Origin of the sequence: Agromyces sp. NPDC056965 (assembly GCF_042673425.1) — a bacterium.
Lineage (GTDB): Bacteria > Actinomycetota > Actinomycetes > Actinomycetales > Microbacteriaceae > Agromyces.
In genome coordinates this window covers 1-49,853 of record NZ_JBHURI010000026.1, presented here as the reverse complement: position 1 = coordinate 49,853, position 49,853 = coordinate 1, and the positions used below count along the sequence as shown (strand labels likewise).

The window sequence follows — 49,853 nt, the reverse complement described above, 5'->3', positions numbered from 1 at the left end:
GCGGATGCCGCGGCATCCGCCGCTCGGGTACCGCGACCTACGAGGCGTTCGGCCGGTTGGCGCGAAGCACCTCGAGCCGGGCCCGGTACTCGGTCTCGTCGATGTCGCCCTTGGCGAAGCGCTCGGCGAGGGTCGACTCGGCGCTGCCCGAGCGCATCCAGGGCGGCCCGTACGACCCGTCGGGTCCGCCGTGCGCCCAGTAGCGGCGACGGCTCCGCGTGACGAGGAAGATGATCAGGCCGATGACGAGGAACCAGAAGATCGGGATGAGGAAGAAGACCCATCCGAACCCGGCCGCCCATGGGCCGGCGTGAGTGACCACCGCGGTGGTGGCGAGGGTGGCGAGCATGATGTTTCCCTTGATCGTGCGGCCTGCGGTTCAGGCCGTCGATTTCGAGTCTCGCGACACGGCGGCATCCGCGAATCCGCCTGGCGGAGTCACTTCGACTGCTCCCCCGGGAGCAGTCGGGCGCACCGCGGCTACTGCCAGCCGGGGGCCACGAGCCCCGACTCGTAGGCGACGACCACGAGGTGCACGCGGTCGCGCGCCGCGAGCTTCGACATGATGCGCGAGACGTGCGTCTTCGCGGTCAGCGGGCTCAGCACGAGTCGCTCGGCGATCTCGTCGTTCGTGAGGCCGAGCCCCACGAGGCGGAGCACCTCGCGCTCGCGCTCGGTCAGCGCCGCGAGCCGGCCCTCGTCGGGAGCGTCGCGGAGGCCGATCGACATGCGCTCGAGGAGTCGCTTGGTCACACCGGGCGAGAGCAGCGCGTCGCCGCTCGCGACGACCCGCACCGCGCGGATGAGGTCGACGGGTTCGGTGTCCTTCACGAGGAATCCGCTCGCCCCGGCCCGCACGGCCCTCGCGACGTACTCGTCGAGCTCGAAGGTCGTGACGATCACGACGTGCACGCCCGCGAGCTCCGGGGCGGCGGCGATCTGCTCGGTCGCCCAGAGGCCGTCGCCGTCGGGCATGCGGATGTCCATGAGCACGACGTCGACCGGCTCTCGGCGCACGAGCTCGAGCAGTTCGGTGCCGGTCGACGCCTCCCCCACGACCTCGACGTCGTCCTCGGCCGCGAGCAGCGCACGGAAGCCGGCGCGCACGAGCACCTGGTCGTCGGCGAGCGCGACGCGGATCATGCCACGCCTCCCCACGGGAGGCGCGCGGTCACGCGCGTACCGCCGAGCGGCGAGGCGCCGAGCTCGACGGAGCCGCCGAGGAGCGCGGCGCGCTCGCGCATGCCGAGGATGCCGCTGCCCTCGCCGAGATCCGCGGACGTCTCGCCGAATTCGCCGGGGGCTCCGAGGCCTCCGCGACCGGCACCGCCCGGGCCGCTGCCGTCGTCATCGATCGTGAGCACGAACTCGTCGCCCGATCGCTCGACGGTCACGACGGCCTCGGTCGCGCCGGCATGACGAACGACGTTCGTGAGCGCCTCCTGCGCGATGCGGTAGCCCGCGAACTGCACGGCTCGCCTCGGCGCCTCCGCGAGCCGGTCGACGAGGCGCGCCTCGAGATCCGGCGAGCGGATGCCGCGGACGAGCCTCGGGAGCTCGGCGAGCTCCGCCTGCGGCACGAGCGGCGCCTCGCCGTCGCGGATGACGCCGAGCACGGTGCGCACCTCGTCGAGCGCCGACTTCGAGGTCTCCTTGATGCTGCCGAGCGCCGTGCGGGCCTGCTCGGGGTCGCGGTCCATCAGGTGCAGGCCGACGCTCGCCTGCACGTTGATCTGCGAGAGGGCATGGCCGATGACGTCGTGCAGTTCGCGGGCGATGCGCACGCGCTCGCGCTCCTCGGCGCTCTGGCGGCGACGCATCGCCTCGGCGCGGAACGCCGACGCGCGCGCGCGACGCACGCGCACGAACCAGCCGATGCCGAAGCACACGGCGAGCGCGAGGGTCGTGAACGCGATGCGGAACGGATGCCACGACAGGCCGAGCACCGACCCGAGCGCGATCGCCGCGACCCAGGCGACGACGATCGAGGAGACCGCCCAGACGACGGCGCCGCGCGCGACGGCGAGCACGATCGCGAACGCCACGGCGATGTACGGCGGGCCGAGATCGGGTGTCAGCGCGAGATCGGCGAGCGCGGCGGCGGCGACCACCGCGACCGTCGGGCCGGGGAATCGCCGCGAACCGAGCAGCGCCAGCGGGCCGGCTGCGGCGAGCGCGACCTGGGTGACGCCCGCAGCCCACCCGACGTCGGTCCACGCGGCGATGCCGATCGCGGCGGGCACCTGCACGAGGAGGCTGATGACGACGGGCGCGAACAGCACGAATGCCGGCGGCGGCCGGAATCGTTCGGAGCGACCGTCCCACTGGGGCACGGGCATTCCCAGATCGTATCGCCGGCGCCGCCCGCGCGAATCGGCCCCACGGTGACTCACTCGCTACTCCGAGGGGAGTACGAGCGGAGGCGTGCCGCGGCGCGGGCGATCAGGGGCTCGGTCAGAAGAGCTGCACCGGCTTGACGATGTCGGCGTAGATGAGGAGCGCGCTCATCGCACCGAAGATCACGACCACGACGAGGGTCACGGGCATGAGCTTCGCGAGGTCGACGGGCCCCGGATCCGGGCGTCGGAAGAGCTTGGCGAACCCGCGACGGATGCCCTCCCAGAGCGCCCCCGCGATGTGCCCGCCGTCGAGCGGCAGCAGCGGGATGAGGTTGAAGACGAAGAGCGCGATGTTCAGCGATCCGAGGATGCCGATCATCGTGGCGGCCTTCGAGGCGATCGGGATCTCGTCGATCGTCGCGATCTCGCCCGCGAGGCGGCCGACGCCGACGACCGACATCGGGCCGTTCGGGTCGCGCTCCTCGGGCCCGAACGCGGCGTTGGCGACATCGACGATGCGCTGCGGCAGGTTCAGGATGATTCCGGCGACACCGGCCACGTTCTCGCCGACGGCGGGCAGCACGGCGGTCGCGGGCTGCTGCACGATCTCGGTCGCGGGGCCGATGCCGACGAACCCGGCGGATTCGGTCAGCTGCGTGCCCGAGGCATCCGTCGCGATCTGGCCCTTGTCGTCGATCACGTAGCGCTCGCTGAGCATCGGCGTGACCTCGAGCTCGACGGTCTCGCCGTCGCGTTCGACGACGAACGCGATGGGGGTGTCGGGGTGCGCTCGGATGATCGCGGTCGACTCGTTCCACGACTCGATCGGCTCGCCGTCGACCGAGACGATGCGGTCGCCCGGCTCGATGCCGGCCGCGGCGCCCGGTGCCGCGGGATCGCCGGACTCGCAGGTCTGGCGCTCACTCGTCGCGGGCAGCGCGCACGCCGAGACCGATCCGACGGTCGTCGAGGACTGCGCGACGCCGAACCCCATGAGCAGCACGCCGAAGAGCACGACCGCGAGGAGGAGGTTCATGAACGGACCGCCGAACATGACGATGATGCGCTTCCACACCGGCAGCAGGTAGAACGCGCGGTGCTCGTCGCCGGGCGTGATCGACTCGGTGCTCGAATCGCGCGCGTCCTGCACGAGGCCGCGGAAGAAGCCGGTGCTGTCGGCGTGCACGCGTTCGCCCTTGGCGGGCGGGAACATGCCGATCATCGAGATGTAGCCGCCGAGCGGAATGGCCTTGACCCCGTACTCGGTCTCGCCCTTCTTGCGCGACCAGATGGTCGGGCCGAAGCCGATCATGTACTGGGTGACCTTCACGCTGAAGATCTTCGCCGGAACCAGGTGTCCGATCTCGTGCAGGCCGATCGACACGGCGAGGCCGATCACGATGATGACGACGCCGATGATGAAGGCGAGCACGGAATCCACGGCAGCAAGCGTAGCGCCGCCGGCTTCGAGTGCGCTGGCGGTCCGCTGTGAGCTCGGCGAGCGGCGACTGGGCGCCCGGCCGACCCGGCCGCAGGCCTCAGCCGCCGGCCTCAGCCCGCGACGCGGGCGATGCGGGTCTCCGCTGCGCGCCGGGCGCTGCGCTCCGCCTCGGCGAGCGAGCCGACGGAGAGCGCGGCGTCGGATGCCTCGTGGTGCTCGACGACGTCGCGCACGGTGTCGACGATGTCGAGGAAGCCGATGCGCCCCGCGTGGAACGCCGCGACCGCCTCCTCGTTGGCGGCGTTGAAGACGGCGGGGTACTCGCCGCCGGCGCGACCGACCTGCTTGGCGAGCGCGACCGCGGGGAACGCCTCGCCGTCGAGCGGTTCGAACGTCCACTCCTGCGCACGCGTCCAGTCGAGTGGGGCGCCGACGGCGGCGACCCGGTTCGGCCAGTCGAGGCCGAGCGAGATCGGCAGGCGCATGTCGGGCGGCGAGGCCTGTGCGATCGTCGAGCCGTCGACGAACTCGACCATCGAGTGCACGATCGACTGCGGGTGCACGACGACGTCGATGCGGTCGTACTCGACGTCGAAGAGCAGGTGCGCCTCGATCACCTCGAGTCCCTTGTTGACGAGCGTCGCCGAGTTGGTCGTCACGACGAGGCCCATGTCCCACGTGGGGTGCGCGAGCGCCTCGGCGGGGGTGACCGCGGTGAGCTCGTCGCGTCGACGGCCTCGGAACGGGCCGCCCGAGGCGGTGAGCACGAGCCGGCGCACCTCGTCGTCGGTGCCCGAACGCAATGCCTGCGCGATCGCCGAGTGCTCCGAGTCGACGGGCACGATCTGGCCGGGTTCGGCGAGCCGGGTCACGAGATCGCCGCCCACGATGAGCGACTCCTTGTTGGCGAGCGCGAGGGTCGTGCCCCGTTCGAGCGTCGCGAGGGTCGGCCCGAGGCCGACGGAACCGGTGATGCCGTTCAGCACGACGTCGGCGTCGACGTCGCGCACGAGCTGCTCGGCCTCCTCGATGCCGACCGCCGTGTGCTCGACCGAGAACTCCGCGGCCTGCGCGTCGAGGAGCGCGCGATTGGACCCGACCGCGAGACCCACGACGTCGAAGCGACGCGGGTTCGCCCGGATGACGTCGAGGGCCTGGGTGCCGATCGAACCGGATGAGCCGAGGATGATGACGGAGCGCACGTCCCCACTGTAGGTGAGCGGGGGGCCCTGCGTCAGGTGAGCACGGCCACGGTCGCCGCGCGGTTCCCGGGCACGTCGACGTCGTGGAAGCGGATGCCGCGCCATCCGGAACCGAACTCGGGCGGGCTCACCTCGATGCGGCCGATCCCGCCGTCGTCGCTCGGCATCGTGAGGGCCAACCGCGACGGTTCGATGAACTCGGTGTGCCCGACGGCGCGCAGCAGCGCGGACTTGCGCGCCCACAGCGTGGCGCGGGCGATCGCCCGTGCCGGCGGATCGAACCGGTCGAGCGCGGCCCGCTCGCTCGCGTGGAACGCCGCCTCGTCGATGACGGCGCCCGACTCGAGCGCGGCCGATTCGATGCCGACGCCCACCGGATGCCTCGTGGCCGCCGCACCCACGACCGCGTCGCCGAACACGGCGACATCGGCGTACCACGTGGCGCCCGACGGGGTGAGCGGATAGGCGACCGACGGCCGACCGTGCCGCGCCCCGCACTCGGCGCAGGCGTGCACGAGTTCGACGTCGTCGGCGGGCACGCCCGTCGCGTGCGCGAGCAGTCCGCGGAGGACCGTGTCGGCTGCCGGACCACGGCGCCCGCGCATCACCACCACGACGCGCACGCCGGAGGCCTCGAGCTCGATGAGCTCGCCTTCGGCCGCGACGTCCATGCCACCATCTTCCCGCACCGGCGCCGCAGTCCTCCACGCCGATGGGCGACGCGCGGGTGAATCCGATATGCCGTGGCGTGCATGTCCCCGCCCGTAGGGTCGAACGGTGACAGAGATCGAAGGCGATGCCGTGCCCGCCCCCGTCCGTGGAGGCGCTGCACTTCCCGCCCAGGTCCCCGATGGCGAGGCTGCGCCGGCGCCGGTGCGACAGGGTCCGCTCTACCGGATCGTGCGCGGATTCCTCCGCCCGCTCGTGCGGCTCGTGTACCGGCCGACGATCACCGGGGCCGAGCACGTGCCGATGCAGGGCCCGGTCATCCTCGCCTCGAACCACCTCTCGTTCGTCGACAGCATCGTGATCCCGCTCGCGTCGCCGCGACCCGTGCAGTTCCTCGCGAAGTCGACGTACTTCACCGGCACTGGCTTCTCCGGCTGGGTCTCGCGCACCTTCTTCGGCGCGATCGGCGCGGTCGCGGTCGAACGCGGTGCCGGTTCGCAGGCGCAGGAGGCCCTCGACGCCGGCCGCCGCATCCTCGACGCCGGCAACGCCTTCGCCCTCTATCCCGAGGGCACCCGCTCGCTCGACGGCCGGCTCTACCGCGGCCGCACCGGCGTGGCATGGCTCGCGCTGACGACCGGCGCACAGGTCGTTCCCGTCGGCCTCATCGGCACGGAGGAGATCCAGCCGGTCGGGGCGAAGCTGCCCCGTGTGCGCCCCGTCACCGTTCGCTTCGGCGAACCGCTCGACCTCAGCCGCCACGGCCAGGCGACCTCGGGCCGTGCCCGCCGCGCGGCGACCGACGAGATCATGGCCGCGATCCACGCGCTCAGCGAGCAGGAACTCGCGGGCGTCTACAACGAGACGCCGCCGCAGGGCGCCCTCGCCAAGCTCGCCGATCGGGTCGTGCCGCGCGAGCGGATCTGACCGGATTCCCAGCCGCTCCCCGTCTCACCCCGGTATCGTCAGTCCGATGCGCCCCGCCTCGATCCTCCGCCGCGTCACCGCGACCGTCGCCGCGACCGTCGCCGTCGTGCTCGTGTTCGCGGCGTGCGCCGGCCCGGTCGACGTGCGGCGAGCCGCCGCCGGAAGCGTCGCGGCGGCCGAGGTCGTCGACCTGCCGATTCCGCCCGCCACCGAGTTCGATCCCGGGTACATCGTGAGCGACGACTCGTTCTACGACAGCGGAGCGATGAGCGAGGACGAGATCCAGGAGTTCTTCGAGGGGCTCGACTGCCGCCCGGCAGACCGGGTGCCGTGCCTCGCCGACTTCATGCAGAGCACCACGACCCAGGCGGCCGCCGGCCCCGGCCACTGCGCCGAGTATCGCGGCGGCATCCGCGAACGGGCGAGCCGCATCGTGTCGAAGGTCGCCGCAGCGTGCGGCGTGAGCCCGAAGACGCTGCTCGTGCTGCTCCAGAAGGAGCAGTCGCTGCTCACTCGGCCGAGCGAGTCGGGCTACCTCCGCGCCACGGGCTACGGCTGCCCCGACACGGCCGACTGCGACGCGAAGTACTTCGGCTTCTTCAATCAGGTCTACAACGCCGCCTGGCAGTTCCGGCAGTACACGGAACAGCCCGACCGCGCGTACCGCATCGGCGCGGTCGACGTGGGGTTCCATCCGGATGCCGCGTGCGGCGCGTCATCCGTCGCCATCGCGAACCAGGCCACGGCGAACCTGTACAACTACACGCCCTACCAGCCGAACCCTGCGGCCGTGGCCGACCCCGAGGTGGGCGACGGCTGCTCCGCGTTCGGCAACCTGAACTTCTGGCGGCTCTGGCACCGCTGGTTCGGCGACCCGCAGGCCGAGCGCTACCCCGGGTTCCTGCCACCGTGCAGCCGCCTCGTCGGCGGCCACGCGTGCCCGATCCCCGAGGCGACGCTGCCGGCGGTGCCGCCGGTGCGACTCAGCGCCGACTGACGGTCACGACCGGTTCGTGATGCACCGGGAAGGCGACCGAGGCCGCGATGAAGCACTTCTCGGATGCCTCGGCGTGCAGCGCGACGGCGAGCTCGCTCATCGAGGCATCCGCGACCTCGATCTGCGGCCGCAGCACCACCTCGACGAACGCGCCGCCGCCCTTCCCGTCCTCCCGCATGTGCCCGGTCGGACGGTCGGCGTAGCCGCGCACGACGACGCCGTGGTTCGTCGCGACGTGGAGGTACGAGAGCATGTGGCACTGGCTGAGCGCTGCGAGCAGGAGCTCCTCGGGGTTCCACCGATCGCGATCACCGTGGAAGGTGCGGTCGCTCGACCCGGCGATCTCGTGCAGCTTGCCCGGCGCACGGACGACGTGCTGACGGCCGTAGGCGCGATATCCCGAGGTGCCCGTGCCGCGATCGCCCAGCCACTCGACCTCGATCTCGTAGTGGTGTTCGCCGAGCATCGTTCCTCCGATCGTGCACGTGGTCGCGCCATCCGATTCTGCCCGATGCCGGTGACTGCACGGCGATAAGGTGGAGGAACCATGACTGATACCCGCATCGACGCCCAGACAGCCGCCGCCCCGGTCTACACCGTGCCGCAGGAGCGCAAGATCGTGACCGCCATCCCCGGTCCGAAATCGCAGGAGCTGCAGGCCCGACGATCGAAGGTCGTCTCCTCCGGCGTCTCCTCGGCGCTGCCCGTCTACATCGAGCGCGCGAACGGCGCGATCCTCGTCGACGTCGACGGCAACCAGTTCGTGGACTTCGGCGCCGGCATCGGCGTGACGACGATCGGCCACACCGAGCAGCGCGTCGTCGCCGCGGCGGCCGACCAGCTCCAAGACGTCATCCACACCCTCTTCACGATCACCCCCTACGAGGAGTACGTGCGCGTCGCCGAGCTCCTCGCCGAGCACACGCCCGGCAACTGGGAGAAGAAGAGCGTGCTCGTCAACTCGGGCGCCGAGGCCGTCGAGAACGGCGTCAAGATCGCGCGCAAGCACACCGGGCGCCGCGCCGTCGCCGTGCTCGACCACGCCTACCACGGCCGTACCAACCTCACGATGGCGATGAACTACAAGGCGATGCCGTACGCGACGGGCTTCGGGCCGCTCGCCGGCGACGTCTACCACGCGCCGAACTCCTACCCGTACCGCGACGGCCTCTCCGGCGCCGACGCGGCAGCCCGCACGATCGCCTACCTCGAGAAGGTCATCGGAGCGAGCGACCTCGCCTGCCTCGTCGTCGAGCCCATCCAGGGCGAGGGCGGCTTCATGGTGCCCGCCGACGGATTCCTGCCGATCCTGCAGGCCTGGTGCACCGAGAACGGCGTCGTCATGATCGCCGACGAGATCCAGTCGGGCATGGCCCGCACCGGTCGTTACTACGCGAGCGAGCACTTCGGCTGGGAGCCCGACCTCGTGCTCTCGGCGAAGGGCATCGCCGGCGGTCTCCCCCTCGCCGCGGTCACCGGTCGCGCCGAGATCATGGATGCCGCGCAGCCCGGCGGGCTCGGCGGCACCTTCGGAGGCAACCCCGTGGCGTGCGCCGCGGCGATCGCCGTCTTCGAATCGATCGAGGAGCACGACCTCCTCGCCGAGGGGCGTCGCATCGAGGCGACCTTCCGTGCCGGGCTCGAGAAGCTCGCCGCGCGATACGACATCATCGGCGAGATCCGCGGCAAGGGCGCGATGATCGCCATCGAGCTCGTGCAACCGGGCACGGCAGAGACCACGAAGGCGCCGAACGCCGAAGCCGTCACCGCGATCGTGGCGTCCGCCGCCCAGCACGGCGTGCTCTTCCTCAACGCCGGCACCTACGGCAACGTGCTGCGGTTCCTCCCGAGCCTGGCGGTGAGCGACGCGCTCATCGAAGACGGGCTCCGCGTGCTCGACGACGCCCTCGCCTCCCTCGGATAGTGCAGGTGGCCGGCACATTCTCAGTCACTGACTCCGTCGAACTCGCCGTGGTCGAGCGTAGTGGTTTCATCGAGTCCCGGCACGCGGGTTCCGCCGTCGTGCTCTCTCCCGAAGGCGAGGTGATGCGCGCCCTCGGCGACGTCGTCACCCCGATCTTCCCCCGGTCCTGCCTGAAGCCGTTTCAGGCCGTCGCCGTCATGACCTCGGGCGTCACACTCCGCGGCGAAGACGCGGCGATCGCCACCGCGAGCCACTCGGGCACCGCCGCGCACGTCGCCCTCGTCCGGCGCCTGCTCGAACGCGAGTCGCTGCCCGAGTCGGCGCTCGGGTGCCCTGCGGCGGCTCCGTCCGACCAGGTGGCGCGCGAGCAGCTCATCCGCTCGGGCGCGCCGCGCGAGCGGGTCTACATGAACTGCTCGGGCAAGCACGCGGCGATGCTCCTCGCGTGCGTCGCGAACGAGTGGCCGCTCGAGAGCTACCTCGAACTCGACCACCCGCTGCAGAAGCGCGTGCTCGACGTCATCGAGCGCTTCACGGGCGAGCGGCCGGCGGCCACCGCGATCGACGGCTGCGGCGCCCCCGTGCACGCGATCAGCCTCGGCGCCCTCGGCCGCGGCATCCAGAAGATCACGACCGCGGCCGCGGGCTCGCCGTTCGCGCTGTACCGCGAGGCTGCCGCGCTCACCGAAGCGGTGCGCGATCACGCGTGGGCCGTCGGCGGCCCCGGCCAGCCCGACACCGTCGCAGTCGAGCGACTCGGCGTCTTCGCGAAGATCGGTGCAGAGGGCGTCATGGTCATGACGGCGCCCGACGGCACGACCGTGGCGCTCAAGGTGCTCGACGGCTCCGCTCGCGCGTCGACGATCATCGCGCTTCGACTGCTCGCGCAGTCGGGCGCGATCGACCACGAGGCGATCGACGCCGTGCAGACCGAGCTCGATCTCTGGGTCATGGGCGGCGATCAGCGCGTCGGCACGATCCGGGCCACCGTCTGAAGCGAACCTCGCCGGCGTCCGAGCCGGTGACGAAGCGGCGATGACGGATGCCGCGGCGGGATCGCTCCCGTCGCGGCATCCGTCGCCCGCGCTCTCGGTCGGTTCGGGTCAGCCGAGTTTCGCGAGCCGTTTCGCGCGCGCTGCGCGCGAGACCTGGGCGACGATCACGAGCACCAGGGCGAAGAGGAACACTGCAGAGGCGATGACGTTCGCCTCTGCCGGGATGCCCCGCGACGCCGAGATGTAGATGTACTTCGGGAACGTCGAGACCGCGCCCGAGTTGAAGTTCGTGATGATGAAGTCGTCGAAGCTGAGCGCGAACGACAGCAGCGCCGCCGCCACGATGCCGGGGAGCAGCAGCGGGAAGGTCACCCTCCAGAACACCTGGGACGGCGAGCCGTAGAGGTCGCGGCCCGCCTCCTCGAGCGCGGGATCGAGGCTCGCGACACGGGCCTTGACCGTGACCACCACGAAGCTGATGCAGAACATCGTGTGCGCCAGGATGATCGTCGTCATGTCCTTCGCGACGCCGACCGCGAGGAACTGCGCCGCGAGCCCGGCACCGAGCACGACCTCGGGCGTGGCCATCGGCAGGAACAGCAGCAGGCTGATCGCACCGCGGGCGCGGAACCGATAGCGCACGAGCGCGATCGCGATCATCGTTCCGAGCGCCGTCGCGATGACGGTGGCGGCGACGCCGATGATGATGCTGTTGCCGAACGCCTCGCACACGGCGCCGCCCTCGACCGTGCAGACGTTGAGCCACTTGTCGAGGGTGAAGCCGCGCCAGGCGATGTTCGACTTGATCGAGTCGTTGAACGAGAACACGAACGTGTAGGCGATCGGGATGAGGAGGAACACGAACGCGATGATCGTGTAGGCCGGCAGCAACCAGTCGCCGAGCCCGAGTCGCCGCGAGCGCGCCCGCCCGCCGGGGCGGCGCGAGTCGAGTTCCTGGCTCTCGCCGAGGCCGCCGAGCACGGCGGCCGCCTGGACTTCTCCGCTCACAGCAGGTCCTCCGTTCCGGATCGCTTCACGTAGATGCCGACGAGCACGAGGATCGCGGCCATCAGGATGATCGAGAGCGCCGCGGCCGCAGGGTAGTTCAGCAGCACGAGGAAGTTCGCCTCGATCACGTTGCCCATCATCTGCGTGTCGGGCCCGCCGAGGAAGTCGCGGCTCGCGTTCACGTAGTCGCCCGCGGCGGGGATGAACGTGAGCAGCGTGCCGGCGACGATGCCCGGCATCGACAGCGGGATGGTGACCTTTCGGAAGACCGTGAACGGGTTCGCGTACAGGTCGCTGCCGGCCTCGAGGTATCGCAGGTCGAGGCGCTCGAGCGTCGTGTACAGCGGCAGGGTCATGAACGGGATGAAGTTGTAGGTCAGGCCGAAGATGACCGCGAACGGGGTACCGGTGAAGTGCGCGTCGGGCGCCATCAGCGACAGCGCCTTCAACGAGGTGATGACGAACGACTCGTCGGAGAGCAACTGCTTCCAGGCGAGCGTGCGGAGCAGGAAGCTGATGAAGAACGGGGCGATCACCAGCACGAGCATGAGCCCCTGCAGCATCGGCCACCGCCGCGCCTTCACTCCGATGAAGTAGGCGAGCGGATAGCTGAAGAGCAGCGCGAACACCGTGGCCGCGAGCGCGTACCCGAAGGAGCGCACGATGTGCGGCCAGTAGTCGGTCATCACCGTGACGTAGTTCTGCCAGTTGAACGCGTAGTCGTACTGGCCGATGTCGCCGAACTCGGTCGGCGCCTGCAGCGAGGTGAGCAGGAGCGAGATGAGCGGCGTGATGAAGAACAGCACGAGGTAGAGCAGGCCGGGAAGCAGCAGGAACAGGGCGATCCTGCTGCGCTTCCTCGGCGCCTGCGGTACGACCTCCGCGGTCTGGAAGGCTGCGAAGGCCATGGTCAGCCCTCCTCGAGCTCCGTGACGAGCTCCTCACGGCGCTGGGCGGCGATCGAGGTGGTGTCGTCGTCTGCGGCGAACCGCGCCGAGGGCTCGGCGACGTCGTCGAGGCCGAAGCCGTGCTCGACCGGCCAGGTGACCCAGACCTCGGCTCCCTCGCCGACGACGGGACCCGAGCCCGTGTTCTGCGCGAACACGGTGACGGTGCCGGCGTCGGGGATCGCGACGAGGTACTGCGTGCTCACGCCCGAGAACGAGACGTCGACGACCCGGCCGGGGCCGAGGGTGTTGCGGTCGGATGACAGGGCCGGCGCCTCGCGGAGCAGGGCCACCTTCTCGGGCCGCACTCCGATGGTGACGCGCCCCGTGTGGCGCTGGGCGCGTGCGGTGGGCACGATCACCCGCGTGCCGGCGACGTCGACCGAGATCGCGGCATCCGTGGAACCGGAGACCTCGCCCGTGAACAGGTTCGACTGGCCGAGGAAGTTCGCCACGAACGAGGTGCGTGGCAGTTCGTAGAGCTCGGCGGGGGCGCCCATCTGCTCGATCGCGCCCTTGTTCATGACGGCGACCGTGTCGGCCATGGTCATGGCCTCCTCCTGGTCGTGCGTGACGTGCAGGAAGGTGAGACCGACCTCTTCCTGGATCGTCTTCAGTTCGAGCTGCATCTGGCGACGGAGCTTCAGGTCGAGGGCGCCGAGCGGCTCGTCGAGGAGCAGCAGTGCCGGGCGGTTGACGATCGCACGGGCGAGCGCGACCCGCTGCTGCTGGCCGCCCGAGAGCTGCGCCGGGCGGCGCTGGGCGAGGTGATCGAGCTCGACGAGGCGGAGGGCTTCATGCGCCCGGCCGAGCGCATCGCCGATGCGGCGGCGCTTGAGCCCGAAGGCCACGTTCTCGAGCACCGACATGTGCGGGAAGAGCGCATAGCTCTGGAACACCGTGTTGACCGGGCGCTCGTGCGCCTTCGTCCCGGTGACGTCGCGGCCCCCGATGAGGATGCGTCCGTTCGTCGGCTCCTCGAGGCCGGCGACGAGCCGCAGGGTCGTCGTCTTGCCGCAGCCCGAGGGCCCGAGCAGGGCGAAGAACGAGCCGGCCGGGATCGTGAGATCGAGCTCTTCGATCGCGGTGAAGCCGGGGAACCGCTTCTGGATGCCGACGAGTTCGAGATCTGCGCCGCGTTCGGCGAACTCTCGTACCGACATGGTCACGCCCCCAGGAGGATGCTCTGGAACTGCGCCTGGTACTTCTGCTCCTCGGCGCCGCTGAGGGAACGGAAGATGTGCGCGTTCGCCAGCGTCTCCTCATTCGGGAAGATGAGCTGGTTCTCGGCGAGCTCGGGATCGATCGCGATCGCGGCCTCCTTCGCGCCGGCGACCGGCGTGATGAAGTTCACCCAGGCGGCGACCTCCGCGGCGATCTCGGGGTTGTAGTAGAAGTTCATGAGCGCCTCGGCGTTCGCCTTGCGCGGCGAGCCGACCGGCACGAGGAAGTTGTCGTTCCACAGCGTGCCGCCCGCGGTCGGGATGGCGAACTCCCACTTGTCGCCGGCCTCGGCGTTGATGACCGTGATGTCGCCCGACCAGCAGATCGCTGCGAGCGTGTCCTCGCTCTTCAGGTCCTCGAGGTAGGAGTTGCCCTTGATGTTGCGCACCTGGCCGGACTCGACCTGTTCGCGGAGCACCTCGATGGCGGCGTCGAACTCCTCGTCGCCCCAATCGCCGGCGATGTCGACGCCGTTCTGCTGCAGGATGAGCCCCATCGTGTCGCGCATCTCGGAGAGCACGCCGACCCGGCCCTTGAGCTCGGAGTTCCAGAGGTCTTCGACCGACTCGATGCCGCCGGGAATCGCCTCCTTGTTCCAGCAGATGCCGGCGAAGCCGCCCTGCCAGGGCAGCGTGTGCACGCGGCCCTTGTCGAAGTCGGGGTCGCGCAGGGCGGGGTTGAGGTTCACGATGTTCGGGATGTTGTCGTGGTTCAGCTCCTGCGTGTAGCCGAAGCGGATCCAGCGGGCGGCCATCCAGTCGGTGAGCACTGCGGTGTCGGCGCCGATGTCCTTGCCGAGCGCGAGCTGGTCCTTCACCTTGCCGTAGTAGGTGTTGTTGTCGTCGACGGCGACCTCGTAGTTGACCGCGATTCCGGTCTCCTCGGTGAAGCGCTCGAGCGTGGGGTACGCGCCGCTGTCGTCTTCATCGATGTAGGCGGCCCAGTTCGCCCAGTTGAGCGTCTTGTCGGTGGCCGAGGTGTCGGCAGCGGCGGTGGGCTTGCCCTGGGCGCCACCCGTCGAGCACGCTGCGAGCGCGAGGGCGGTCGCCCCGGCACCGGCTCCCGCGAGCAACGTACGGCGATTCAGCTGCATCTGTCGAGCCTGGGCGATGAGTGCTCGCATCATCGGGTCCTGGGGCAGGGGGCGTCGATTCACGGGGGACTCCGTTTCGGGTTGCTGCAGTGCAAGGGTGGGAAGATACTGCCACACTGCTGGGCGGAATTCACTCAGAGATGACCGAATCGTTAATTTTTGCGAACATCTCGTTCGGAATCAGCGCTTCTCACCCGATCCCGCGACCGATTCAGTGGCGGTGGCCGCTCGGCCAGATTGCTCGGCGCGGGCTCTTCCCCGGTTCGATCACCCAGCACTGGCCCGCCGCCTCGTCGAGCAGCGGAGGGAGCTCCCGAGAGCGCATCACGGCGCGGTACTCCCCCACGCCGCCGTGCACGACGATCGCGGCCTGCTCGCGGAGGCCGGCAGTCAGCGACCAGCTCGCCCCCCATGCCTCGGCGTCGCCGATGATCACCGGAGGCGGTGCGTCGAGCGGATGCGCAGCGACGGCGGCCCTGACCGCGGATTCTCCGCCTGCCGCGAGGACGATCGTCGTGCGTCCCATCGCGGTGATCGTCGCCGCTGCCGCACGCGGCGTCACCGTCGCGACGGCGTACAGATGATCGGGCAGCAACTCGAGGGGCGCGGTCGCCGTGCTCTCCGGCGCCGGGGCATCCACCGTCTCGACGACCTGCACTCGACTCCCTCGCCATTGGCCGGTTCCGGGTCCGTCGCTCGTGCGCCAGAGCTCGCCCCTGCCTCCGGACTGCACGAGGTCGGAACGCGTTGCATGACGCAGGAGCAGCCGCGACCCGAATGCGTCGCGCAGGCCGCTGCCGAGCGCGAGTGGGTTCGCGGCCGATGCCGCGACGGCGACACCTCGCGCGCGGCCTTCCCTGACCAGGGATTCCACCATCCCGAACGCGGCGTTGCGATACTCCTCGGGCCAGGCCCGGAATCGCATATCGAGGTCGTCGATCACGACCAGGGCCGGCGGCACTGCTGCGCCGCGCACCGCGGACCGGGCTGCCAGCAGTCCGTCCCAGACAGCGCTCGACGGCCCGTGGAGCCGGAGCGTGCCCGACGCCGTGCCGACAGCCGTCGTGGCCGCTCCGCCTGCATGACCGATGGCGATCGCGTCGGCCGCCGCCCGTTCGACCGACGCGAGCGCCGTCGTCCGCCCACTGCCGGGCGCACCGAGCACGAGGAGTCCGCCGTCGCGCTGCGGCGACCATCGCGCGAGGCTCCGGCGCTGTTGCTCGGGCTCGTCGATCACCCCGAATCCGAGTCCGTCACCGGCGAGCCCACCCGTGCGATGTCCGCTGGATGCCACGGACCGCCCTTCACCGAGGAGCTCGACGATCGCGTCGCGGGCGATGCGCGCGGGCAGCGGATCGAGCCATGTGCGGCGGGCGCGCGGGAGTCCGGCCGAACGGCGTTGGACGTCGGTGATCGCAGTCGGCGTCGCGATCGCCGAGTGGAAGAGCACGGGGCGGCCGTCGCCCCGATCGACGACCCCCCGGCCGGGCAGGTCGGGCGGGATCTCCGACGCCGCCTGCGTTCCGACGACGGCCTCGCTGTCGGCCCGCTGCAGCACGCGCAACGACACCCGGATCGCGCAGTTGGCGGTGACCTGCTCGCGGACGACGCCGTTGGGCCGCTGCGAGGCGAGCACGAGGTGAACGCCGAGCGATCGGCCGCGCGCGGCGATGTCCGCGATGACCGCTCCGAGCTCGGGGAATCGTTCGATCATCGCCTGGAACTCGTCGACGACGATCACGAGTCGCGCGAGGTCGACGCCGTCGTCGAGCCCCGCGATGTCGCGTGCTCCGACCCGGGCGAGCGCCGCCTCGCGATGCAGGAGTTCGGCACGGAGGCTCTGCACGGCGCGCTCCGCCTCTGACTCGTCGAGGTCGGTCACGATGCCCGTGACATGCGGCAGATCCCGCACGGGCTGGAATGCTGCGCCGCCCTTGAAGTCGACCAGGAGGAAGGAGACCCGGTTCGGAGGGTGGCCGGCGGCGAGCGCGACGATCCACGCGAGCAGGAACTCGCTCTTGCCGCTGCCCGTCGTGCCCGCCACGAGCGCGTGCGGGCCGCACCGTGCGAGGTCGAGCTCGAGGGCACCGCCCGCGACCTGTCCGACGACCACCGCGAGGCTCGACCGGTCGAGGGCACCCGAGCGGGTCGGGCGCGACAGCCCGTCGAGGTGCAGTCGTCGCGGAAGCTCGTTCAAGCGATCATCGATGCCCGCCCGCTCGGCGGCCGCGGCCAGGGCGCGCGCCCGACCGGTGACCTCCGCGATGCCGAGGAGCGACGGCGCCACGCTGGTCTCCGTGCTGCCGTGCTGCCGACGTACGACCGCGGCGTCGGGGGCCAGCATCGTGATGACCGTGCCGAGACCCGGCGGAAGCTCGGACGCCGTGCGTGCGACCGCGACGACGATGAGCGGCCGCTCCGAATGCGGGGCGAGCGCCGACGGCACCGATGCCGGCGGCGGTCTTCCGTCGAGCGGCTCGATGACGACCAGGCGGGTTGACGAACTCCCCCCGCGGTGCGGCAGGAGGCGCAGCCACGCCCACCTCTCGTCGTGCACCCCCTCGGCCGCATCGATCGCGAACCGTTGCGGATGGGCGAGATGCGCGAACTGGATGACACTCGCGCGGGCGGCCGCCCGCGCGAGGTGGAGCTCGCCGATGAATCCGAGCCCTGAGCCAGCGTCGACGGACACCGGTGCGTCGTCGAGTCGTGCCGCGCGGAGCAGCAGCGCTCGATCCGCGTCGTCGACGGGCGTGCCCTCGACTCGCAGGGCGCTCGCAGCCGAACCCCGGCCGAGCACGAGCACCGGCGTTGTCGCGTCTCGCCACACGGGATGCTCCGACTGTTCGAGGAGGCGTCGGGATGACGGCGAGCGATGCCACGCCGCCTGTCGTTCGAGATGGTGCCGCTCGTCGATCTCGGCCTCGAGCCCTTCGAGCAGCCGTCGCCGATCGCTGGTCGCCCGTCGCCGCAGGCGCCGAGCCGAACGACGGGCATCGAGCATCGAGCCGACCGCGACGATCGGGCCGAGCACCGCGAACACGAGCGAGAACGGCGAACCCGTGATCGCCCACAGCGCGAGTGCTCCGACGACGGGGGCGAACGCCCCGATGACGGGGAACCCGGCTCGAGCGGGATCGGTCGGCGCCGGGGGCAGCGCGAGCGGCGTGTCCAGCGAGACGGGTGCAATGTCGAATCGGTCCACCGTGCGATCCGATCACACGGATCGCCCTCCGTGCGGTCGGAGGCGGTCGCCGGAGCGCAGCATCGGTCAACGGCGCCCTGTCGAGGGCGAGTGAGTGCGCCGGTGATCACGCAGGCCCAGCACGCCGCGGACCGGAACGCGTCAGCTGACGATGAAGAACTGCTCCGCGAGTTCGACTCGGCTCCCCCTCGGCACGAGGTAGCGCCTGCCGGGCTCGCACCGCATCGCGCCGTCGTCGAGACGCCGCACGATCGTGCCGTTGCCCGAGAACCGGTCGGCGATCCAGAGCGTGCCGTCGTGCTCCCCGAACTCGACGTGCGTCTTCGACACCGAAAGGGATCGATCGGCGATCTGCACGAGATGGTCGAACACCTCGCCGGGTTGCGGCAGCGGTCGACGGCCGATCAGGCCGGAGCCGAAGACCGTGCGCGTCTCGCCGGTGCTGAACGTCAGCACGAAGCGCGTCGCGGCGGGGGTCGTCGGCACCTGCTCGCGCAGCTCGGGCGGTGCGGTCGCGAAGAACTCGCCGCCCGCGGCATCCGTCGCCTCGATCGCGACCGCTGCGCGGAAGCCGTCGACCGGGATCGAGATCACGCCGCTGTTCCGCCGAGCGGGCCGTTCGATCACGGTCGTGTCTCCGGGCCGCGGATCGGGCCGACGGCGGGATTCGGGGGTCGCACTCGTCGAGCTCCCGCATTCGCCGCAGAACATCGCCCCATCGGGCAGCTCTGCTCCGCAGATCCGACACGTCACGAACGCGCTCCTCTCCGGGTCACAGCGTACCCGCCGAGCGAGGTGAGCGAGACCGCCGCCCGCAGGCGCTCGCGCAACGACCGCGGCGCTCCCAGCCGCTCCTGCAGTTCGTCGACCGAGTCCCACACCAGGAGGTCGTCGCCCTCGGTCGGCCCGTCGGGCGCGAACACCGCGCGGTCGACGACCGAGGCGAGCACGAGCGGCGCGAGCCCGCCGACCGTCGCCGCCTGCTCGGCCCTCGTCGCCATGGGCCGGATCGGGTACCCGTAGTCGGCGGCCGAGTCCGCGAACTCCTGCCAGCCGCCCTCGATGCGCTCGACCGCGGTCGGCGCCTTCCGCCGCAGCCGTCGCCGCCGCAGCTTCGCGACGATGATCGCGAGGAACGGACTCGCGATGATCGCGAGCACGCCGAGCACGATGCCGGAGACGCCGAGCACTGCGAGCAGCGCCTGCACCCACGCGGCGGCATCGTCGTCGGGCTCGTCGGGCGGCGTCTCGGGTTCGTTCGACAGGTCGTCGACGGGCGTGCGCTCGGCAGGCGGAGGCAGCGCCGACTGCGGCCTCGACACGATCGTGGGCTGGTCGGGCTCGCGCTCGGGGATCTTGCGCGGCACCGGGTTCGGATCGACCGCGATCCAGTTGCCGTCGGCCCCCTGCACCTCGATCCAGGCCTGCTTGTCGCCGCTCACGAAACGGGTGACACCGTCGGGGACGGGTTCGCTCGCGACATCCGTCTCGCCCGGGGCGTCGCCGGCGGCCGCTGCCGCCTCATCGGCGAGGCCGGGCAGGTACCCGACGACCACCCGGGCCGGAAAGCCGATGCGACGGGCCATGAGGGCCGCGGCGACCGCGTACTGCTCGCCGTCGCCGACCATCGGCCGGTCGGTCGCGAGATCTGCGAGGCGGTCGAGCGAATGGCCCGACCTGCTCGGCGGCGGATCGTCGCCGAGGCCGTGGCTCACGAATCCGTTCGTGTGGAAGCCCTCGACGACCGCCCGCAGGCGCGCCCCGGGGTCATCGGAGGCGGGCGCCCACTCGTCGAGCAGCTGCGCGAGCTCCTTCGGCATCTCGGGCACCGCTGGCAGCACGCTCGTGCCCGGGTTCAGTCCGTCGAGCGCCGACGGGTCGACGGGGATCACCGAGGTCGCCGCGTAGCGATCACCGGTCTGCAGCGGACGCTGCACCGCACCCGTGCTCGTGACCTCGTTGTAGAAGAACGACTCGGTGAGCGTCTCGGCACGCGGCCCGCCGAACGTCATGCGTTCGAGCCGGCCGAGCCCCGGCACCCAGACATCGGAGTAGCCCGCGACCTCGACCTCGATCGCGAGCCGCTCGGTGTCGCCGCTCACCCCCGACTGGTCGAGTCGGTAGGGCACGCGGGTGAAGCGCCCCGACGCCGACGCGCCCTCGGCACCGCCGACCGTGTAGACGATGCCGTCGTACGAGTCGAGCGTCGCCAGGCGCACACCCGCACCGTCGGGGAGTCCGCGGACGTCGAGCATCACGTCGTCCACGACCTCCTCGCGGAACGCGGCGCGGAAGCCGGCGAGGGGGCTGTCGTGGTCCCTCGGCTCGAACGGCGGCTGCAACTCGGCGCGCACGACACTGCGCGCAGGCACCGGCAGGGCCACGGATGCCGCGGTCGCACCGACGACGGCGATGGCCACGAGCGCCGACGCGCCGAGCACGCGACGCGCATCGGTGAGCGCGGCCTCGACTCGCCGGCCGCTGGTGATCGCCCGCCGGTCGGCGATGGCGACCCGCACGAGCCATGCCACCGCGGTGATGAGGAACGCGATGCCGGCCTCGACCGCGAGTGCCGAGTGCACGACGCCGAGCGCGATGCCGGCGATGAGGAGCGCTGCCGGCGGCAGTGCGGCGGCGGCGGGACGCCTGCTGCGCAACGCGATCGTGATCGCCGCGGTGGCGGCGACGAGACCGAGCAGGAAGGGCGGCACGAGCAGCGCCTGGTAGGAGCCGACGGGCACCGAGATCGTGACGAGCTGCTTCCATGAGAGGGCAGCGCCCGCGAGGAGTTCGACGATGCCCGACGGACTCGGCAGGATCCCGGCGATCGCGGCCCCCGGCACGGCGGCCGGCACGCCGAGCACGAGGTAGGCGCCGAACACCGAAAGCACCATGATCCAGGAGGGAAGGCGGAAGCGGGCTCCGGCGACGCCGATGGCGACTCCGGCGGCGATCGCGACCCCGGCGGCGACCAGGAAGGCGGGGCTCTCGTAGACGGGCCACCACGGCAGCATCGCCGCGGCGAGCATGGCGACGACGAGCACCACGGTGACGAGGGTGGGTCCGAGCCTGCGGGCGCCTGCGGGTGCGCGGGAGGTCATGAGACCGACGCCGTTCTCGCGAGCATCGCGCGCAGGTCTTCGAGGTAGCCGATGCGGAAGACGGTGAGGCCGGCGATCGTGCGAGCACTCGCCTCCCCCTCGGGCGAGCACAGCACCGCGACGCTCTCGACCCCCGGCGGCAGCCGGGTCGCCGCAGCGCGGAGGGGGGCCACCCCGCGCGCGGTCCCGGTGACGATGAAGGCGAGCGAGACGCCCGCCAGCGTCTCGGCAGCGGCTCGGGCCACGTCGGGCAGCATCACCGCATCGGCCTCAGTCTCGACGAGGCAGAGCGCATCGAGGAGTCGGTCGCGGGAGACCGTCGGCAGCTCGCGCATGGCACTGCGCACGGCACCGGCCTCGCGCCTGCCTCCGGAGACGACGAACGACACGGTCCGCGCGTCGCGGATCGCGCGTGCACCGACGGATGCCGCGGCGCTGACGGCGAGCTCGAACTCCGCCGCGTCGACGTACGCGCCCGGGTCGAGATCGAGCAGCACCATGAGACGGCTGCGCCGGGTCTCCTCGAACTGGCGCACCATGAAGGTGCCGGTCTTGGCGGAACTCCGCCAGTGGATGAACCGGCGATCGTCGCCGGGCAGGTACTCGCGCAGCGCGTGGAAGGCGATGTCGCTCGCCGTGAGGTCGCGGGTCGGGGTTCCCTCGAGATCCCGGATGAACCCCGTGCTGAGCGCGTTGATCGGCACGGTGCGCGGGTGCACGTGGAGCTCGGCCGTCTCCGACCACACGTACTCACGGCGCATGAGTCCGATCGGGTCGGCGCGCACGGTGCGGGCCGGGCCGACCGGCACGACGCCCCGCCGCTCGGTGGGGATCGCGAACTGCTCGTCGAACACGCCGCCTCGCGGCAGCCCCGGCAGGACCCGCTCGACGATGCGGCGTCCGACGGGAAGCTCCAGCTGCACGCCGCCGAATCGACGACGACCGGGGTTCGCGGCGATCAACCGCGCCTCGGCGGGCTCGCCGACGACCACGCGCGGCGACGGGAGCACGAGCTGGATCGTGCCGGCTCCGCGGCCGATCAGCCAGACGGATGCCGCTGCCGCGAGCACCGCGAGCCCCCACCCGAGCGCGATGAGCTCGAGCCAACCCCAGGTGTAGCCGCCGATGAGCGCGAGCACCGCGACGACGATCACCGACCAGCCGAGCGGCGTCACGACGCCCTGCACCATGCGGGCGGCGCGCACGAGGGCCGAGCCCGCGCGGCTCGCCGCCACGACGGCACGCCCGATGACGACCGCGAGCAGTCCCTCTCTCCGGGCGTCCTCGGGGATGGTCGTTCGGGTCTGGGTGAGCGTCACACCGCCTGCCTGGTCGAGGGCGGAGGCGTCTCGATCAACACCTGGGCGATCATGTTCGACGCCGTGACGCCGTCGAACTCGGCCTCGGGATCGAGGATCAGCCGGTGCGCGAGCACCGGCTCCGCGAGCGCCTTGACGTCGTCGGGCACGACGTAGTGGCGGCCGCGACCGGCGGCGTGGGTCTTGGCGGCACGGATGAGGGCGAGCGCGCCCCGCACGCTGACCCCGAGGCGCACCTCGCGAGCCGTACGGGTGGCGTCGACGATGCGCGAGACGTAGTCGTGGATCGTGGGGTCGACGTAGACGGTGCGGGCGACCGCGGCCAGTTCCACGACCTCGTCCGCCGCGAGCTGCGATGCGACGCGGTGCTCGTGGGCGCGCTGGTCGGCGCCCTCGAGGATGCGGATGGTCGAGGCGTGGTCGGGGTAGCCGATGGACGTGCGCATCAGGAACCGGTCGAGCTGCGCCTCGGGGAGGCGGTAGGTTCCCGCCTGCTCGACCGGGTTCTGCGTCGCGATGACCATGAACGGATGCCCCACGGGATGCGTCTGCCCGTCGACGGTGACCTGACCCTCCTCCATGACCTCGAGGAGCGCCGACTGCGTCTTCGGGCTCGCCCGGTTGATCTCGTCGGCGAGCACGATGTTCGCGAACACCGGACCGGGGTGGAACTCGAACACACCGGAGCGCTGGTCGTACACGGTGACTCCCGTGATGTCGCCGGGCAGCAGGTCGGGCGTGAACTGGACGCGATTGCTCGTGCCGTCGATCGACTGGGCCATCGCCCGGGCGAGCGAGGTCTTGCCCGTGCCGGGCACGTCGTCGAGGAGGAGGTGCCCTTCGCTGAGGAACGCCGTGAATGCGAGCCTGATGACCCGGTTCTTGCCGAGCAGCACCTCCTCGACCGCGCCGACGAGTCGATCGAGCGTCGCGGCGAACCGCGCTGCCTCATCGGGGGTCATGGTCATCTCGGCTCCTTGCTCAGCGATTCGCGTACCGGACGACGACGCCCGCGATCTCAACATCCAACCAGACGAGGTCGCCCGGTTTCGCCTCGGGGATCTGGCAGCTCGTCGGCGTCTGCGCCTGCCTGCCGTTGCCGGCGCCGTCGACGCCGCAGGAGAACGTCACCGGGATCCCGGAGTTCGCGGGGGCGGCGGTCCACGACCACGTCTGCGCCGCCTCGTTCCACGACCGGCTCGGGAGCGCGAACGTCAGGGAAGGGCGTGCGTCGGCGGGCAGGACACCCGACCACGGGCCGCAGCTCCCCCAGGCCGAGCAGCTGCGCACCTGGAACCGCACGGTCTCGCCGAACGGCCTGGCGAACAGGTCCTGCGCCCATCCGGACCCGCCGAAGCTCTGCAACGTGCCCGGGATCTGCGCGCCGTTGCCGTCGACGGCGACGATGTCGTATCGCCACGCTCCCGGCGCGACACTCGAGATGTAGCGGTCGTAGAGGTCCGCGGTGCGCCAGTCCATCCGGCTGTCGACGCTCCGGATCGCGTCGGGTGACGGTCGCACGACGGTGCCGACGACCTCGGTGTGCGCGCACGCGGCCCGGTTGTACCCCCAGACGAGGAACGAGTACCTCGTGGCCTCCGCGCCCGTGCCGGCGAACTGCACGCTCGTCGCGGCCGGCCCGACGTGCACGACCTCGGCGACGGTTCCGCCACCCGACGGCGCGACGACCGACCCGGGTGCGGGACTCGTCACCGAACACGCCTGCGCCCCGCTGGGCACGCCCGTGGCCCCATCGGCGAGGCGCTGCACGAAATACCCTCCGATCGGGTCCCCGTTGCCGCCGAAAGCCTCCCAGGTGACCGTGACGGTGCCGGCGGCCGCATCGCCGGTGACGGCGACCGCTCCGGCGATCGGCGGCCCGAACGGGGTCCCGCTGGCGCCCGCCTCGGTCCAGACCGCGAGCGCCGGGAAGGCCTGGTTCCTGGCGCCGACCGTGATCGGCACCTGGCTTCCGTTCTCGAGCGGCTGCGAGTCCGTCGCGCAGAGCGTCGCCGTGCAGACGGCGCCCGCGGAGACCTCGTTCGAGACACCGGCGACGGTGACCACGTACGAGCCGATGACGCTGCCGGCACCCGCCGGAACGGGATCCCATTCGATGCGCAGGTACCCGTCGCGCGGAAGCGCCCGTACCCCGGTGGGCGGCTGCGGGATGACGTCCGACCAGACGGGGCCCGGAGCGTCGACGGGGTCGGAGAGGCCGATCGAGTTCTTCGCCCGGATCCGGACGCGCACGGCCTCGCCCTGGCCGTTGCCCGGCGTCGGGACCGTGCAGGTCGTCGCGGCGCAATCGGAGGAGTTCACGACGTCGCCCGTGGCCGGGTCGACGAGTTCGATCTCATACCCCGTGATCGGCGAGTTGTTGTACGAGCCCGCCCCGAACACGACGTCGAGCGTGCGATCGCCGAATCCCGTGACCTGCGCACCGGTGACCGGGTCGGGACGGTCCTGCACCGAGATCGTGACGAGGCCCCACGCGTTCCGGGCAGCGTCGCCGGTCGCATCGGCCACCTCGTACTGCACCGTCGAGTTCACCGGTTCAGCCCCGGGAGCGACGGTCACCTCGAGTTTCGACCGGTCGTCGCTCGGCTCGATCGAGACGCCGTCGGGCAGGCTGTCGGCGTCGGCGCCGCGGACGTCAACGACGCGGAGGGGCACGTCGGGGAACGGGTTGGTCGCGTCGTCGTTGGCGAGCACGTCGATCGTCGTCGTTCGGCCGCGCTGCACGACCGCCGTGTCGGCGGCGGGCCGTGCGATGGGTCGCGTCGACGGCACCACCCGGAGTTCGATGCGCCCGGGCTTGCCGTCGCCCGCGTCATCGGCGACGCCGATCGCGACGGTCGCCCGGGTCTTGTTGGACGTCGATGCGTCGGCCTCGATCGTGAGCTTGGAGCCGTCGAGCGAGAACCGGAAGCCCTCCGTCGGCGGCGGGAGCAGTCGGTACACGAGTTCGTCTCGAGCGCCGGGGTACGGGTAGTTGGTGAGCTTCAGCAGGTCGATGTCCTTCGCCTGCCCGGGTTCGAAGTCGATGACCCCGCCCGTGAACACGGGCGGTTGATCGTCGGCCGGCGCCACCTCGATCGGGATCACGATGGTCCCGGTGCGTGCGGACGGGTCGGCCGTCGACTCCCCGTCGATGACCGTGAAGGAGAGCGATGCCGGTCCGAAGTACCCCACTTCGCTGCGATATCGCAGGGTGTTCTGATCGACCACGAGATCCGAGCCGTCGCTGTGCGAGGCGCGAACGGTCGCGGCATCCGTGATCTTCACCGGCCGGCCGGATGCCGCGATGACGAAGTCCTCGAGCTCGAGCACGACCTCCTCGCCGCTCACGACCTCGACGTCGGGGGCGTCGGCGCGGAGCTGCGGCAGCGCGTCGTCGCGGCCGGGCACCCAGATGAACGCGTAGGCGACGATCGAGGGGTCCTCGGGGTGAGCCACTGCGAAGGGGATGACACGGCGGCGGTCCTCGACCTGCACCCGGATGCTCCCGTCGCGACGCACCTCGGCTCCGGCGTCGTAGCCGTCGACGAGGCCGACGACGAGATCCGAGACGTCGGCGTCGGCGAGGAAGACGTTCCGCAGCACGGGGACGTCGACGACGTCCTCGTCGAGGATGTCGCTCAGCGTGAGGACGGTGTCGGATGCCTCGGGGCGCGCCAGTGGCGCGTCCTCACTCGCCATGATGCTGAGGAACGTCGACGCCTGCCCGAGCTGCTCGTTCTCGACGGTGTAGACGAAGCCGTATTCGTCCTCGCCGTCGGGGATCTCGACCTCGATCCGATCGTCGACGATCTCGGCGACGGCATCGCCCGTCGTCGCCTCGACGCCCGTCAGCCGCAGTGCGCCGCCGTCGGGGTCGGAGTCGTTCTCGAGGACGCGAACCGAGAGGGTACGGCCGGGTCGCACCTCCACGACATCGGCGACGGCGATGGGCGCTCGGGCTCCGTCGAGGCGCGGGGCGATGCCCACGCGCACCGTGCCGACCGCTCGAGCTCCGAGCGCGTCGACGACCTCGTACTCGAACTGGTCGGTGCCGGCCGAGTACTCGCCGGCCTGGTACTCGAACCAGTCGGGCCCGTGCGCGGTGACGTTGCCGAGCTCGGGGTTGCCGCCCTGGCCGAGCAGCTGCACACTGTCGCCCTCGGGGTCGGACCCGCCGAGCGGGACGGGGATCCGCACGGTCTCGCCCGAGAGCACTCGCGCGGTCACGGTCGCAGGAACGGGCGGGGTGTTCGTGACGGGGTCGGCGTCGCGCACCGACATCTGCACGGTCGCGGTGGCCGATTGGCCGTCGGGACCGAGCACTCGATAGATCGCCTCGTACTCGCCCGGCGTCTCGGGGGCGAAGTACCGGAGACGGTCTCCGTCGGCGAAGAGGAGGCCCGCCTGCGGCGCCCGCTCGAGCGCCGGGTCGAGCGTGATCGGCAACGCATCGGGGTGCTCGTCGTTCGCGAGCACGGCGATGTCGACGACGTCGCCGGTGCGTGCCGAGATCTTGTCGGGCACGGCGACGGGAGGCTGCTTCGACTCGAGTTCTGGCACCTCGACGACCGTCACCTCGCCCACCGCCTCGGCGAGGCCGTTGCTCACCCGGTAGCCGAACACGGTGGACCCGGTCTCGAGCGGTCCGGTGAGGGTGACGCGGAGGATGCGGTGATCGACGACCTCGACCTGCACGCCGGGTTCGACCTCGGGCTCGCCGAGGCCGGTGAGGATCAGCACGCCGCCCGTCGGGTCGATGTCGGTCGCGAGGACGTCGACGTCGACGGGCTGGCTGACACGGACGAACGCCGTGTGCGGCACGGTGATGGGCGTGGTGTCGAGATCGGGCTCCGCCGAGACGTCGACCCGGACGCGACCCGTCGTGGTCCAGACGCCGTCGGTCACCGTGTATTCGAGCGAGTGCGTGCGCACCGCCGAACTCGTGAAACGGAAGCTCCCGCCGTCGAAATCGGGGGTCAACTGCACGTCAGGCTTCGCGGGGACGGCGCTCAGCTGGATCTGGCCCGAACCTCCGCGCACGTGGCGCAACGGGTCGATGCGCACCTCCTGGCCCTCCGTCGCGAGCACCACGAAGGGGTCGGCGATGAGCGGCACGTCGCCGGGCGCTCGAACTCCGACGCCGAGCACGCCGACCGCGGTGTCGCGCCCGTCGGAGACCTCGAGGGAGATGGTCCGGTCGGACCCGGCGCCGCCCTTCTCGTCGAACACGACCACACCGTCGGCCGTCGACGACAGCGCGTCCGGTTCGGCCGCCGTGGACCGCGCGAGGAAGAACGGGTCGCCGTCGGGGTCCACCCAGTCGCCGAGCACCGCCGTGCTGACGCGACCCCCCGCCTGCACGAGGGCCTTGGTCTGCCTGCGCTGCTCGGGCGGAGAGTTCTCCTCGACGTCGCGCACCGTCACGTTCACCGCGGCGTGAGCGGTGCCGCCGAAACCGTCGTCGACCGTGTAGCCGAAGGAGATGACACCCGAGACGTCCTCGTCGAGCACGAGTTGGAGCTGCTGGTTGTCGGCGATCCTGGCAAGGGTCGCTCCGGGCGGCAGCGCGCCGTCGACGCCATCGACCACGAGGGCGTCGCCGTTGGCGTCGTAGTCGTTCAGCAGCACCGGCAGCGGCGTCGTCCGCCCGGGACGGGCGCCGAACTCGTCGTCCGCCGCGACGGGCGCCACCTGGCTCTTCTCGATCGTCGGCGGCGTCTCGGGGTCGTTCTGCTCGATCGTCTCCTCGTCGCGCTCGATCTCGAGGAGCTCCTCCCAGTTGTCGATGAGGCCGAACCCGGCGCCCACGGCCCAGGTCTTGCCGCTGCGCCGTTCGTTGAGCACGAGCGTCGCGCCGTTGGCGAGGTACGCGTAGTCGCCGCTCGCGGTCGCCGACGGCAGCTGGATGACCTCGTCGGGGCCGGTCGCGCAGGATCGCGATGCCGTTCCCGCCGCCCATGCCGCGTAGAGGCAGCCGTCGTGCACGAACGGCGCGGCAGGCAGGCCCGACTGCCCCTCGACCCGGGTGCGCGGAGCGTCGCCGTCGAGGCCGACGGTGACGAGACCTCGACGCGTGGCGATCGCGACCTCGTCGCCGTCGCTCGACGGCCGCTGGAGCACGGGCGCGTCATTGGCCGTGATGAACTCGGTGAGATCGATGGAGCCGCGTTCGAGCTGCAGGATCCGGGTGCCCGCATCGAACACGGCCCAGTGGTCGGCGACCGAGGTGATCTGCACGTCGGGGTCGCCGTCGACGGGCTCGACCTGCCACTTCGTGCCCACGGTCTCGGCGTCTGCCGCATCGACCCGGGTGATGTCGCCGGTCGACGGGGTGTAGGCGAAGAGCGTGCCGTCGGGGTCGACGGACGTCATCGATCCCGTACCGAACGCGAGCATCGCCTCGGAATCGGCATCGAACTCGGCGAACCGATCGACCGGTGTCGTCCAGACGTCGCCGTCGGAGGCGATGACGACCCTCGATCCGGCGAGCGCGAGCATCGTGTCGTCGGGAGGGACCGCGACGGTCTCGGTGAGGCTCGACGTCGTCGCATCGATCACGCGGACCGTGGCCCGCGCACGGTCGAGCGCCAGCACGGTGGAACCCTGCTGCACGATCTCGGTCCCGGTGGAGCCCGTCTCGACGACCGAGTTCAGTTCGAGCAGTGCGGTGTTCGCGCGCCCGATCGCCTGATGCCCGTTGCTGCTCACCCACACCGCGGCGTCGCCGAGGTCGACCCGCTGCGCCGCATACCCGCCCGATGCGATCGCGACACCCGCGACGAGCGCCACCACGGCGGTGGTCGCCGCGGCGGTGATCGCCGCGGAGCGCGGTTTGGGGAGCCGGGTGAGATCGGGAAGCTTCGGCATGATCAGCCCTGATCGATCTCGACGGACACCTCGACGCAGCGCTCCGCGCTCGAGGCACCCGTCTTCCCGTCTCGAGCGACCCTGACGCTCGCGCAGACCCGGTCGCCGTCTTCGGCCGGCACGCTCACCCGGGTCTCGCGCTGCAGCGGGAGCGTCTCGCCGTCGACGGTCACGACGTAGGCGTCGGAACTCTGCAGGCCCGGGTCGTTCCAGGAGAAGGTCACGGTCTCGCCGGCGTCGACGCCCTGCACGTCGGACACGACCGGGATCGACCTCGTGCCCTGGATCACGAAGTACGCGCCGGCGCCGACGAGCGCGATCAGGAGCACCGAGACGAGGGAGATGCCCCAGGCCAGCCGGACCGAGGTCGGCGGGGGCGTTCGGCTCCGGCTCGTGCCGTGATCATGGGGACGGGAGTCCGCCTCCGACCGGGCGGAGCCGAGCGATCCGCCGCGCGCACGTCGCCTCCGCGGCGGTACCTCGCCGGTGCCGTGGGCCCCGCTGATGCGGGTCTGCTCGTCGACGTCGACGGCGGTGGCGAGCGCCCAGTCGTCCATCGCGACCTCGAGCGGTGTCTGCGACAGCCCGAGCTCCTCCTCGACCGACTGCAGGTCGCGGATGAACTCGAGTGCGCTCGACTGACGGGCCGACGGACGGAGTGACAGCGAGCGAGCGAGGACGTGCTCGAGACTCTTCGGCACGTCGATCCGCCCGGTGGGGACGTACTTCGCCTTGTCGATGCGGCCCATGAGCGCGCCGGAGCCGTTGTCGCCGCCCGGCGTCTCGAACGGGCTGCGCCCGGCGAGCAGCGAGTACACCGTGGCGCCGAGCGACCAGACCTCGCTCGCGACGCTGCCGGACACGTCGTCGTGCAGCACCTCGGGCGCCGACCACGGGATCGACAGCCCGACGGCGTCGGAGGACTCGGCTTCGCCGAGCGTGGCGGCGATGCCGAAATCGGAGAGCACCGGGTGGCCGTATGCGGTGGTGAGGATGTTCGACGGCTTGATGTCGCGGTGCAGCACGCCCTGCCGGTGGGCGGTCTCGACGGCGCTCGCGATGCGTACGCCGACGGAGAGCACCTCGGCGAGCGGCAGCTGCACCGCGCGGTAGCGCTGACCGAGCGAGGCCGAGCAGTACTCCATCACGAGGTACGGCCGACCGTCGGCCGCGACGCTGGCCTGGTAGACCGTGAGGATCGAGGGATGCGACGACAGCTGGGCCATGAGGTTCGCCTCGGCCTGGAACATCTGCCGCAGGTCGTCGTTGACGACCTCGGCCAGCAGCACCTTCACCGCGACGAGGCGGCGCGGCATGTTCTGCTCGTAGAGGAAGACGTCGGCGAAGCCGCCGGAGCCGAGCACGCGGATGAACGCGAATCCCGGCAGGTTCGGCGGTGTGGACGGGAGTCGTCGAGACACGCGGTCCTCCTGCCTGCTCTGGTCGGTTCGACGCCGCCACGGTGGCCGGCGGCGCGCGGTGCCATCATTGTATCCGCGGGCGACGGATGCCTCATGGTGCTGTTCACAGCACGAATCCGAGGCGACCGTGGTCAGCGTCGCGCCGGCTCGACCTCGTCCGACGATTGCGCGCCCGCGGGGCGAACGACCTTCAGCACGTCGACGACGATGGCCGTGACGTTGTCGCGACCGCCGTTGCCGAGGGCCGCCTCGAGCAACTGGTGGGCTGCCTTCTCTGCCTTCGCATTGGCGACGAGGAAGTGGCGGATCCCGTAGCTCGTGAGCTCCTTCGTGAGCCCGTCGGAGCAGATCAGCAGGCGCATGCCGGGTTCGACCGCGATCGCGCGGTAGTCGGGGATCGGCGCCTCGTGGAAACCGACGGCGCGGGTGATCACGTTCGAGTGCGGGTGGGTGTCGGCCTCTTCGCGCGTGATCTGCCCGGCATCGACGAGCTCCTGCACGATGGAATGGTCGACCGTCAGTTGTTCGAGCACGCCGCCGACCAGGCGGTACACCCGCGAATCGCCGATGTTGAAGACGATCCACGCAGGCTCGTCGGCGATCGCTCCGAGCGCCGCCCCGGTGACCGTCGTCCCGCTGCCTTCGTCGGTGACGCCGGCACCGCGGCCCATGTCCTGCACCGCGAGGCGGAGCGCGTGGTCGATCTCGGGAGTGCCGACGAGCGTCTTGCCGCCGTGCTCGGCGAGCCGTGTGACGACGGCGGCGCTCGCGAAGTCGCCGGCGGCGTGGCCGCCCATGCCGTCGGCCACCGCGAAGATCGGCGCCTGGGCGATGAAGCTGTCTTCATTGACCTCGCGGCGGAGCCCGGTATCGGTGACCGCCGCCCACGCGAGGGTGACCTCGGTGCCGTCGGGCAGCGTGATCCGATGGCGAGCGTTGCCATTGCCGATCTGGGTCACCTGTGAAGCCTGCTGTCTGTTCGGGTCATGCGCCGGGAGCACCCTGGGCGAGGAGGATCTCGATGATCGTATCGTCTCCGAGGTCGAGGATGGCGCCGGGGAGCACGACGATGGACTCCCCGGCCCGCAGCCGACGCGTGCCCGACGCGGTGCGGAGCACGGTGCCGTTCGTCGAGTGCAGGTCGGTCGCGACGAGCCGGGAGCCGACGAGGCGGAGTTCGAGGTGGGTGCCGGAGACGACCGCCGCGGGCGATTCCACCGCGAGGAGTTCGGGCTGCACGCCGGTGCCAGCGATGCGCGGCAGCAACGGCTTCCGGCCGATGAGCACGGGCGCCGTGACCGTGAGCGGTGCGCCGTCGCCGATCCGGAACCGAGGACCGCTCTCGGCGGCATCGGCCGCGGCATCGATGGGCGCCGAGGACTCGGATGCGTCGGGCCCGCCCTTGCCGGTCGACGCGGCGGGCGGCGTGCGGCCGACCCGCGCGGTCGTTCGCGGGGCGACGATCGTGTCGGCGGTCGAGGACTCGAGCTCGGGCTCGTGCCGGCGCGGAGCGAGCAGGGTGTCCGCATCGATCCACGGCGTGGGCGCGGCATCCGCCGTTCGGGCCGTCGCCGCCCATTCGACCGATGAGGTGCGCAGGCTCGCGCGCTGATGGACGACGGTCTCGCCCGGCGTCTGCGCGCGATCGAGCGGCGCCGCCGCGTCGGTGATGCGCAGCCCCGTCACGTCGTCGAAGTCGGCGAGGTGCCATGGCCGGATGCCTCGCGCGTCGAACCTGCGGCTCCCACCGGGCGAGGCGAGGTCGACGACGGCATCACCGCGCACGACGGCGGTGACGCTCGTCGTCGCGTCCTCCGCCCACCACACGAGTCCGAACGACTCGACCGGATCGACGCGACCCGACGGGACGATGCCGACGAGCGTCTCGAGCGGGAGCCGCTCGTCGCACGCCGCCTCGGCGAGTGCGCTCAGTACGCGTTCGGGAGCGGGTGCGACGAGTGCGGCGATGAAGCGATCGCCCACGATCACGTCCCATGCTCGCGCGCCGGCCACCGCCGAACTGGAGACAGCGCCTGAAACCATGCGGAACATTCTGGCACCGCGTGGCCGTCGCCACGAGAGGAGGCGAACGCTCGGTCGAGGACGTCCGCCGCGATGTCGCATCGTCGCGATCCGCAGTGAAAGATCGACGAAGACTGTGGATTCAGTCGAATTAGCGCCAGAATTCAACGGAATCGCTTGCACGGGGCATCCGCCACTGTCACAATCGTGCCATGACGAACAACGGGCGTTCTTCGCAGCCCCGACCCGTGCAGCTCGACGACGTCTCGAAGGCGATCATCGAGCAGTTGCAGGCCGACGGGCGGCGCTCCTACGCCGATGTCGGCAAGGCCGTCGGCCTGTCCGAGGCCGCCGTACGCCAGCGAGTGCAGCGGCTCACCGAGTCGGGCGTGATGCAGATCGTCGCCGTGACCGACCCGATGCAGCTCGGATTCACCACGCAGGCCATGATCGGGATCCGCACCACCGGAGACACCCGCGTGCTCGCAGCGCGACTCGCCGAGATCCCCGAGATCGACTACGTCGTGCTGACCGCGGGCAGCTTCGACGTGATGGCCGAAGTGGTCTGCGAGAACGACGACGAACTGCTCGAACTCCTGAACACGCGCATCCGCGTGCTGGAGGGCGTGCAGTCGACCGAGACGTTCGTCTACCTGAAGCTTCAGAAGCAGTTCTACAACTGGGGCACCCGCTGAGAGGCGGGTGCTCATCGAGAAAGGAACGCCATGACCGACACGGTCTATGACAACGATGCGCTGCAGCAGAAGGCGAAGGACCATCTCTGGATGCACTTCGCCCGTCAGTCCACGATGGAGACGTCGGGGGTGCCGATCATCACCCGCGGAAAGGGCCACCACGTCTACGACGTGCAGGGCCGCGAGTACTTCGACGGGCTCGCCGGCCTCTTCGTCGTGAACGCGGGCCACGGTCGCGCACGTCTCGCCGAGGTGGCCGCCAAGCAGGCCGAGCAGCTCGCGTTCTTCCCGATCTGGTCGTACGCCCACCCCTCGGCCATCGAACTGGCCGACCGGCTGGCGGGATACGCACCCGGCGACCTCAACCGCGTGTTCTTCTCGACCGGCGGCGGCGAGGCCGTCGAGACGGCATTCAAGCTCGCCAAGTACTACTGGAAGCTCCAGGGCCGTCCGACGAAGCACAAGGTGATCTCCCGGTCGGTCGCGTACCACGGCACGCCGCAGGGTGCGCTCGCGATCACGGGCATCCCGGGCATGAAGGAGATGTTCGAGCCGGTGACCCCCGGCGGGTTCCGCGTTCCGAACACGAACTTCTACCGCGCGGCCGAGATGGGCGCCCCCGCCGACGATCTCGAGGCCTTCGGCCTCTGGGCTGCGAACCGCATCGAGGAGATGATCCTCTTCGAAGGCCCCGAGACGGTCGCCGCCGTGTTCCTCGAGCCGGTGCAGAACTCGGGCGGCTGCTTCCCGCCGCCCCCCGGCTACTTCAAGCGCGTCCGCGAGATCTGCGACCAGTACGACGTGCTGCTCGTCTCCGACGAGGTCATCTGCGCGTTCGGACGACTCGGCCACATGTTCGCGTGCGACGCCTACGGCTACGTTCCCGACATGATCACGTGCGCGAAGGCCATGACCTCGGGCTACTCCCCCATCGGCGCGACGATCGTCTCCGAGAAGATCTACGCTCCCTTCGCAGAGGGCAACACGTCGTTCTACCACGGCTACACCTTCGGCGGTCACCCGGTCTCCGCCGCGGTGGCGCTCGAGAACCTCGACATCTTCGAGGAGGAGGGGCTGAACGAACGGGTCCGCGAGAACTCGCCGCTGTTCCGCGCCGAGCTCGAGAAGCTGCTCGACCTGCCGATCGTCGGCGACGTGCGCGGTGACGGGTACTTCTTCGGCATCGAGCTCGTGAAGGACAAGGAGACGCGCGAGACCTTCGACGACGACGAGTCCGAGCGCCTGCTCCGCGGGTTCCTCTCGAAGGCGCTGTTCGACGCCGGCCTGTACTGCCGTGCCGACGACCGCGGCGACCCCGTGATCCAGCTGGCACCGCCGCTCACGATCGGCCCCGCCGAGTTCGCGGAGATCGAGCAGAAGCTGCGCGGGGTGCTGACCGAAGCCTCCAACCGCCTCTGATGGCGGTCGCTCGCCCGGCGGTGACGGATGCCGCACCGGATTCCTCCCGTCGGGTGAGCTTCTGGCTCGACGACCTGGTCGTGCGCGGGCTCGACGATCTCCGTCCGCGCGCGGCCCTCACCTCGAGCGCGCGGTTCGACGTCTGCCTGATCGGCGGCGGGCTCACGGCGCTCTGGACCGCCTATGCCCTCGCCGAGGCCGACCCGAGCCTGCGCATCGCCGTGCTCGAGCGCGAGTTCTCGGGGTTCGGCGCATCCGGTCGGAACGGCGGCTGGTGCTCGGCGCTCTTTCCGCAGTCGGCCGCCTCGATCGAACGCGACCACGGGTACGACCAGGCGGTCGCGATGCGCCGCGCGATGCTCGACACCGTCGACGAGGTCGGACGCGTCACGGCGCGCGAGGGCATCGACTGCGACTTCGCGAAGGGCGGGACCGTCACGTACGCGCGAAGCGGTTCGCAGCGCGAGCTCGCGACGGCCGAGGTCGACGACGCACGGCGGTTCGGCGTCGACGCGCTCGAGTACTGGGGCGAGAGCACCGTTGCTGCGCGGTTCGGCGCGACCGGGCTCGACGGTCGCGCACCCGATGCGGTCTTCGACCCTTCGTGCGCACGGGTGCACCCCGCGAAGCTCGTGCGCGGCCTGGCACGCGTGGTCGAGGGGCTCGGCGTCTCGCTGTTCGAGCAGACCGAGGTCGTGGACTGGTCTGCGGGTCGGGTGCGTTTCCGTGCGCTCGACGGCAGCGGCTCCGAGGGCACACTCTCGGCGCGCCATGTGATCGTCGCCACCGAGGGGTACGGCGCCGGCCTGCCCCGCGTGCGCCGGCGCATCCTGCCGCTCTACTCGCTCATGATCGCCACCGAACCGCTCTCCGACGAGGTGTGGGACGAGATCGGCATCACCCACGGCCAGACCTTCAGCGACTTCCGCCACCTGCTCGTCTACGGACAGCGCACCGCCGACAACCGATTCGCATTCGGCGGGCGAGGCGCGAGCTATCACTGGGGCAGCGCGCTGGATCCCGCGTTCGAACGGGTCGACGCGGTGTTCGGCCGGCTGCACGCCGCCCTGCTCGAACTCTTCCCCGCAGTCGGCGGCGCCCGCATCACGCATCGCTGGGGCGGCCCGCTCGGTGTCGCTCGCGACTGGAACGCGTCCGTGAGCTACAACCCGAAGACCGGTGTCGGCTTCGCCGGCGCCTACGTCGGCGACGGACTCTCGACCACCAACCTCGCCGGCCGGACGATGGCCGAACTCGTGCGGGGCGTGCAGAGCGGGCTCACCGCACTCCCCTGGGTGAATCACCGATCGCCGTTGTGGGAGCCCGAACCGCTTCGGTACCTCGGGGCGAACCTCGGCGTGCTCGGGATGCGATTCTCCGACGCCGAGGAGCGGCTCACCGGCCGGCCGTCGTTGCTCGCCCGAGCGGTCGGCGGACTCACCGGCCACTGAACGCCCACTCTGGCAGCGTGCCGCTGCCGATGAGCGCGGAGAGGAGTCCCGCCATCGAATGGTCGGGATCGAGGTCGACCGCGGTGTCGATGAACGCTCCGGCCGCCGAGCCTCGGCCGAGCGCCCACGAGAGCCAGGCCGCGATGCAGAGGGGGCCGATGCGATGGGTCGGCGGCGCGTTCGCGATCAGCGTGCGGAGCAGGGCGAGTGCCCGTTCCACCCGACCGGCGTCGGGATGCGCCTGCGACTGGCCGATCATGAGTCGCGAGAGCATCTCGCTCACCTCGCCGGTCGTGCCGGTCGCCAGCTCACGCACGACGAGGCCGTCGATGGTCTCCTCGTTCGCTGCTGCGCGCTCGGCCGTGGCGATCGCGTCGTCGTGGGCCGCCTCGCCGATCGATGCGCCGAATCCGATCTGCAGCATCATGGCGTCGCGCACGGCCGGGATGGACGCGAGATGGAGGAACCAGGCGAGGCGGAGCGGCGGTTGCACGCGGCCGCGCACGAGCAGCGACTCGACGAGTGCCACCGGATCGCCGTGCTCGCCGAGCCGCCTCAGGGCGTGCTCGCGCTCCTCCTCGTCGGTGAGCCCGGCGAGCGCCTCGGCGATGCGAGCTGCGACCTCCGGCTCGGCAGGAGGCAGCGCGGCGCTCGCGGTCGGCGACGACGCCACCTCGCCGGCGCCGCCGGCGAGCCGCTTCACCGGGCTCTCGTCGATGAGCGCGAGCGGATGCCCCGTGGCCGGCGTCGTGGGGTCGAGGAGCGAACCCCAGCCATCGGCCGCCCGGCACAACGCATCCCGTACGAGGAAGCCCGCCTCCTCCGACCGCGCCGTGAGCATTCGAAGCAGGGCGCGTTGCGGCATCCCACGGCCGGCGCCGAATCGGGCCTCGGTGTAGACGATCGGCACGACGGCGTCGACGCCCCGCATCCGGCACAGCGTTCCGACGATCATCGCGGCGAGCGGGGCGCGATCTCGCGCCCGGCGCGGCAGGTCGTATCGCAGGACGCCCGCGGTGCGGTTGCCGCTGAAGGCCACGCAGAGGAGCGAGCTCGTCGGATGGAATCCGGCCAGCGACGGGACGAGGGCCAGGAAGTCGTGCGCCGCTTCGGCGCGGATGATGGTCGTCATGCGCCGAGCGTGCCCTTGCACGGGGCAGCGGCGTGGTGCGTTCGGCCGTCGGTGCCCGATCGCGACTCGATCACCGTTGTGGAGGGTGAGTCGCACCGACTCCCCCTCCACAGCGCGTCGATCCGCCCGGAGTCCGCAATGTCCGATTCCCGCGAGCCGGTGTCGGACGCCGGGGTTACGCTCGAACCATGACGAACGTGTATCTGATCCGCCTCGACAGCCCGATCGGGCGTCTCGAACTCGTCGCCGACGACGAGGCCGTCACGAGCCTCTCCATCGAGAGCGGCGGCCGGCTCCCCCACGACGATGCTCCCGAACATCCCAACGACGTGCTCCGTGCCGCTCGCGAACAGCTGGCCGAGTACTTCGCGGGGCGCCGCCTCGACTTCGACATCCCGGTGCGCCTCGTCGGCACCCCCTTCCAGCAGTCCGTCTGGGCCGAGCTCGAGCGCCTCCAGTGGGGTGAGGCCACATCGTACGGCGCGCTCGCTGCTGCAGTCGGCAAGCCGGGCTCCGCACGTGCCATCGGCGGCGCGGTCGGCGCGAACCCCGTGCCGATCATCGTGGGGTGTCACCGCGTGCTCGCGAGCGACGGGCGCATCACCGGCTACTCCGGCGGCGAAGGCGTTCCCACGAAGCTCTGGCTGCTCGGCCACGAGCAGATCGGCTTCGCCGCGTGAGCGTCATCCCCAGACCCGAGATCGTCGTCGGAGACGACGGACTCGCACGGTGCGGGTGGGGGGCGTCCGACCCCGAGTACCGCCGCTACCACGACGAGGAGTGGGGCACGCCGCAGCACGATCCTGTGCGGCTCTTCGAGAAGGTCTGCCTCGAGGGCTTCCAGGCCGGCCTGTCATGGATCACGATCCTCCGGCGCCGTCCGGCCTTCCGCGAGGTCTTCCACGGATTCGATGCCGAACGCGTCGCCGCCATGACCGACGACGACGTCTCACGCCTGCTCGGCGATGAGCGGATCATCCGTCACCGCGGCAAGATCGAGGCGACGATCCAGAACGCCCGCGCCACCCTCGAGCTCGGACTGCCGATCGACGAACTGCTGTGGAGCTTCGCACCCGAGCCTCGCGCGGTTGCCCCGGTCACCTTCGCCGAGGTGCCGGCCACGACGCCCGAGTCGGCTGCGATGAGCAAGGACCTGCGCCGTCGCGGGTTCCGTTTCGTCGGGCCGACCACGATGTACGCGCTCATGCAGGCTGCGGGCATGGTCGACGACCACCTCGCAGGGTGTCACCGATCGGCGCGTGCCGCTGCGGCATGATCCGCTCTCGGGTCACCGACTCCGACATTTGCCGGCGGTGCTCGACATCAGGCCACGAGTTCGAGTTCGCGAACGCCCGAGTCATCTCGAACCGGGCTCAGCGCGAGCGAGAATCCGGCCTCGTGCGCCCAGTCGATCAGCTCGCCGATCGAGTCGATCCGGGGCCTGGCCATCAGCACGGCGCGGGTGAAGAGCCCCTTCGCTCGCTTGTTGAAGTGGTTCAGCGCCCGTCGCCGTCCCGACCCGTCGACCGAGACCACGCGCACGAAGGCCGTGTCGGCGCGTCTCGGCGCCGGTCCGAGATCCACGTAGGCCTCGGAACGCAGATCGAGGATCACACCGCTCTCCGACTCGAGCGCGGTCGCGATCGGGTCGCGCCAGAGCGCCTTCAACCGGATCGACGGGAGGCGCGAGTCGTGGGAGAGCCGGTAGGCCGGGATGGGATCCATCGCACCGAGCAGGCCGAACAATGCGGAATGCACGACGACGTGCGTCGCGGCGTGCGCGCGCGCTTCAGCGTCGAGCGTCGGTGCGTCGAGAGCGTCGAACAGCACGCCGGTGTAGCGATCGAGCGCCGGCATCGTCGGTGAGCCGAGCAGATCGCGGTTGCGGTCGACCTCGTGCGCCTGCCGGGGGCCGAGCTTCAGTGCTCGCATCATCTCTGCGGGCTGCTGGGCCAGATCCGTCACGGCGGCCGTCGTCACCTCCCGACCCGTCGTGAGCGACGGGAACGAGAGCGCGTTCAGATCGAGCGCGGCATCGGCACCGCCGTCGCGCTTGGTCTCGGACGGCGGAAGGAGCAGCCGCACTACGAGCCGATGAAGGCGAGCGCGGCGTCGACGTTCGAACCGAGCGAACCGATGCTGTCGATCGTGACTCGCGGCAGTGCCGACGACGGGCCGGTCCAGGCCGCATACCCTTCGAGGCTCTGCTCCACGGCGCGCCAGGTGGTCTCCTCGAGGTGCGGGAGCCTGCGCTCGCGCTTCTCGAGGCGGGAGCGGTGCACCGCCTCGTCGGAGCAGACGACCTCGATGACCCGCAGGCGCACGTCGGCGCGCTCTGCGAGGTCGCGCCACTGGAGTCGGGCCGCCTCACCGGCGTTGACCGCGTCGACGATCACGGTGCGGCCGGAGTCGAGCTCCTTCTCGGCGATCTCCTCGGCAACGAGGTACGCAGCGAGACCGGTCGGCTGGTCGGCGTCGATACCGGCCCGCAGGATCGCGGACTCGATCGGGTCGACCGACACGACCGTGGCGCCGAGTCGGGCGCCGACGATCTCACCGATCGTCGACTTTCCCGCACCCGGCAGCCCGGCCATGACGATGAGCTGGGTGACACTCAGGTCACCGAACTGGCGTTCGATCGGCTGCTCCCCCTGCATCCGCTACTCCTCAGACGAGCTCGGCGCGGGATGCGACGACCTGCACCGCATTCGCCTGCACCGACAGGAATCCGTCATCAGCGTTGGCGGTGATCTTCTCACCGCCGGGCAGGGTGACCCGCACCTCGCCGCCGGCGAGGATCGCGAGCATCGGCTCGTGACCCGGCAGGATGCCGATCTCGCCTTCGACGGTGCGTGCCACCACCATGGTCGCCTCGCCCGACCAGACCTGCTGGTCGGCCGAGACGACACTCACGTTGAGGCTGGCCATGCTCAGCCGTTCTCCTTCTGGATCTGCGCCCACTTCTCTTCGACGTCGGAGATGCCACCGACGTTGAAGAATGCCTGCTCGGCCACGTGGTCGAAGTCACCCTTGGCGATCGCATCGAACGACTCGATCGTGTCCTTGAGCGGAACGGTCGAACCCTCGACACCGGTGAACTTCTTCGCCATGTAGGTGTTCTGCGAGAGGAACTGCTCGATACGGCGCGCACGCGACACCGTGATCTTGTCTTCCTCGGAGAGCTCGTCGACACCGAGGATGGCGATGATCTCCTGCAGTTCCTTGTTCTTCTGGAGGATCTGCTTGACCGTCGTGGCGACGCGGTAGTGGTCCTCGCCCAGGTAACGGGGGTCGAGGATGCGCGAGGTCGACGTCAGCGGGTCGACGGCCGGGTAGAGGCCCTTCGACGCGATGGCGCGCGAGAGCTCGGTCGTCGCGTCGAGGTGGGCGAAGGTCGTCGCCGGAGCCGGGTCGGTGTAGTCGTCGGCGGGAACGTAGATCGCCTGCAGCGAGGTGATCGAGTGTCCACGCGTCGAGGTGATGCGCTCCTGCAGAACGCCCATCTCGTCGGCGAGGTTGGGCTGGTAACCCACGGCCGACGGCATGCGGCCGAGGAGCGTCGAGACCTCGGAACCGGCCTGCGTGAAGCGGAAGATGTTGTCGATGAAGAGGAGCACGTCCTGCTTCTGCACATCGCGGAAGTACTCCGCCATGGTCAGGGCCGACAGGGCGACGCGGAGACGCGTTCCCGGCGGCTCGTCCATCTGGCCGAAGACGAGGGCGGTCTTGTCGAAGACGCCCGCCTCCTCCATCTCGTGGATGAGGTCGTTGCCCTCACGGGTGCGCTCGCCGACACCGGCGAACACTGACACACCACCGTGGTCCTGCGCGACGCGCTGGATCATCTCCTGGATGAGGACGGTCTTGCCGACACCGGCACCACCGAAGAGGCCGATCTTTCCACCCTGCACGTACGGCGTGAGGAGGTCGATGACCTTGATGCCGGTCTCGAACATGGAGGTCTTGGACTCGAGCTGGTCGAAGGCCGGGGCCTTGCGGTGGATCGGCCAACGCTCGGTGATCTCGATCTGCTCGCCGGGCTCGGCGTTCAGCACATCGCCGATGACGTTGAAGACCTTGCCCTTGGTGACATCGCCGACGGGAACCGAGATCGATGCGCCGGTGTCGGTGACCTCCTGGCCACGGACGAGACCATCGGTCGGGTTCAGAGCGATCGCGCGGACCAGGTCGTCACCGAGGTGCTGGGCGACCTCGAGCGTCAGCACCGTGGTGACGTCGTCGATCGTGATCGAGGTCTTCAGCGCGTTGTAGATCGGGGGGATCGAGTCGTGCGGGAACTCGATGTCGACGACGGGGCCGGTGACCCGGGCGACGCGGCCGACGGCGCCGGCCACAGGCGCGGCCGCGGCCGAGGCGGTAGCGGTGTCAGTCATGTGTTCTCTCTCTTCGTAAGGGGCTACTTGGCGGACGACAGCGCGTCAGCGCCGCCCACGATCTCGGAAATCTGCTGGGTGATCTCGGACTGGCGCGCATTGTTCGCCAGACGCGTGTAGTCGGTGATGAGCTTGTCGGCGTTGTCGGAGGCCGACTTCATCGCCTTCTGCGTCGCCGCGTGCTTGGCCGCGGACGACTGCAGCATCGCGTTGTAGATGCGGCTCTCGATGTAGACCGGCAGGAGTCCGTCGAGGACGGTCTCCGCGTCGGGCTCGAACTCGTAGAGCGGGAAGACCTCGTGCTTGGTCGAGGCCTCGGGGACCTCGTCGCTCTCGACGACCTCGAGCGGGAGCAGGCGGGTGACCACCGGAACCTGCGTGATGCGGCTCACGAAGCGGTTGTAGACGATGTGGATCTCGTCGACGCCGCCGTCGCTCGCGTCCCGGAGGAACGCCTCGAGCACCGCGTCGGCGATCTCCTTCGCCGTGTCGAAGTCGGGGTTGTCGGTGCCGCCGATCCAGCTGCGCTCGAACGCACGGTGCCGGAAGTTGAAGTAGCCGACGGACTTGCGGCCGACGAGGAAGTACTCGACTGCCTTGCCCTGGCTCTTCAGGAGCTCGGTGAGCTCCTCTGCCTCACGCAGCACCTGCGAGTTGAACGCACCGGCCAGGCCGCGGTCGGACGTGAAGATCACGATCGCCGCGCGATCGATGCGCTCGGGCTCGGTCGTCAGCACGTGTGCCACGTTCGAGTAGCTCGCAACGGCCGAGACGGCGCGAGTGATGGCGGTCGAGTACGGCTCCGACGCCGCAACGCGCGCCTGAGCCTTCTGGATCCGCGAGGCGGAGATGAGCTCCATCGCCCGCGTGATCTTCTTGGTCGTCTGGGCAGATTTGATCTTCTGCCGGTAGACCCGAAGCTGCGCTCCCATGTTTCTCCTGTGTCCTGTCTTCCTGGTACTGAGGCTCTCGACTCGACCCCGTGAGGTCAGTTCCCGTCGAGAGCCTCAGGGAACCTCGGAATGACTAGCGGCGACCCTTGACGATCTTCTCCTGGACGACCTCTTCTTCAGCGATCGCCTCGAACTGCTCGGACCCCACCGAGGCGAGCGGCTTGCCCTCACCCGTCTGGAACTCGAGCTTGAACGTGTCGACGGCCGTCGCGAGCTCTGCGGCGGTCTCGTCGGAGAGCACGTTGGTCTCGCGGAGCGAGTTCAGCACCTCGGTGTTGCGGGCGAGGAAGTCGTGCAGCTCGCTCTCGAAACGGAGGATGTCCTCGACCGGGACCTCGTCGAGCTTGCCGTTGGTGCCGGCCCAGATCGAGACGACCTGCTTCTCGACCGACATCGGCGAGTACTGCGGCTGCTTGAGCAGCTCGGTGAGGCGTGCGCCTCGAGCGAGCTGACGGCGGCTGGCGGCGTCGAGGTCGGACGCGAACATCGCGAACGCCTCGAGCGAGCGGTACTGGGCGAGCTCGAGCTTCAGCGTGCCGGAGACCTTCTTGATCGACTTGACCTGTGCGTCACCGCCGACTCGGGAGACCGAGATGCCGACGTCGACAGCCGGACGCTGGTTCGAGTTGAACAGGTCGGACTGGAGGAAGATCTGGCCGTCGGTGATCGAGATCACGTTGGTCGGGATGTACGCCGAGACGTCGTTCGCCTTGGTCTCGATGATCGGCAGGCCCGTCATCGAACCGGCGCCGAGCTCGTCGGACAGCTTCGCGCAACGCTCGAGCAGACGCGAGTGCAGGTAGAAGACGTCACCGGGGTACGCCTCGCGTCCCGGCGGACGACGCAGCAGCAGCGACACGGCACGGTAGGCCTCGGCCTGCTTCGACAGGTCGTCGAAGATGATGAGGACGTGCTTGGAGTCGTACATCCAGTGCTGGCCGATGGCCGAGCCGGTGTACGGCGCGAGGTACTTGAAGCCGGCCGGGTCGGAGGCGGGAGCCGCGACGATCGTCGTGTACTCCATGGCTCCGGCGTCTTCGAGGGCGCCCTTCACCGAGGCGATGGTCGAGCCCTTCTGGCCGACGGCGACGTAGATGCAGCGGACCTGCTTCGACGGGTCGCCCGACTCCCAGTTGGCCTTCTGGTTGATGATCGTGTCGATCGCGATGGCCGTCTTGCCGGTCTGGCGGTCGCCGATGATGAGCTGGCGCTGGCCGCGGCCGACGGGGATCATCGCGTCGATGGCCTTGATGCCGGTCTGCAGCGGCTCGTGCACCGACTTGCGCTGCATGACGCCGGGCGCCTGCAGCTCGAGGGCGCGACGGCCCTCGATACCGGTGATCTCGCCGAGGCCGTCGATCGGGTTGCCGAGCGGGTCGACGACACGGCCGAGGTAGCCCTCACCGACGGGGACGGAGAGGACCTCGCCCGTGCGGGTCACCTCCATGCCTTCTTCGATGCCGGTGAACTCGCCGAGCACGACGACGCCGATCTCGTCTTCGTCGAGGTTCTGCGCGAGACCGAGCGTGCCGTCCGCGAAGCGGATCAGCTCGTTCGCCATGACCGAGGGAAGACCTTCGACGTGCGCGATGCCGTCGCCGGCGTCGGTGACGTACCCGACCTCGGTCTTCTCCGCCTGTCCCGGCTCGTACGACGAGACGAACTCCGAGAGAGCCGAACGGATCTCGTCGGGGCTGATGGTGAGTTCTGCCATTGTCTTTTCCCTTTTTCTGTACCGGTTGTACAGCTACTGGTGTGTCGCGGCGCGAGCGCCGGTCGTTTCAACCGGCGTCAGCCGGCAAGCTTCTGCCGCAGCGAACTGAGGCGCGAGGCGACGCTGCCGTCGATGACGTCGTCGCCGATCTGCACGCGGACTCCGCCGAGCACGGCGGGGTCGACGATGGTGTCGAAGCGGACACGGCGGCCCGCCTGGGCGGCGAGGCCCTGCTCGAGCCGGCCCAGCTGGGCGGCGGTGAGCGGAACGGCGCTCGTGACCGTCGCGATGTCGAATCCGCGCTGGTCTGCCACGACGGTCGCCCCGTGGCGGAGCAGCTCGCCGATGCGGCGGCCGCGAGGCTGCTGCACGAGGTGCCGCACGATCACGACGGCCTGGGGCGATGCCTTGCCGTCGAGGAGTCGGTCGACGATCTGCGTCTTGGCGACGGTCTCGCCGAGCTTCGATCCGAGCGCGAGCTCGAGCTCGGCGTCGCCCGCGACGGCTCGCTCGAACGCGAGCAGTTCGGCGTCGAGGTCGACGCTGTCGGGAGCGGAGTCCGCGGCGACGCGGATGCCGATCTCTTCGATGCCGGCGAGGAAGTCGTCGCCCGACGACCACCGGCGCGAAGCCGCGCTCACGAGGAGCGAGGCGGCCTCGGCCGGGATGCGGGAGCCGAACACGGCCTCGATGAGCGCGCGCTTCTGCGCGACATCGGCCTCGGTGTCGACGAGCGCCGTGCGCAGGTGCGCGGACTCGCCGATGACACGGCCGGCGGCGAGGAGTGCCTCGGCGACGGGGAGCTCGGCGCGGCCGAGCTCCGCGAGCGCGGCCTTCGAGCCGGCCATGGCCTCTCTCGTAGCGCTACCCATGGACTACTTCTTCCCTCCGGCGGCGGCCTCGGAGGCCTCCAGGTCGGCGAGGAACCGGTCGACGACCGCGGTAGCCTTGGCATCGTCGGAGAGCGACTCGCCGATGACCCCTGATGCGAGGTCGATGGCCAGCGTGCCCACCTCGGAGCGGAGCGAGACGAGTGCCGTCTGGCGCTCCGCCTCGATCTGCGCCTGCGCGCTCGCGGTGACGCGAGCGGCCTCGACGGTCGCGGCGTCCTTCGCCTCGGCGACGATCTTCTTGCTGTCGTCGCGAGCCGTCTCGCGGATGCGACCAGCTTCGGTGCGCGCGTCGGCGAGCTGGGCGGTGTACTCCTCGAGTGCCGCCTCGGCCTTGCGCTGCGCCTCGTCGGCCTTCGCGATGTTGCCCTCGATCGCCTCGCCGCGCTCATCGAGCAGCTTCTGCACGCGCGGGAGCACGTACTTCCAGAAGAAGATGAGGATGATGATGAAGCAGACCGACGACCAGATGATGTCGTACCACGCCGGAATCACCGGGCTGTGGGTCTCGCCACCCTCGGTTGCAGCGCTCAGTACTGCATGAAGCACGTTGGCCTCCTCAGTTGCGGCGAATGGATCAGACGAAGATGAAGTAGGTGGCGATGCCGATGAAGGCGAGCGCCTCGGTGAAGGCGATACCGATCCACATCAGGACCTGGAGGCGGCCGGCCAGCTCGGGCTGGCGGGCGACGCCCTCGATCGTCTTGCCGACGACGATGCCGACGCCGATGGCCGGGCCGATGGCGGCGAGGCCGTAGCCGACCGTCGCGATGTTGCCGTTGATCTCAGCGAGAACGGTGGTTGCGTCCACGTTGGGTTTCCTTTCCTAGGGAATGTTCTGGGCGGATGCCCGGGCTCAGTGCTCTTCTGCGACCGCGAGCTGGATGTAGACCGCGGTGAGGAGTGCGAAGACGTACGCCTGCAGGACGGCGACGAGGACCTCGAACAGCGTGAACGCGAGGCCGAAGGCCAGCGTTCCGACACCGAGCAGGGTCCACCATCCGCTCATCTGCACGACGAAGAACTGCGTCGCCGCGAAGAAGAGGACCAGCAGGAGGTGGCCGACGATCATGTTCATCATGAGTCGGAGCGTGAGGGTGATCGGGCGGATCACGAACGTCGAGATGAGCTCGATCGGCGTGACGATGATGTACACCGGCCACGGCACACCCGAGGGGAAGAGCGAGTTCTTGAAGAAGTTCTTGGGGCTCTTCTTGACGCCCGCGTAGATGAAGGTGACGTACGCGACGATCGCGAGCACGAGCGGCACGCCGATGACGGAGGTGCCGGCGATGTTCAGGAACGGGATGACACCCGTCAGGTTCATGAACAGGATCATGAAGAACATGGTCGTGAGGATCGGCAGGAACCGCTTGCCGTCCTTCTTGCCGAGCAGGTCGTCGGCGATGTTCACGCGCACCATGTCGAGACCCATCTCGACGAGGCTCTGGAACCGGCCGGGCACGACGCTCATGCGCCGGGTGCCGAGCCAGAACACGAGCAGCAGCGCGACGACCGCGACGAAGCGGACGAGCATGATGCGGTTGATCTCGAAGGGGGTGCCTTCGAAGAACAGTGCTCCGGGGAAGAATTCGTCGATCGACGGCCCGTGGAAGCCACCATCATCGGTTGACATCGGAACCAGCAGGTTCAGAGCGTTAGCTAGCAGCGCTTTCTCCTGTTTCGGGGCGTGGAGCTCGGCTCTCGCGGCGACGAACATGGACCTCGGCAGCCCGTGCGCAAGCAGGGCAGTACCGTGGGGGGATCCCCATTACTCTAGCAATACTTCGGGCAGCCGACGAATCGCCGAGAGGGTCTCACTCTTCGGTGGGCGCCTTCGGCAGCTCGACGTCGCTGACGTAGGGCAGGCGGGACTTCGCGACGACGATCACGTCGACCGCGAGCGAGGCGAGCACCCCGGCGACGAGGCTCAGGAAGAGTGCCGTCGTGTTCAGCCATTCGGCATCGCGCAGCACCACGACGAGCACGATGAAGACGATGAACTTCAGGATCCAGCCGCCGAGCACGATGCCGAAGAAGGCGCCGACGAAGAGGTCGCTCGACGCGAAGCGGTTCGCGGCGAGGATGCTCGCCGCGGTGATGCCCATGAAGACGACGGCCATGAGGGTGCCGATCAGGGCGCCCAGCAGTCCGGGCACGCCGGCGAGCACGTAGCCCAGGATGGCTCCCACGACGAGGATCACCCCGGCGAGGATGCCGCCCCAGACGAGCGCCCTCCGCAACACGGGGTTCGAGGTCGGCGTGCGGTCTGCTTCGGGACGTGCGTCGTTCATCGTGCTCCAGGTTCGGGGTCGCTGGATTCTACCGAGCCGTCCTGAGCGGATGCCGGGCCCTGCCGCGGGCCGGCGGGAACGGACGCCTCGTCGCCGGCGAGCTCGTCGAGCCCGGCGACATCCGCTTCGGGGGTCTCGTCGATCGCCTCGGCCTCGGCCGCGACGGTGAGGCGCTTGCGGCGACCGAGCGGGGCGAGCGTGATGACGGCGCAGATGACGAAGCCGATGAACAGCGCGAGGAGCGCCCAGAGCGACGAGATCTTGAAGTAGACCGGGAAGACGTAGGTGAGGAGGCATCCGACCGAGGCGACCGCCGTCCAGCCGTAGAGGATCAGCACCGCGTGCAGGTGCGAGTGACCCATGTCGAGCAGCCGGTGGTGGAGGTGCTTGCGGTCGGCGGAGAACGGCGACTTGCCGGCGCGCAGGCGCCGCATCACTGCCAGGCCGAAGTCGAGCAGCGGGATCACGAGCACCGCGAAGGGCAGCAGGATCGGGATGAACGCGGCCACGAACTGGTTCAGGCCGACGCCGGTCGGGTTCAGCTGGCCCGTGACCGCGACGGCGGAGGTCGCCATGAGGAGCCCGATGAGGAGTGCGCCCGCGTCGCCCATGAAGAGCTTCGCCGGGTGCCAGTTGAGCGGCAGGAATCCGGCGCACGCGCCGACGAGGATGATCGCCACGAGCGAGGCGAGGTTGAAGTAGTTCGTCGGCGAGGTCTGCTGCACGAGCAGGTAGGAGTAGAGGAAGAACACGCCGTTCGCGATGAGGGCGACGCCCGCGACGAGTCCGTCGAGGCCGTCGATGAAGTTCACCGCATTCATCACGAGCACGATCACGAAGACCGTGATGATCGCGAACATCCACGACGAGCCGACGGTGATTCCGCCGATCGGCAGCGACACGATCGAGACGCCCTGCCACGTGATGAGTCCGGCGGCGAGGAACTGGGCGGCGAGCTTGGTCGTCCAGTCGAGGTCCCAGATGTCGTCGGCGACGCCGACGATCACGATGAGGAGCGCTGCGCCGAGGATCGCGAGGATCTGACCCGGGTTCTGGAACACGATCGCGATGTTCGAGAATCGCGACGAACCGAGCGTGGAGACGAACGCCGCGGCGCCGAAGGCGATCAGGATGCCGACGAACATCGCGACGCCCCCGAGTCGCGGCGTCGGCCGCGTGTGCACGTCGCGCTCGCGGATCTTCGGGTAGAGCTTGTACTTCAGGCTCAGCTTCCAGACGATGATCGATCCGCCGAAGGTGACGAGCGCCGTCAGCAGTGCGATGGCCAGGAAGAGGGTCATGAGGCGGCAGCGTCCCCGTCGTCGGCAGCGGAGGTCACGGACTCGGCGACGGAGATCGCGGGCTCGGCGTCGGCCGCCGTCGCGGGCGGTTCGGCGGCGGGCTCGATCTCCGCGGGCGCAGGCGCGGGCGCACCCTCGGGCTCGAGGAGGTCCTCCCCCACGACCGCCGCGATGCGCTCACGCGAGATCACGCCGGCGCGCACGATGCGGAGCCGTCCGCCCTCGCGGGCGAGCGCCGTCGCGTCGACGATCGTCGAGGACGTGTCGCCCTCGCGCTCCCCGATGGCCTCGTACGAACCGCCGGCGGGGCCGCCGTCGAGGTAGACGGTCACCGAGTCGCCGAGCATCTCCGCGGCATTCGCCGCCGTGGTCGCCGAGGGCTCGCCCGAGCGGTTCGCCGACGACACCGCGAGCGGGCCCGTCTCCGCCAGGAGCTCGAGGGCGATCGGGTTGGCCGGCATGCGGAGCGCGACGGTGCCGCGCGTCTCGCCGAGGTCCCACTGCAGCGACGGCTGGGCGTGGAGGATCACGGTCAGGCCGCCGGGCCAGAACTCGCCGACGAGTTCGCGCACGGCGGCCGGCACCTCGCTCGCGAGCGCGTCGAGGGTCGGGATGCCCGGGATCAGCACGGGCGGCGGCGAGGTGCGGTCGCGTCCCTTGGCGTCGAGCAGCCGGGACACGGCTTTCGGGGCGAACGCGTCGGCGGCCACGCCGTACACGGTGTCGGTGGGGATGACGACGAGCTCCCCCCGTCCGATGGCGCTCCGTGCGAGGCGCATGCCGGTGAGGAGCTCTGAGTCGACCGAACAGTCGTAGATGGCAGTCATGACCTGCCGATTCTAGACCAGCAGTCCGGTGCGGAACCGCGACGGTCGACGGATGCCGCGGCGCAGGCGTGCGCCTGTC

General features: G+C 70.3%; 43 protein-coding genes and 1 pseudogene. 9 read left to right on the top strand and 35 right to left on the bottom strand.

What is annotated here, in order from left to right:
- Positions 1-37: 37 nt before the first annotated feature.
- The 6 genes from ACFTQE_RS08805 to ACFTQE_RS08780 form a co-directional block, all read right to left on the bottom strand.
- The gene (locus ACFTQE_RS08805) at positions 38-349 is read right to left on the bottom strand and encodes an SHOCT domain-containing protein (protein WP_375837069.1); all 312 of its coding nucleotides are present in this window, start codon (positions 347-349) and stop codon (positions 38-40) included.
- Positions 350-480: 131 nt separating this feature from the next.
- On the bottom strand, positions 481-1,143 hold the full coding sequence (locus ACFTQE_RS08800; RefSeq protein ID WP_376924690.1) for a response regulator: 663 nt from the start codon (positions 1,141-1,143) through the stop codon (positions 481-483).
- Entirely contained in the window at positions 1,140-2,339 is a 1,200-nt protein-coding gene (locus ACFTQE_RS08795; RefSeq protein WP_376924689.1) for a sensor histidine kinase, read from the bottom strand. Before ACFTQE_RS08795 ends, ACFTQE_RS08800 begins: the two co-directional genes overlap by 4 nt.
- 115 nt (positions 2,340-2,454) lie before the next feature.
- Positions 2,455-3,780, bottom strand: coding sequence for a M50 family metallopeptidase (locus tag ACFTQE_RS08790; RefSeq protein ID WP_376924688.1), 1,326 nt, complete (start codon positions 3,778-3,780; stop codon positions 2,455-2,457).
- A gap of 110 nt (positions 3,781-3,890) precedes the next feature.
- Positions 3,891-4,982 (bottom strand): 1-deoxy-D-xylulose-5-phosphate reductoisomerase, encoded by a 1,092-nt coding sequence (gene dxr, locus ACFTQE_RS08785; RefSeq protein WP_376924687.1) that lies wholly within the window; start codon positions 4,980-4,982, stop codon positions 3,891-3,893.
- Between the two features lie 32 nt (positions 4,983-5,014).
- Positions 5,015-5,653: a 4'-phosphopantetheinyl transferase family protein gene (locus ACFTQE_RS08780; RefSeq protein WP_376924686.1), complete on the bottom strand. Its 639-nt coding sequence runs from the start codon at positions 5,651-5,653 to the stop codon at positions 5,015-5,017.
- A gap of 115 nt (positions 5,654-5,768) precedes the next feature.
- On the opposite strand from ACFTQE_RS08780, the gene ACFTQE_RS08775 reads away from it, so the two are divergent.
- Together ACFTQE_RS08775 and ACFTQE_RS08770 are read left to right on the top strand one after the other, a co-directional pair.
- Entirely contained in the window at positions 5,769-6,578 is an 810-nt protein-coding gene (locus tag ACFTQE_RS08775) for a lysophospholipid acyltransferase family protein (protein ID WP_376924693.1), read from the top strand.
- Between the two features lie 46 nt (positions 6,579-6,624).
- On the top strand, positions 6,625-7,575 hold the full coding sequence (locus tag ACFTQE_RS08770) for a hypothetical protein (protein ID WP_376924685.1): 951 nt from the start codon (positions 6,625-6,627) through the stop codon (positions 7,573-7,575).
- Here ACFTQE_RS08770 and ACFTQE_RS08765 read toward each other — a convergent pair.
- On the bottom strand, positions 7,562-8,041 hold the full coding sequence (locus ACFTQE_RS08765) for an OsmC family protein (protein ID WP_376924684.1): 480 nt from the start codon (positions 8,039-8,041) through the stop codon (positions 7,562-7,564). The genes ACFTQE_RS08770 and ACFTQE_RS08765 overlap by 14 nt on opposite strands.
- Positions 8,042-8,122: 81 nt before the next feature.
- On the opposite strand from ACFTQE_RS08765, the gene gabT reads away from it, so the two are divergent.
- Together gabT and ACFTQE_RS08755 are read left to right on the top strand one after the other, a co-directional pair.
- Positions 8,123-9,499, top strand: coding sequence for a 4-aminobutyrate--2-oxoglutarate transaminase (gene gabT / locus ACFTQE_RS08760; protein ID WP_376924683.1), 1,377 nt, complete (start codon positions 8,123-8,125; stop codon positions 9,497-9,499).
- 47 nt (positions 9,500-9,546) lie between these two features.
- Positions 9,547-10,494 carry an asparaginase gene (locus ACFTQE_RS08755; RefSeq protein ID WP_376924682.1) on the top strand — a complete coding sequence of 316 codons (948 nt, stop codon included), beginning with the start codon at positions 9,547-9,549 and terminating at the stop codon, positions 10,492-10,494.
- Between the two features lie 108 nt (positions 10,495-10,602).
- On the opposite strand, the gene ACFTQE_RS08750 is transcribed toward ACFTQE_RS08755, so the two are convergent.
- The 14 genes and pseudogenes from ACFTQE_RS08750 to ACFTQE_RS08685 all read right to left on the bottom strand — a co-directional run bounded on the left by ACFTQE_RS08750 (position 10,603) and on the right by ACFTQE_RS08685 (position 32,725).
- A complete protein-coding gene (locus ACFTQE_RS08750; protein ID WP_376924692.1) occupies positions 10,603-11,385 on the bottom strand; it encodes an ABC transporter permease in 783 nt (260 codons plus the stop codon).
- Between the two features lie 113 nt (positions 11,386-11,498).
- Positions 11,499-12,410, bottom strand: coding sequence for an ABC transporter permease (locus ACFTQE_RS08745; protein ID WP_376924681.1), 912 nt, complete (start codon positions 12,408-12,410; stop codon positions 11,499-11,501).
- Positions 12,411-12,412: 2 nt separating this feature from the next.
- Positions 12,413-13,612: an ABC transporter ATP-binding protein gene (locus ACFTQE_RS08740; RefSeq protein WP_376924680.1), complete on the bottom strand. Its 1,200-nt coding sequence runs from the start codon at positions 13,610-13,612 to the stop codon at positions 12,413-12,415.
- A 2-nt stretch (positions 13,613-13,614) separates the two neighbouring features.
- On the bottom strand, positions 13,615-14,829 hold the full coding sequence (locus tag ACFTQE_RS08735) for a PotD/PotF family extracellular solute-binding protein (RefSeq protein ID WP_376924679.1): 1,215 nt from the start codon (positions 14,827-14,829) through the stop codon (positions 13,615-13,617).
- Positions 14,830-14,977: 148 nt separating this feature from the next.
- Positions 14,978-17,971: an FtsK/SpoIIIE domain-containing protein gene (locus tag ACFTQE_RS08730; protein WP_376924678.1), complete on the bottom strand. Its 2,994-nt coding sequence runs from the start codon at positions 17,969-17,971 to the stop codon at positions 14,978-14,980.
- 141 nt (positions 17,972-18,112) lie between these two features.
- A complete protein-coding gene (locus ACFTQE_RS08725; RefSeq protein WP_376924694.1) occupies positions 18,113-18,598 on the bottom strand; it encodes a hypothetical protein in 486 nt (161 codons plus the stop codon).
- Between the two features lie 63 nt (positions 18,599-18,661).
- Positions 18,662-18,724, bottom strand: a pseudogene (locus ACFTQE_RS08720) (zinc-ribbon domain-containing protein); the annotation flags it as partial.
- Entirely contained in the window at positions 18,721-21,072 is a 2,352-nt protein-coding gene (locus ACFTQE_RS08715; protein ID WP_376924677.1) for a transglutaminase family protein, read from the bottom strand. The pseudogene ACFTQE_RS08720 and the gene ACFTQE_RS08715, both read right to left, overlap by 4 nt.
- Complete coding sequence (locus ACFTQE_RS08710; RefSeq protein WP_376924676.1) at positions 21,069-22,391, bottom strand: DUF58 domain-containing protein; 1,323 nt, start codon at positions 22,389-22,391, stop codon at positions 21,069-21,071. The genes ACFTQE_RS08715 and ACFTQE_RS08710 overlap by 4 nt, the downstream gene beginning before the upstream one ends.
- Positions 22,388-23,359, bottom strand: a complete 972-nt coding sequence (locus tag ACFTQE_RS08705; RefSeq protein ID WP_376924675.1) for an AAA family ATPase — start codon at positions 23,357-23,359, stop codon at positions 22,388-22,390. Before ACFTQE_RS08705 ends, ACFTQE_RS08710 begins: the two co-directional genes overlap by 4 nt.
- Before the next feature lie 13 nt (positions 23,360-23,372).
- Entirely contained in the window at positions 23,373-29,261 is a 5,889-nt protein-coding gene (locus tag ACFTQE_RS08700) for an Ig-like domain-containing protein (RefSeq protein ID WP_376924674.1), read from the bottom strand.
- A 2-nt stretch (positions 29,262-29,263) separates the two neighbouring features.
- Positions 29,264-30,682 carry a serine/threonine-protein kinase gene (locus ACFTQE_RS08695; RefSeq protein ID WP_376924673.1) on the bottom strand — a complete coding sequence of 473 codons (1,419 nt, stop codon included), beginning with the start codon at positions 30,680-30,682 and terminating at the stop codon, positions 29,264-29,266.
- Positions 30,683-30,813: 131 nt separating this feature from the next.
- Complete coding sequence (locus ACFTQE_RS08690) at positions 30,814-31,641, bottom strand: PP2C family protein-serine/threonine phosphatase (RefSeq protein WP_376924672.1); 828 nt, start codon at positions 31,639-31,641, stop codon at positions 30,814-30,816.
- A gap of 25 nt (positions 31,642-31,666) precedes the next feature.
- Entirely contained in the window at positions 31,667-32,725 is a 1,059-nt protein-coding gene (locus ACFTQE_RS08685; protein WP_376924671.1) for an FHA domain-containing protein, read from the bottom strand.
- A gap of 191 nt (positions 32,726-32,916) precedes the next feature.
- On the opposite strand from ACFTQE_RS08685, the gene ACFTQE_RS08680 reads away from it, so the two are divergent.
- Genes ACFTQE_RS08680 through ACFTQE_RS08670 form a run of 3 tightly spaced genes read left to right on the top strand, consistent with a single transcriptional unit; the run spans position 32,917 to position 36,269 of the window.
- Positions 32,917-33,399, top strand: a complete 483-nt coding sequence (locus tag ACFTQE_RS08680) for an Lrp/AsnC family transcriptional regulator (RefSeq protein ID WP_375837106.1) — start codon at positions 32,917-32,919, stop codon at positions 33,397-33,399.
- Positions 33,400-33,429: 30 nt separating this feature from the next.
- Positions 33,430-34,818 carry an aspartate aminotransferase family protein gene (locus ACFTQE_RS08675; protein ID WP_376924670.1) on the top strand — a complete coding sequence of 463 codons (1,389 nt, stop codon included), beginning with the start codon at positions 33,430-33,432 and terminating at the stop codon, positions 34,816-34,818.
- Positions 34,818-36,269 carry an NAD(P)/FAD-dependent oxidoreductase gene (locus ACFTQE_RS08670; protein ID WP_376924669.1) on the top strand — a complete coding sequence of 484 codons (1,452 nt, stop codon included), beginning with the start codon at positions 34,818-34,820 and terminating at the stop codon, positions 36,267-36,269. Before ACFTQE_RS08675 ends, ACFTQE_RS08670 begins: the two co-directional genes overlap by 1 nt.
- Here ACFTQE_RS08670 and ACFTQE_RS08665 read toward each other — a convergent pair.
- Entirely contained in the window at positions 36,256-37,401 is a 1,146-nt protein-coding gene (locus ACFTQE_RS08665; protein ID WP_376924668.1) for a DUF4192 family protein, read from the bottom strand. The genes ACFTQE_RS08670 and ACFTQE_RS08665 overlap by 14 nt on opposite strands.
- Before the next feature lie 188 nt (positions 37,402-37,589).
- On the opposite strand from ACFTQE_RS08665, the gene ACFTQE_RS08660 reads away from it, so the two are divergent.
- Together ACFTQE_RS08660 and ACFTQE_RS08655 are read left to right on the top strand one after the other, a co-directional pair.
- Positions 37,590-38,081: a methylated-DNA--[protein]-cysteine S-methyltransferase gene (locus ACFTQE_RS08660; protein ID WP_376924667.1), complete on the top strand. Its 492-nt coding sequence runs from the start codon at positions 37,590-37,592 to the stop codon at positions 38,079-38,081.
- A 5-nt stretch (positions 38,082-38,086) separates the two neighbouring features.
- Positions 38,087-38,677 (top strand): DNA-3-methyladenine glycosylase I, encoded by a 591-nt coding sequence (locus tag ACFTQE_RS08655; protein WP_376924691.1) that lies wholly within the window; start codon positions 38,087-38,089, stop codon positions 38,675-38,677.
- 47 nt (positions 38,678-38,724) lie between these two features.
- Here ACFTQE_RS08655 and ACFTQE_RS08650 read toward each other — a convergent pair whose 3' ends face one another.
- The 13 genes from ACFTQE_RS08650 to ACFTQE_RS08590 form a co-directional block, all read right to left on the bottom strand.
- Positions 38,725-39,486, bottom strand: a complete 762-nt coding sequence (locus ACFTQE_RS08650; protein ID WP_376924666.1) for a YaaA family protein — start codon at positions 39,484-39,486, stop codon at positions 38,725-38,727.
- Complete coding sequence (locus ACFTQE_RS08645) at positions 39,486-40,058, bottom strand: AAA family ATPase (RefSeq protein ID WP_376924665.1); 573 nt, start codon at positions 40,056-40,058, stop codon at positions 39,486-39,488. Before ACFTQE_RS08645 ends, ACFTQE_RS08650 begins: the two co-directional genes overlap by 1 nt.
- A gap of 10 nt (positions 40,059-40,068) precedes the next feature.
- Entirely contained in the window at positions 40,069-40,329 is a 261-nt protein-coding gene (locus ACFTQE_RS08640; RefSeq protein WP_056014040.1) for a F0F1 ATP synthase subunit epsilon, read from the bottom strand.
- Positions 40,330-40,331: 2 nt separating this feature from the next.
- Positions 40,332-41,795 carry a F0F1 ATP synthase subunit beta gene (atpD, locus tag ACFTQE_RS08635; protein ID WP_375837117.1) on the bottom strand — a complete coding sequence of 488 codons (1,464 nt, stop codon included), beginning with the start codon at positions 41,793-41,795 and terminating at the stop codon, positions 40,332-40,334.
- A 23-nt stretch (positions 41,796-41,818) separates the two neighbouring features.
- Entirely contained in the window at positions 41,819-42,727 is a 909-nt protein-coding gene (locus tag ACFTQE_RS08630) for a F0F1 ATP synthase subunit gamma (RefSeq protein ID WP_375837119.1), read from the bottom strand.
- A 94-nt stretch (positions 42,728-42,821) separates the two neighbouring features.
- Positions 42,822-44,462, bottom strand: a complete 1,641-nt coding sequence (gene atpA, locus ACFTQE_RS08625; protein WP_375837121.1) for a F0F1 ATP synthase subunit alpha — start codon at positions 44,460-44,462, stop codon at positions 42,822-42,824.
- 77 nt (positions 44,463-44,539) lie between these two features.
- Positions 44,540-45,334 carry a F0F1 ATP synthase subunit delta gene (locus ACFTQE_RS08620; RefSeq protein WP_376924664.1) on the bottom strand — a complete coding sequence of 265 codons (795 nt, stop codon included), beginning with the start codon at positions 45,332-45,334 and terminating at the stop codon, positions 44,540-44,542.
- Positions 45,335-45,337: 3 nt separating this feature from the next.
- Positions 45,338-45,901 carry a F0F1 ATP synthase subunit B gene (locus tag ACFTQE_RS08615; protein WP_376924663.1) on the bottom strand — a complete coding sequence of 188 codons (564 nt, stop codon included), beginning with the start codon at positions 45,899-45,901 and terminating at the stop codon, positions 45,338-45,340.
- 28 nt (positions 45,902-45,929) lie between these two features.
- The gene (gene atpE, locus ACFTQE_RS08610) at positions 45,930-46,163 is read right to left on the bottom strand and encodes an ATP synthase F0 subunit C (RefSeq protein ID WP_022888426.1); all 234 of its coding nucleotides are present in this window, start codon (positions 46,161-46,163) and stop codon (positions 45,930-45,932) included.
- A gap of 45 nt (positions 46,164-46,208) precedes the next feature.
- Entirely contained in the window at positions 46,209-46,988 is a 780-nt protein-coding gene (gene atpB, locus ACFTQE_RS08605) for a F0F1 ATP synthase subunit A (RefSeq protein ID WP_376924662.1), read from the bottom strand.
- 181 nt (positions 46,989-47,169) lie between these two features.
- The gene (locus ACFTQE_RS08600; RefSeq protein WP_074261268.1) at positions 47,170-47,646 is read right to left on the bottom strand and encodes a hypothetical protein; all 477 of its coding nucleotides are present in this window, start codon (positions 47,644-47,646) and stop codon (positions 47,170-47,172) included.
- Positions 47,643-48,947: an MraY family glycosyltransferase gene (locus tag ACFTQE_RS08595; RefSeq protein ID WP_376924661.1), complete on the bottom strand. Its 1,305-nt coding sequence runs from the start codon at positions 48,945-48,947 to the stop codon at positions 47,643-47,645. Before ACFTQE_RS08595 ends, ACFTQE_RS08600 begins: the two co-directional genes overlap by 4 nt.
- A complete protein-coding gene (locus ACFTQE_RS08590) occupies positions 48,944-49,774 on the bottom strand; it encodes an L-threonylcarbamoyladenylate synthase (protein ID WP_376924660.1) in 831 nt (276 codons plus the stop codon). The genes ACFTQE_RS08595 and ACFTQE_RS08590 overlap by 4 nt, the downstream gene beginning before the upstream one ends.
- Positions 49,775-49,853 lie beyond the last annotated feature (79 nt).

Coding starts and splice junctions, on each gene's coding strand:
- ACFTQE_RS08805 (WP_375837069.1), bottom strand. CDS start 349: ATGCTCGCCACCCTCGCCACCACCGCGGTGGTCACTCACGCCGGCCCA.
- ACFTQE_RS08800 (WP_376924690.1), bottom strand. CDS start 1,143: ATGATCCGCGTCGCGCTCGCCGACGACCAGGTGCTCGTGCGCGCCGGC.
- ACFTQE_RS08795 (WP_376924689.1), bottom strand. CDS start 2,339: ATGCCCGTGCCCCAGTGGGACGGTCGCTCCGAACGATTCCGGCCGCCG.
- ACFTQE_RS08780 (WP_376924686.1), bottom strand. CDS start 5,653: ATGGACGTCGCGGCCGAAGGCGAGCTCATCGAGCTCGAGGCCTCCGGC.
- ACFTQE_RS08770 (WP_376924685.1), top strand. CDS start 6,625: ATGCGCCCCGCCTCGATCCTCCGCCGCGTCACCGCGACCGTCGCCGCG.
- ACFTQE_RS08765 (WP_376924684.1), bottom strand. CDS start 8,041: ATGCTCGGCGAACACCACTACGAGATCGAGGTCGAGTGGCTGGGCGAT.
- gabT (WP_376924683.1), top strand. CDS start 8,123: ATGACTGATACCCGCATCGACGCCCAGACAGCCGCCGCCCCGGTCTAC.
- ACFTQE_RS08745 (WP_376924681.1), bottom strand. CDS start 12,410: ATGGCCTTCGCAGCCTTCCAGACCGCGGAGGTCGTACCGCAGGCGCCG.
- ACFTQE_RS08740 (WP_376924680.1), bottom strand. CDS start 13,612: ATGTCGGTACGAGAGTTCGCCGAACGCGGCGCAGATCTCGAACTCGTC.
- ACFTQE_RS08715 (WP_376924677.1), bottom strand. CDS start 21,072: ATGACCTCCCGCGCACCCGCAGGCGCCCGCAGGCTCGGACCCACCCTC.
- ACFTQE_RS08705 (WP_376924675.1), bottom strand. CDS start 23,359: ATGACCATGACCCCCGATGAGGCAGCGCGGTTCGCCGCGACGCTCGAT.
- ACFTQE_RS08700 (WP_376924674.1), bottom strand. CDS start 29,261: ATGCCGAAGCTTCCCGATCTCACCCGGCTCCCCAAACCGCGCTCCGCG.
- ACFTQE_RS08685 (WP_376924671.1), bottom strand. CDS start 32,725: ATGGTTTCAGGCGCTGTCTCCAGTTCGGCGGTGGCCGGCGCGCGAGCA.
- ACFTQE_RS08680 (WP_375837106.1), top strand. CDS start 32,917: ATGACGAACAACGGGCGTTCTTCGCAGCCCCGACCCGTGCAGCTCGAC.
- ACFTQE_RS08675 (WP_376924670.1), top strand. CDS start 33,430: ATGACCGACACGGTCTATGACAACGATGCGCTGCAGCAGAAGGCGAAG.
- ACFTQE_RS08670 (WP_376924669.1), top strand. CDS start 34,818: ATGGCGGTCGCTCGCCCGGCGGTGACGGATGCCGCACCGGATTCCTCC.
- ACFTQE_RS08665 (WP_376924668.1), bottom strand. CDS start 37,401: ATGACGACCATCATCCGCGCCGAAGCGGCGCACGACTTCCTGGCCCTC.
- ACFTQE_RS08660 (WP_376924667.1), top strand. CDS start 37,590: ATGACGAACGTGTATCTGATCCGCCTCGACAGCCCGATCGGGCGTCTC.
- ACFTQE_RS08645 (WP_376924665.1), bottom strand. CDS start 40,058: ATGCAGGGGGAGCAGCCGATCGAACGCCAGTTCGGTGACCTGAGTGTC.
- ACFTQE_RS08640 (WP_056014040.1), bottom strand. CDS start 40,329: ATGGCCAGCCTCAACGTGAGTGTCGTCTCGGCCGACCAGCAGGTCTGG.
- atpD (WP_375837117.1), bottom strand. CDS start 41,795: ATGACTGACACCGCTACCGCCTCGGCCGCGGCCGCGCCTGTGGCCGGC.
- ACFTQE_RS08630 (WP_375837119.1), bottom strand. CDS start 42,727: ATGGGAGCGCAGCTTCGGGTCTACCGGCAGAAGATCAAATCTGCCCAG.
- atpA (WP_375837121.1), bottom strand. CDS start 44,462: ATGGCAGAACTCACCATCAGCCCCGACGAGATCCGTTCGGCTCTCTCG.
- ACFTQE_RS08620 (WP_376924664.1), bottom strand. CDS start 45,334: ATGGGTAGCGCTACGAGAGAGGCCATGGCCGGCTCGAAGGCCGCGCTC.
- atpB (WP_376924662.1), bottom strand. CDS start 46,988: ATGTCAACCGATGATGGTGGCTTCCACGGGCCGTCGATCGACGAATTC.
- ACFTQE_RS08600 (WP_074261268.1), bottom strand. CDS start 47,646: ATGAACGACGCACGTCCCGAAGCAGACCGCACGCCGACCTCGAACCCC.
- ACFTQE_RS08595 (WP_376924661.1), bottom strand. CDS start 48,947: ATGACCCTCTTCCTGGCCATCGCACTGCTGACGGCGCTCGTCACCTTC.
- ACFTQE_RS08590 (WP_376924660.1), bottom strand. CDS start 49,774: ATGACTGCCATCTACGACTGTTCGGTCGACTCAGAGCTCCTCACCGGC.